Below are 45,528 nucleotides of genomic sequence, written 5' to 3' on the forward strand. Positions count from 1 at the left end.
ACCAGCTCACCCGACTCGGACAGCTCGGTGAGCAGCTTCTCGAGCTGGGCGGCCAGCGCGTCGCGGGCCTTGGCCGGCAGCGCCTGCCCTTCCTCGGTACGCAGGAAGGACGGGTGGCCCCAGGTGATCGGGTTGCTGTGGATCAGCAGCAGGTACTTCATGACCGGTTCCTTTCGGAGTCTGAGTGGATCTTCGCAGCAGAGGTCGGAAGCCGCCGGGGAACCTCGACATTTGCGAATGAAGCGATCCACGCACCGCCTTCCGGGCTGATCCCGGGCCCGAAATGTCGAGTACGCCGGCCGAGGTCCGACGTACCGGTCGCCAACGAACCTCGGACCTAAGGTGAGCGACATGATCGAGACGGATCTCCGGCTGGCGGACGGCCGCACCCTGCACGTGTACGACACCGCCCCCGGCGATGACGGCCGGCTGCCGGTGTTCTGGCACCACGGCACCCCGAACCTCGGCTCCCCGCCCGTGCCGCTGGCCGAGGCCGGCGAGTGGCTCGGTATCCGCTGGATCTCGTTCGACCGGCCCGGGTACGGCGGTTCGACCGCGGCGCCGGGGCGGACGATGGCGTCGGTCGCGGCCGATCTGGCCACGGTCGCCGACGCGCTCGGGGTCGGCAGTTTCGCCTTGATGGGGTACTCGGGCGGCGGCTCCTACGCGCTCGGTGCGGCGGCGATCCTCGGCGACCGGGTCGAGGCCGTGACCACATTCGCCGCGATCGCGCCGTACGACGCCGAAGGTCTCGACTGGTACGACGGCATGATCCCGTCCGGACTCGCGTCACTCCGGGCGGCGGCCGCGGGCCGTGAGGCGAAGCTGAAGCATGAGACGTCGGGCGCCGAGTACGACCCGGAGTTCACCCCGGCCGATCTCGCCATGTTCGAGGGGCCGTGGGGCTGGCTCGGATCGGTCGCCGGCGACACGGCGATGCCGAACGGCCCGGACGGCCTGATCGACGACGACTGTTCTTATGTCATCCCCTGGGGCTGCGACCCGGCGAGGATCACCGCCCCGACCCTGCTCTGCCACGGCGAGGACGACCGCATCATTCCCTGCGCTCACGGCCGTTGGCTGGTCGGCCACATCCCGCCGGCCGTCTTGCGCTCGTACCCGGGCGACAGCCACATCTCCGTTCTCGCCCACGCCGAGGCCGGTCTGGAGTGGATCCGCGAGCAGACCGGCTGACCGCGCCAGACGACGGGTGCCTTAGGCAACTGTTGATTCGGCAGCGACCAGCTGGGTACCGGATTGACGTGCTGCTGGCGAGTCGTTACCGACTGACCGAGGTTCTCGGTCACGGTGGGATGGGCGAGGTGTACCGGGGATGCGACGAACTCCTCGGACGGCCAGTGGCGGTGAAGCTGTTGCTGCCCGGCCCGGCTGATCCGTTCGCGGCGGCGCGGTTCCGGCGAGAGGCCCGGACCGCGGCGATGGTGAAGGACCCTCATGTCGTCGCGGCCTACGACTTCGGGCAACAGGACGGCAGCTACTTCCTGGTGATGGAATTGGTCGAGGGACGCAGTGTTGCCCACGAGCTCGCGATGCGCGGCCCGCTCGAGCCTGAGCGGGCCATCGACATCGTCCAGCAGGCGGCGACCGGACTCGCCGCCGCGCACCGCCGGGACATCGTTCATCGCGACATCAAGCCGGCCAACCTGCTGATCGACGCCGACGGGACGGTGAAGGTCGCCGACTTCGGCATCGCCCGATTCGTCAGCGACCCGGTGACCACGCTGCCCAACCACGTGCTAGGTACCAGCCTGTACCTCGCTCCGGAACGGGCCCAGGGCAAGCCGGCCACCGCCGCCTCGGATGTCTACGCCCTCGGCTGCGTCCTCTATCACCTGGTGACCGGGCAACCGCCGTTCGCCGGCGACGACCCGACGGCCGTTCTGCGTGAGCACGTCCGGTCCGAGCCGACCCCGCCGAGTGAGTTGTGCCCGGAGCTGGCCGGCCCGGTCGAGGACCTGCTGCTCCGAATGCTGGCGAAGGACCCGGCGGAGCGTCCGAGCACCGCCGAGATCGTCGAGGGCGAGGCACTCGAAGGTCCGGCCGCTGACGGACAGGACGGGCACCGGCCACCACTCGGCCGCCTCTGGCGCTGGGCCACCCTCCCCACCGCCCGCTGATGATCACCGCGCCAGGCTGATGATCACTGCGCCAGGCTGATTCCAAGCAAAGGCTTGACATCGAGCCGGAACCAGCGGCATATTCCAAGCATGTCTTTGGAAAAGGATCCGCGGCGGACGCGGTTGCTGGACGATCCCCTCGCGATCCGGGCGATGGCGCACCCGGTCCGGCTGGACCTCCAGGCTCTGCTCGGCAAGGAAGGGCCGATGACCGCGGCGGACGCGGCCCGCCGGCTCGGGATCAGCCAGGCGCTGGCGTCACACCACCTCCGGCAACTGGCGAAGTACGACTTCGTCGAGCCGGCCCCCGGCAAGGACAACCGGGAACGCCCGTGGCGGCTGGTGTCGACCTCACAGTCGTGGCGGAGCGCGAAGCTGACCTCCGAGGGTGTCGCGGCGGCCGACGTACTCGAGCAACTGCTCGCCGAGCGGGCGTTCAGCGCCCTCGCCGACTGGCAGCAGCGACGCACCGCGGAGCCGGACATCTGGGTGGAGAACTCCGGCATCGGCCACACCGGCATCTATCTCACCGCCGACGAGCTCGCCGACCTGGAGGAGAAGATCAGCGGCCTGCTGCAGGCGTACGTCGACCAGCGGCCGATCGACGACAAGTCCACCCGCCCACCCGGCAGCCGCCTGGTCGACATCACCCGCATCGTCACCGTCGCCCCACCGGAATCACCGGACTCGCCGGAAGATGCCGAGGAGCAGCCGTGAAAGAGCTGTGGGGCGTGCTCGCGCGGCAGCGCGACTACCGGTTGGTGCTGACCGCGGGGCTGGTCTCGCTCACCGGCGACTGGATCCTCAAGACCGGCCTGGCGTTCCAGGTCTACGTCCTGACCGGATCGACCCTGGCCTCCGGCGGGCTGCTGCTCTCGTCGTTCGTGCCGATGGTCGTGCTCGGTTCACTGGCCGGCGTCTTCGTCGATCGCTGGGACCGGCGGCGGACGATGATCGTCACCAACGTGCTGCACGCGGTGGTGCTGCTGCCGCTGCTCGCGGTACGCGACGAGGGCTCGATCTGGATCGTGTACGCCGTCGTCCTCGTGCAGAGCTGTCTGCAGCAGTTCTTCCGTCCGGCCGAGCAGTCCCTGATACCTGTCCTGGTCGAATCGCGGCAGCTGGTGACGGCCAACGCGCTGAACAGCCAGACCAGTGACATCGCCCGGCTGGTCGGCGCGGGGATCGGTGGCCTGCTGGCAGCGGCCGGCGGTCTGCCCCTGCTGGCGATCGTGGACGCCGCGACCTACCTCGTCGCGGTGGGCCTCCTCCTGCGCGTTCGGCATCGCGTCGTCCGCGGTCTGGCCCGGCCGGCGGGTGGCGCGATCCGGCGGCTGAAAGCTGAGTGGACCGAGGGCGTCCGGCTCTGCGTCGCGGGACCGGCGATGCGGTTGCTGTTCGTGTTCTGCCTGGTGACCAGCGTCGGCGAAGGAGTGATGAGCACACTGTTCGCGCCGTTCGTGAGTTCCGAGCTCGGCGGCGACGGTACGGCATACGGCCTGATCGTCTCGTCGCAGGCGGTAGGCGGCATCGCCGGCGGGCTGGTCGCGGCCGCGGTCGGGTCACGGTTGCCAGCGGCAACGATGCTGGGTACCGGCGCCTTCTTGTTCGGTGTGATCGACCTGGCCCTGTTCTGCTATCCGCTGGTCTGGGACAGCCTGATCCCGGCGTTCGTCTGCATGATCGTCGTCGGCCTGCCGGGCGCGTTCACGGTGGCCGGCCTGATGACGGTGCTGCAGCGCCGTACCCAGGACGCGTCCCGCGGCCGCGTCTTCGGGGCCATCTCCGCCGCCGAGGGCCTCGCGCTCCTGATCGGCATCGCCGCCGCGGGCGTCCTCGGCGAGGTCGTCGGCATCATCCCGGTCCTGGTCGTCCAGGGCCTCGGTTACGTCATCAGCGGCACCGTCATCCTCACCCGCCGCCGGATGCTCGAGGCTACGACTCCTCGGGAACCAGCTGTCCGTCAGCCGGTCTGACCCGGTGGAGGCGGACCCGGGCGACGCGGCGGCCGTCCATCTTGGTGACGGTGAGCAGGTGGCCGTCCACCGGTGCTTCGTCGCCTTCGGCCGGGACGCGGCCGAGGCGGGCGGCGAGGAAACCGCCGACGGTCTCGTAAGGGCCGTCGGGGAGCTCGACACCGGTCTCGTCGGCGAAGTCGTCGAGGTTGAGCAGGCCGTCGACCTCGATGTCGCCACTGCGCAGCCGGGTGGTCTCGACCTGCTGCTCGTCGTACTCGTCCTTGATGTCGCCGATCAGCTCCTCGACCAGGTCCTCCAGCGTGACGATGCCCGCGGTCCCGCCGTACTCGTCGAGCACGATGGCCAGGTGGGTCGACCGGCGGCGCATCTCGGTCAGCGTGGGCAGCAGCTTCGCGGTGTCCGGCAGCAGCAGCACCTCGCGGGCCAGGTCGCCGACCCGGACCGAGCGGGACGCGACCGCCGGGTCGAACAGGTCGCGGACGTGGACGAAGCCGACGATGTCGTCGGCCGAGCCGTTCATCACCGGGTAGCGCGAGTGCGGCCGCTCGGCGGCGAACTTGACCGCCTTGTACGCCGGCATCTCCGCGTCGATGAAGTCCACCTCGGTCCGGGGCAGCATCAGCTCGCGCAACTGCCGGCTGCCGGCCTCGAACACGTCGTCGACGATCCGGCGCTCCTCCTCGCCGAGGGACTCGTGCGCCGAGACCAGGTCGCGCAGCTCCTCGTCCGTCATCACCTCACGGTTCGCGTTCGGGTCGCCACCGAGGGCGCGCACCACCAGGTCGGTCGACCGCGACAGCAGCCAGATCACCGGCCGGGCGATCGACGCGATCCGGTCCACCAGCGGGGCCAGACCGAGCGCGAACGTCTCGGCCCGCTGCAGCGCGAGCCGCTTGGCCGCGAGCTCGCCGAGCACGATCGAGACGTAGGAGATGAGGATGGTGATCAGCACCAGGGCGGCCGTGCCGGCCACCGACTCGGGCAGGCCGAGTTTCTGCAGGTGCGGGGACAGGCTGTCGGCGAGGGTCGCGCCACCGAAGGCGGCGGACAGAAAGCCCATCAGCGTCACGCCGATCTGGACGGCGGACAGGAACCGGTTCGGGTTGGCGGCCACCCGGGCCACCGTCTCGCCGCGCCGGCCGCGGTGCGAGAGCGCCTTGAGCTGGCTCTCCCGGAGCGAGACCAGTGCCATCTCGGCCGCGGCGAAGACCCCGCCGATCAGGACGAAGATCAGGATCAGGACGATGTTGAGCAGGGTGTCGTTCATCAGCGGGATTTCCTAGCGCCCTCTCGTCGTATGTCGAGGAGAGGGCGACGGTCGGGCGTCGTCCATCCGCCCAGCGTACCGGTGGCCGATCTCACCGTGCATGTTCGAGTTTGTTGGTTTACGATGATTCCTGGCCGTCGGTGTCCGCCGGCCGGGAGGGTCAGACGATGAACACACCGCGCGGCGCACGCCGAACGGACACCAAGCTGTCCGACGGCCGCGAACTGATCTACTACGACCCGGCCGACGCGCCGGCCCGGGTGCCGCTGGAGGACACTCGCGGCCTGCCGGCCCCGCAACCGCAGATCGACCTGCGGACCGACCCGCTCACCGGTGATGTCATCTCGTACGCGACCCACCGCAACACCCGGACCTACCTGCCGCCGGCCGACCAGTGCCCGCTGTGCGCGAGCAAGCCCGGCAACCCGACCGAGATCCCGGACCACGACTACAACGTTGCTGTGTTCGAGAACCGGTTCCCCTCCTTCGCCGGCCCGGGCCGGACCGAGGTGGTCTGCTTCACCAGCGACCACAACCGGTCGTTCACCGACCTGTCCCAGGGCCAGGCCCGGCTGGTCGTCGACACCTGGGCCGACCGGACCGCCGAGCTCAGCGCCCGCGAGGATGTCGAGTACGTCTTCCCGTTCGAGAACCGTGGCCGTGAGATCGGTGTGACGCTGAGTCACCCGCACGGCCAGATCTACGGCTACCCGTTCCTGCCGCCGCGGATCCGCACCCAGCTGGCCCGCGCCCGCGAGCACCAGGCGGTTGCCGGCGGCAACCTGTTCGCCGACATCCTGGCCGCGGAGAAGAAGGACGGCGCCCGGGTGGTCGCGGCCAACACGAACTGGACCGCGTTCGTCCCGGAGGCGGCCCGCTGGCCGGTCGAGGTGCACCTGTACCCGCACCGCCAGGTCGCCGACATCAGCGAGTTGTCGGTCGGCGAGCGCGACGACTTCGCCGAGCTCTACCTCGACGTACTGCAACGCCTCGACGGCCTGTACGGCGACCCGCTGCCGTACATCGCGGCCTGGCACCAGGCTCCGGTCCGGGTCGATCGCGAGCTCGGCTACCTTCACCTCGAGGTGTTGTCGATCCGCCGGGCCGCGGACAAGATCAAGTACCTTGCCGGCTCGGAGTCCGGGATGGGCGCGTTCATCAGTGACACCCGGCCCGAGGACGTGGCCGAGACCCTGCGGAAGGTGGGTTCGTGAGCCTCACTGTGTCTGATTTTCGTGAAGTCTTCGGGGTCGCGCCGGAGGGCAGCTGGCGAGCGCCCGGCCGGGTCAACCTGATCGGCGAGCACACCGACTACAACGACGGCCTGGTGCTGCCGATCGCGTTGCCGAACCGCATCCTGGTGACCGCGTCCAGCCGTGACGACGGCCGGATCGCGGTCGCGTCGAGCGGTCAGCCGGGCGTCATCGAGTTCGCCATCGACGAGCTGGCACCGGGTTCGGTCGGCGACTGGGCGGCGTACCCGGCCGGAGCGGCCTGGGTGTTGCGCGAGTCCGGCTACGCGATCGGAGGCGCGAATCTGCTGTTCGAGTCCGACCTCCCGTCCGGCGCCGGTCTGTCGTCGTCCGCCGCGTTGCTGTGCGCGACGTCGGTGGCGCTGCTCGGCCTGCGTGACCTCGAGGCCGACCCGGCCGAGGTCGCCCGCCTCGCACAGAAGGCCGAGAACCAGTACGTCGGTGCGCCGGTCGGCCTGATGGATCAGATGGCGTCGATGTGCTGCACCGAGGGACACGCCCTGTACTTCGACATCCGCGCGATGTCCACCGGCCAGATCCCGTTCGACCCGGCCGCCGACGGCCTCGCCCTCCTGGTCGTCGACGTGAAGGCTCCGCACCGGCACGTCGACGGTGAGTACGCCGCCCGCCGGAAGAGCTGCGAGCAGGCCGCGGCCGAGCTCGGCGTACCGGCGCTTCGCTCGATCGGGTACGACGACCTCGACGACGCGCTCAGCCGACTCGGGGACGACGTCGTACGGCGCCGGGTCCGGCACGTGGTGACGGAGATCCGCCGCGTCGAGGAGGCGGTCGAGCTCATGCGCGCGGGCCGGCTGCGCGATGTCGGGCCGCTGTTCACGGCGTCGCACGTGTCGCTGCGCGACGACTTCGAGATCACCGTGCCGGAGTTGGACGTCGCGGTCGACACCGCGCTCGAGGCCGGTGCGCTCGGGGCCCGGATGACGGGTGGCGGTTTCGGCGGCTGCATCATCGCGCTGACCGAGGCGGACCAGGCGGACGCCGTCTTGTCCGCGATCGAGAAAGCCTTTGCGGAGCACGGCTTCAACGCACCCAGCTCACTCGCCGCGAGCCCATCGGCAGGGGCCTCCAGGGTCGGCTGACTGCCCTTTCGGGCAGATTCGCTGCGCGGTCGCCGAACCCCGGCGTACTTTCTCAGTAAGGGGAAGTATCAATTGGGGGGAAGTGGGGTGGGGGCAATGGCTCAGCCTTTGCCAGCCGGAAAACTCAGGGTGGGAACGGGATGGCGGTACTCCAAGGGCGGTAAGCACGCCGCGTTCGACTACCCGGTGGTGATCGGTACGCCGGTCTTCGCGGTGGCGAGCGGGGTCGTCCTGGACTGCAACGACGGAGTGACGAACAGGCCGAAGCCGGGTGTCGTCGGCGCGCCGTCCAACTGGGTGCTGCTGGGGATCACTCACGCCGGACGGAAGGCCTCGGTGTTGTACCAGCACCTGTCGCCGGGGATCGACGTACGCAAAGGCCAGCGGGTGAAGGCCGGGCAGAAGCTCGGCGAGTCGGGCAGCTCCGGCAACGCGACCGGGCCACACCTGCATCTGGCCGCGATGTGGGGACACCGGAACCGCGCGAGCAGGTACGACTACCTGGCGAACATCGGCGCCAAGGAAGGCCCGCCCAAGGACGGCACGGCGGCGAACGAGATCTGCATCTTCCCGCCGTCCGTGGTGTTCACACCGGTCCAAGGCGGTGGGCGGATCCAGCCGCAGAAGACGGTGCTGGCGGCCGGGGACGTCTTCGTCGCCAAGCTCCGCTTCGGTACCAAGGACTCCGACAGCGTCCGGCGGCTGCAGTTCGTGCTCAACGGCATCAAGCTGGTGAACGGCAAGACCCTGAAGGTCACCGGGAACTACGACATCGACACGAAGAACGAGGCCACCAAGTGGCAGGTCCAGAAAGACGGCTGTGAGCCCGGCACACCCGCCGCTGACGGCAACATCGGCCTGAAGCAGGCTCAGAAGCTGTTCGGCCCGAAATACCGGATCAAGTAGCGGGCCCGCGCGACAGTTCACGCTTGATCAGCGGGGCGAACGCGAGCGGCTTGCCCAGCGGCTCCTGCCGCCTCATGAAGCGATGACTAGCTCACACCCCGTGTCGCGCATGGCTTTGCGGGCGGGCGCGGACAGGCCGGCGTCGGTGACGATGACGTCCAGGTCGGCCCAGGTGGCGAACGTGCTCAGGCCGACCGTGCCCCACTTGGTGTGGTCGGCGACGACGATCACCTCACGGCTCGCGGCGATGAAGGACCGGTTGGTCTCGGCCTCCATCAGGTTCGGCGTGGACAACCCGTGCTCGGCGTCGACACCGTGCGCGCCGATGAAGAGCATGTCGAGGTGCAGCGAGCCCAGGGCGGCGGTCGCGATCGGGCCCACCAGGGCGTCCGACGGAGTCCGGATGCCGCCGATCAGGACGACCGTGCGGTCGGAGCGGCTGTTGCCGTGGAACACGTCGGCGATGCGCGCCGAGTTCGTCACGACGGTCAGGTTCTCCACCCGGAGCAACTGACGAGCGAGTGCGTACGTCGTGGTGCCGGCGCCGATGCCGATCGCACTGTCCGGCTGGACCCGGCTGGCCGCCTCGGCCGCGATCGCCTGCTTGGCGGCGGACTCCTGGGTCAGCTTGGCGTCGAATCCCGGCTCGTGCGCACTGCGCAGGCCGACCGACGTGGCCCCGCCGTGCACCTTGTGCAGCAGCCCACTGGAGTCGAGGGCGTCCAAATCGCGCCGGATCGTCATGTCCGACACGCCGAACCGCTCGACCAGCTCGGCGACCGTGACCGCGCCGCGACTGTTGACTTCGGCAACGATCGTGGCCTGCCGCTGAGCGGCGAGCTGCCCTCCCCGGCCTCGCTGCGCCTCTGCTCCGGCTGCGTTCACGCTGACAGCCTAGTGGTGAAATCGGTGTCTGTCAGGGAAATCTCGTTGCCGCCGCGGTCGCGGCTTGTCACGCTGGAGCATGCGATTCCCCGAAGACGTGCCTGTACTGGCCGATGACGTGGTGACCCTGCGTGCGCACACGGCCGACGACATCGACGCCGTGTACGAGATGTGCCAGGACCCGGAGATGCAGCGCTGGACCACGATTCCGGTGCCGTACCAGCGTGAGCACGCGGTGAACTTCCTGACCGGGATCGTCCCGGCCGGCTGGCGCGACGGCACCATGTGGGCCTGGGCGATCGAGTACGACGGCCAGTACGCCGGCACGATCGACCTGCGCGACGGCGAAGGCGGGGTCGGTGAGGTCGGGTTCGGGCTGGCACCGGCCGCCCGGGGCGCCGGCGTGATGACGCGGGCCCTGAAACTGGTGGTCCGGTACGCGTTCGACGTCCTCGGCTGGGACCGGGTGATCTGGCGCGCGTTCGTCGGCAACTGGGCGTCCCGGCGGGTCGCCTGGAAGGCCGGGTTCCGCGGCCTGGTTGTCGTACCGGGTGGCGGGAGGTCGCGAGGGGTGCGGCACGACGAGTGGATCGCCACGGTCGGGCGGGACGACGAGCTCGAGCCGTCGGGCCACTGGTGGAAGGTGCCCGTACTGGAGGCCGGCGGGATCCGGTTGCGGGCGTTCCGGGCGACGGATGCGAAGCGGGTCGCCGAGGCCTGCAACGACGAACGGACGCAGTTCTGGCTGGCCGGGATGCCGTCGCCGTACCAGGTGACCGACGCGGAGGCGTTCATCGAGGGCCGGCCGGAGGTCCTGGCCGGCGGTGACGGCTGCGTGTGGGCGATCGCGGACGCCGAGTCCGACGAACTGGTCGGCTGCGTGAGCTTGTTCGACATGAACAACCGGATCGACAAGACCATCGCCGAGATCGGGTACTGGCTGCACCCGGAGGCCCGCGGGCGTGGGGTGATGTCGACGGCGGTCAGGCTGGTGGTCGAGCAGGCCTTCACACCGGTCGAGGACGGCGGCTTCGGGCGACGCCGGCTGGTGCTGTTCGCTGCCGAGGGCAACACCGCCTCGGCTCACGTTGCCGAGGTCAACGGCTTCACCCACGTCAGCCTCGAACGGTCGGCCAGTCCGCGCCGGGACGGCACCTACGCCGGCCTGCACGGCTACGACCTGCTCGTGACCGACCCGCGCTGACATCGGGCGGACGCGCCGAGGGTTGCCGCCGAATGGTTCCGGGTCGGTCGTGGTGACCGCCCGGAACCGGTGAGCCAGGGCCGGTCGGTGTCAGACGACACCACTTCCCCTCGCCGTCCGGGCAGCAGGCTGCTTGAATCAACGGGTGAGAGATCGTGAGGAGCTCGTCCGCCGCTGGCAGGCCGGGTGGTCCGTGTCGAGGGGCTGGACCACGGTGGAGGACGACAACGACGGCATCCTGACCGTCCGCGCGGGTGATGAGAACCGCGCGATGGAGTACGTCGTACTGGACGCCGATGACAAACCTGAACGAGTCGAGCGTGCCGCCGAGCTGGCCCTGGCCGCCGGGCGTGGCCGCGGAGCCGGCTGGGTCACATTGGCCACCGACGACAAGGAAGCCCGGATCGAGCAACTCGAGGACCTCGGCCTCGAGGTGCAGCAGGATCAGGACTGGCTGATGACGATCCAGCTGTCGGAGCAGCCGGCGCTGAAGTTGCACGAGCGCTACGCCCTGCACACCGAGCTCGAGTCCGACCTGATCATCACCCGGGCCACGCTGCACGGCGGTGTGGTGTCGAGCGGGCGGATGGCAGTGGTCGGCGAGGACGCGGTCGCGGACCGGATCGAGACGGATCCGGCGCACCGGCGACGCGGGCTCGGCAGTGCGGTGATGGCATCGCTGGTCGAGACGGCGGCGGCCCAGGGCGCCAAGCGCGGCATCCTGATCGCCTCGATCGACGGACTGCGCCTGTACCGCAGTCTCGGCTGGAAGGTCGTCGCGGACATCGTGATCGCTCGCTCACGCTGATCGTTTCAAACGCATGACATTGTCAAAGGTTCGTGAAGTGCGGCCTGGGCGGGGAGTCAGCCCGGCCTGCCCTGGGCAAGGCTGCAGACCATGACGAGCCACAGACGCCCGCAGCAACGCCATGGAGTGATCGGGCCGATCCTGGCTTCGGTCACAGCCCTGGTGCTGATCGTCGGCATCGGCTGGTTCGTCATGGACCGGACCGCGCACGTCCTGACCAGCCAGGACCGGCCGTTGACGACGACGACTGACGACCTGTCCGTGACACCGAGCACTCCGGCGACCACGCCGGTCACGACTCCCCGTCGTACCACGGCAACTCCCGCACCGACCGTGACGCCGACCCGCTCGAAGGCGACCCGCCCGACGCCGGCTCCTCGCCATACGACCACGGCCCCGAGCCGGGACGGCAGCCGGACCCCGCAGCCGTCGGTGACGTCGACGCCGACCCGGACCAGCAAGCCGACGGCGACCAAGACGACGACCAGCGCACCGTCGGGTGGATCGGGTACGGCGGAGGCGCAGGTCCTGAAGCTCACCAACGACGAGCGGGCCAAGGCCGGTTGCGGACCGCTGCGGACCAACACCGCGTTGACGAACGCCGCCGAGGCGCACGCGGCCGACATGGTCGATCGGCACTACTTCGCGCACGACAGCCTGGACGGCCGCAGCCCGTTCGACCGGATGAAGGCGGCCGGGTATCGCGGCGGCGCGATGGCCGAGAACATCGCGGTCGGCTACCAGAGCCCGGCGGCCGTGGTCGAGGGCTGGATGAACAGCCCCGGCCACCGCCAGAACATCCTCAACTGCACCTACACGGTGATCGGCATCGGGTACGACGCCGGCCAGGTGAAACCCGAATGGGGCAACGGCAGCTGGGTGCAGGACTTCGGCGGCTAGGCGGATCCGAGCCACCGAACCCCTGGGCCTGACGGTTAGCGCTTGCCGACAGAACCTTCGGGAATCGTTAAGAGGTGTCGCGAACCTGTAACAGTGACCTGTCCCCTCGGTTAAGGTCGCTGTTCGGCAACCAGGGACCTGGCAGCAACTGCAGCGGGAACGACGAGCACTCGGTACGACGAAAACGAAGAGGATTCGCCCACCCATGACGGATTCGCCTACCCCCCGGCGGCACCGCGGCAGTAGAAGAGCCCCCCGGCGGAGCCGTGGCCTGGTCGGCCCGGTCGCCAGCGCGTTGTCCGTCCTGCTCGCGATCGGCCCGGTCGTCTGGCTGATGTCCCGCGACAGTTCGACGGTCGACGGCGCGACCAAGGTCCTGAACGTGTCCGAGGACACCCGCCAGGACGACGCGGGCCGTTCGGTTGTCGACGGCACCAACTCCTCCGCCACGCCGGACACCACGGTCACCAAGACGCTTCCGAACGGGGCGACCACGATCGTCACCGGTACGCCGGCGCTCGGCTCGGCTGCCTCGACGCTGACCTCGGACACACCGGCCGCGACCGGTTCCCCGAGCGGCACCCCGGATGACACCCCCACGAACACCGTCACCACCGCACCGACCGGCAGCGTGACGACCGTGACGGTCAGCCCGACCGCATCGCGCACCACGAAGACCAGCACCACCCCGAAGCCCCAGCCGACGAAGACCACCCCGACGAAGACCGAGACCAGCGAGCCCCGGCCGAGTGAGACGACCGAGCCGCCGGCCGGCGGTGGCGGCACCAACGCGCAGGAGCGCGAGGTGCTCAACTACACCAACCAGATCCGGGAGCACCAGGGCTGCGGCCCGCTCCGGCTGGACAGCGCGCTGGTCGAGGCGGCCGGGAGACATGCGTCCGACATGGTCCGCCGGCACTACATGGATCACACCAACCCTGACGGCCAGGACCCGGGCGACCGGATGGCGGCCGCCGGCTACCGCGGCTCCGGCTGGGGCGAGAACATCGCCGCCGGGTACGAGTCCGCACAGGAGGTCGTCGCAGCCTGGATGAAGAGCGAAGGACATCGCAAGAACATCCTGAACTGCCGGTTCACCTCGATCGGCATCGGCTACGACCCCGGCCAGGTCAAGTCCGACTGGGGCCCGGGCAGTTGGGTCCAGGACTTCGGACGAAACTGAGCGGGACTGTCATTGTGCTGAAAACACTGAGTGTGGCGAGGACGTTGTCTCACCGCCACAACGTCCGGCCGCTTCATGGCCGGTCGCTGCGGGTAGATCCGTCCTTGTCATGTCGCCGGACACTGGGGGTTTCCGGTGAGACGAGTGGTGAGGCACGTCTTGGGGGCGAGACAGTGAAGGGAACAACGAAATAATGTCCGAGTCCGGCAACGGCCGGTACAAGCCACGCAGGAAAGCGACCCGGGCCGCCTCGCGCGGATCACGGTCCAGCGCGGCCCGGCCCACCCCGGCGGAGACCACTCCGCCACCTCCACCGGAACCGCCCCGGTACGCTCCGCGGACCAGCGACGAGTCCCCGTTCTGGGCCACCGCCCAGTCCGCGGCCGCGGCCAACCAGTCCCCCTTCTGGGCGAACACCCAGTCGACCCCAGGCGCGGGCACCCAGCCGATCGCCCGCCCGTCGTCGCCATCCAGTGTCGGCTCCCCCACCCTCGGCGACACCGCGTCGGCGCGCTCCTACCCCCGCGTGAGCGACCCCACCCCGGGCGACACCACCCCGCCGCGGTCCTACTCCCGCGCTGCAGCAGCCGGTACGACCAGCGCAGCCTCCGACCTGGCCGACATAGCGTCCCGCTCCTACTCGCGCGCAGCAGCCGGCGACAGCGACACCACCTCGTCGCGGTCCTACTCCCGGGCTGCGGCCGCCGGTACGACGTCCGCCTCGGACTCCGGCCTGGGTGACAGCGGGTCGTCCCGCTCATACTCCCGCGCGGCCGCCGGAGGGTCGCCGTCGTGGGTTACGCAGTCCGCGGCGGGGGCGGCGACCGAGGCGTCCGCCCAGCCGGGGCGGCGGTTCGCCTCGACGAACGAGGCCGACTCCGCGACCACGCCCACCGGAACGTCGAGCTCCCGGGCCGCCGGGACTGCCATCACGACCGCCGCCACCGCAGGCCCGACGACCCCGACCGCCGCGGCTGCCTCAGGTGGGGGCGGCCGCGGCGGTTCGCGCACCGCCGCCCGGGCCGCCGGCGGCGGTCGCGGCTCGCGGGCGAAGCGACCCGTGGTCGCGGTCGCGTCCGTCGTACTGGTGATCACCCCGATCTCGTGGATCCTGCTGCACCAGCCGCAGAACGACGAGGCCGACGCCTCCATCCCGATCGTCACCCGCACCGACGACACCTACGTCACTCCCACCACCAAGCCGGTGTCGAACCCCCCAACTCCCAAGCCGAGCACGCCATCGGCCACCCCGAGCGCGACTCCGTCGGCCACCCCCACGGACTCGGCCACCCCGACCTCGACCCCGTCGACGGCTGACCCCACCGGCCGCCCGACGTCGTCCCCCACCGAAGGCCGCACGACCACGGCCCCCACCACCGCCCCAACCCCGACAGCCAGCCGCACCACAACGACAACCCAGCCCTCCACCACCCCGCCGCCGCCCGTGGACGACGGCAACATGTCGGCCGACGAGCTGGAGTTGTTCAAGATGATCGACAACGCCAGGGTGGACAAGGGTTGTGCGCCGCTCAAGCGCGACAGTGACCTCAGCGACGGCGCAGGTGCTGACGCCACACAGCGCGCCAAGTCCGGCAACACCAACTCGTCCAATACGTCCTCGTCCACCGCCGGTGGCGAGAACTGGACGGCTCAGGATGCGTTCGATCAGATGATGGCCCAGAGCAGGAGCACCGTCCTCAACTGCGGTCTGACGACGCTGGGCGTCGGGATGGACGACGCCAGGTACAAGGACTGCGTGCTGATTGTGGTGTGCACCACAAAGACTCGGGTCGCCTGGGTGGCCGACTTCTCGTAAGACGCGCGTACGTTCACAGGGTGTTGGTGGGACCATGGGTGGGTACAACCCTTGGTCCACCAACCCTGCGGGAGGCCGGATGTACGGGGAACGCGACGACCTGGACCCGCCCCGGCCCGCGCACTTCGGCATCCCGCCGGAAGCGCTCGCCGACGAGCGCCCCGATCCGCGCCCGGACGAGGCGAAACGGATGGGCCTGAGCCGTCACACCGAGGAAGGCGCCGTCCTCTACTTCGCCTCCTCGCTCGACCGTGAGAAACCCGGTCACCGGATGATCGCGTGGGTTCTGCTGATCACCTTCGCGGCGCCGGCGCTGTATACCCTGCTGCTCCTGCTGTGAGTCCGCCGAACTCCTGACGATGCCGCTGCGGCGTCGTACCGAGCAGTGCGTGGAAGTGGTGGCGCAGCGCCGCGCTGCTGCCGAAGCCGCTCTCGGTGGCGATGCGCTCGACCGGATGGTCGGTGGTCTCGAGCAACAGTCGCGCCCGGTCGAGGCGCTGGCGCAGCAGCCAGGCCTGCCCGGAGCTGCCGGTGCGGGCGCGGAACTGCCGGGTGAAGGTACGACGAGACAGCGCCACCGCGGCCGCCCACTCGTCCAGGGTCACGGGCTGGTCGAGCCGGGCGCGCGCCCACACCATCGCCCTCTCGATCACGTCGTCGCTGGGATCCGGCGGGACCGGGACGGGGATGTACTGCGCCTGTGAGCCGCTGCGATGTGGTGCGACGACGATGCTCCGGGCGAGCCGCTCGGCCAACTCGACGCCGTGGTGGGCGCGGACGAGGTGTAGACAGCAGTCCAGCGATGCCGCCGTACCGGCCGAGGTGACGAGATCGCCGAGGTCCGACCAGAGGACGTCCGCGCGGACGGTGATGTCCGGGTGCCTGGCCTGCAGTTGGTCGGCCCACTTCCAGTGCGTGACGACCTCCCGGCCGTCCGCGATTCCACTCGCCGCGACCAGGAACGCCCCGATGCACAGCCCGACGACGGTCGCGCCGCGGGCGTGGGCGCGCTGGATGGTGTCGATCAGCACGGCGGACGGTTCGCGGTCCGGATGCCAGCTCGGCAGGATCACCAGGTCCGCTTCGTCCATCGCCTCGAGCCCGTGGTCGACGGTGATCCCGAAGCCGGCGTTGGTCCGCAGCCGGCCGGGTTGCTCGGCGCACACGTGTACGTCGTACTCGCCTGGCCCACCGAGGCGGTCGCCGAGCACCAGGCACGGGACGGACAGGTGGAACGGACTCATCTGGTCGAAGGCGAGGACGGCGACAGTGCGCATGGAACCAGTATGGCCCGATCTTCAGGAACTGTGGCTCTCGGGCCAATGGTGGCGCTGCGGTCTACGACCGAGGATCGTCCTCATGAAGATCACGCATATCGGCGGCCCGACCGCACTGCTCAGCCTGGGTGGACTAACTTTCCTGACCGATCCGGCCTTCGACGAGCCACAGGAGTATGCGCTGCCGACCGGCCGGGTGATGAAGAAACTGATCGGTCCGGCGGTGCCGGCTGCCGACCTTCGCCCGGTCGACGTCGTCCTGCTGTCGCACGACGAGCACAAGGACAACCTCGACGACACCGGGCGCACACTGCTGCCGTCGGTCCCGGTGGTGCTGTCGACTCCAGGCGCGGCCACCCGGATTCCCGGCGTACGAGGCCTGGAGAACTGGGAGTCGGTGGAACTGACGCGGCCTGACGGCGGTGCCATCACGGTGACCGGCGTGCCCGCGCTGCACGGCCCAGAAGGCGCCGAAGCCGTGCTCGGTGTCGTCACCGGCTTCGTCCTCACCGCCGACGACCTGCCCACCGTCTACGTCTCCGGCGACAACGCCTCGGTCGACCTGGTCAAGCAGGTCGCCGACCGCTTCACCGTCGATGTCGCAGTCCTGTTCGCCGGAGCCGCCCGCACTCCCCTGATGAACGGCGCGCCGCTGACCCTCACCTCCGAGGCCGCCACCGAAGCCGCCCATCTCCTCACCCCGGCCACCATCGTCCCCGTCCACACCGAAGGCTGGTCCCACTTCTCCGAAGGTCCGGACCACCTGTCCGCCACCTTCAAGACCGCCGGCCTGTCCGACCGCCTCCACATCCTCACCCACGGTGTCGCCACCACGGTTGATTGATCTCTTGACGCACCTGCACCTACACGGCGGTCACCGGGCGGTACCGGGTCGGCTGCTAGTACACGCCGTGTGAGGTCCAGGACGGCGTGAGATCGGTGGGCTGACGGCACACGTCGTACCATCCGGGCTGCCCGACAGTTCCACGTCGTACGACGGAACACCGGGGACGCGCGCGACATCAGCATGGAAAGGTGCCGCGAACAACGGGATCGATGCCAGCAGCAACAACAGGATCGGGTGCAGACTCCCCGAACTGGTGGAGTCTGCAGGTTACCGACGGCTCGGCGCCGGGTCCGGCCCTTCCGGGATCCAGTCGTGTACGACGATCTCATCGCCTACGTGAAGGGTGCCTCCGGCAAGGACCGCGGCCTTCATGCCGAAGCTGACACCACCGCCGTAGTCCGGCTGCCGGCGGTACGTCGCCAGCGTCCGGGTCGGCTCCGGACCACGCTTCTCGCCGGTCGCCTGGTCGACCGTCGGGACCGCGCAGCGGATCGAGCGGGCCGCGTACCCGATCTCGACCGAGCCGGCCGACATCCGCAGCACCTTGTCCTCGGTGTGTGGCTCGGGCCAGCCGGCGACGACGATGTTCGGCCGGAAGCGGTTCATCGGGATCGGGTCGCCGCCGCGCTCGACGATCCGCTCGTTCAAGCCGTCCAGCGACGACAGAGACGTGATCAGCAGCGCGTGCGCGTCGCCGAACCCGGTCTGACCACGGTGCACACCCCAGCCCGGCCGCTCGTGCTCGGGCGTCACCCGGACCAGCCCCGTCGGCTTGCCGAGCCGGGCGGTGAACCACTCGTCCGCGGCCGGATCCTGCACCACACCCTGGCCGAACCACTTACCGAACAGGCTGACGTCGCGCCGCTTGCCGTCGTACTGGATCGGGATCTCGAGGTCTGGCGCGCCATCGGCCGACAACCGCAGCACGTCGTCGAGGATCTCGGCCCGCAGCGCCGCCATCGCCGGGACGCCGCGCTGACTCAGGAAAGTGCCGTCCGGGTCGACGAGCATGAAGTTCCGGTCGTGCCGGAGCCCGGTCGGCCCCACCTCGGCCTGCTCCACGGGCACCCCGGCCAGACCCTTCACCGGGTAGTAGGTCAGAGCGGCAACCTTCGCGACGGACATGGCCCAATCGTAGCTTGACTCCTGTCGGTTGCATTGTTTGATCATGTTGGATTATGTTTGATCGCGAGGAGGCCGACATGAACGTGGAGACGTTCGCCGACGCTCTGCGGCGAGTCCGGCAGCAGGCCGGGCTCACCTACCGAGAGCTCGCCGATCAAGCGCACTACTCGCACGCACACCTGGTCCGGGCGACCAGCGGGAGGCAGTTGCCAACCTGGCCCGTCACCGTCGCGTTTCTGACCGGATGCCGCGTGCCACCCGAACTCCTGCCGGTCTGGCGCCGGCACTGGGAGTCCGCGGCCCGCGATGCGCAGGACGTCGTCGAACTGCTGCGGACCGCCGAGACCCTGGCGGACCTCGGCACCGCACTGTCAGCACTGGCGCGGCCGAGGTCAGCGCGAAGCTTGGAGCGACTGACCGGCATTCCCCGAACCACCATCCAGGCGTGGTTCCAGGGCACTCGGCTGCCCGGCCGGGATCGGCTTGACCTGCTGGTCCGCGCGGTCGGGGTGACAACCACCGAGCGTACGGAGGTCGCGCAGGCCCTCGACCGGATCAGCGCCGGAAGGTGCCGGGTGGGGCGGGCGGCGTGACGAACCCCTCGGCGTCGGTGAGCGGGACCGCCTTGCCGGCCAGCTCGGTCAGCGGCATCACGTCGTACGGCGGCTGAGCCCGCCGGCCGATCGCGGCCAGGTCCGGGACGGGCTGCCGGGACGCGACCAGGATGACGTTCCCGAAACCCTTGCCCCGAAGGACTTTCCGCTCGGCCAGCACCACCCCCTCGCGGAGGACGCCGCGGACCGTCGCCGCGGTCCGGCGGATGAACGGCAGGCCGGCCGTGCCGTCGATCAGGTTGGCGACCAGTACGCCGGTCGGCCGCAGCACCCGGGCGCACTCGGCGAAGAACTCGGTGGTGACCAGGTTCGACGGGACCGCCTCGTGCTCGAAGGCGTCCAGGATCACCAGGTCCATCGAGTCGTCGTACAGCTCGGTGATCCCGGCCCGGCCGCTGACCCCGCGGACCTTGATCCCGGATCGTTTCGGCAGCGGCAGCGCCTCGCGGACGAACTCGGTCAGGTCCTCGTCGGGTTCGAGCACGATCTGCCGCGATCGCGGCCGCGTCACCGCGACGTACCGCGGCAGGCTCAGCCCGGCGCCGCCCACGTGCAGGACGGCGACCGGCTGACGTCGAGGGGCGACGGCGTCGACGACATCGCCGATCCGCCGCATGTACTCGAAGGACAGCTGGGTGGGGTCCGCGAGGTCGACCTGCGACTGCAGCGATCCGTCGACGCGAAGCACAAAGGTCCCGTCGGCCTCGGCCTCGACGGTCGCGATCCCGGAGCCGACCTTGCGTTCCACCCAGCTATCTTTTCAGGCCCTACTTGGACTCGGCCTCCTCGGCCACCGCGATGTCGGTGTTGTCGGTGAACAGCCCGTCGATCCCGGCCTTGCGGTACGCCGCGATCTCGCCGAACAGGTTGCCCGAGTCCGCCGCCACCGCCGAGCTGTCGAAGTTGGCCGGCAGGAAGTTGTTCTCGACCCGGAAGGTGTACGGGTGCACGACCAGGCCGGCCCGGTGCGCGTTGGCGACCAGGGCGGTCGGCTGACCGAGCTTCCCGGCGGCGTCGAGCGGGATCACCTGGTCCTTCGACGGTCCGAGCCCCTTGGCGTACGTCGCGACCTCGCGCAGACCGGCCGGGCTGACGATGTCGGCGTACGTGCGCTTGTCACCGGCGACGACGAAGTCGTACGGCGCTCCGGACGAGCTGGTGAGCTGGACGAGCGGGACCCGCAGCTGCGGGCGCAGGGCCTTGAGGTTCGACACCTCGAAGGACTGGACGAACACCTTGGCCTCCGGGCGGTTCAGGCCGTTGCGGTTGAGTGTCTTCACCAGCTCCGGCTCGAGCGCCAGGCCCTGCTGCTGGAAGTACGTCGGGTGCTTGGTCTCGGGGTAGATGCCGATCGGCCGGCCGAGCTCGCGGGTCAGCCGGCGGCTCAGGTCGATCACTTCCTGCAGGGTCGGGACCCGGTAGTGACCGTCGAACACGGTGTTGTGCTGCCGGACCGCCGGGATGCGCTCCTTGGCCCGCAGCGTCCGCAACTCGGCCAGGGTGAAGTCCTCCGCGAACCAGCCGGTCACCGCGACACCGTCGAGCTGCTTGATCTTCTTCCGGGCCGCGAACTCCGGGTGCGCCGCGACGTCCGTCGTACCGCCGATCTCCGGCTCGTGCCGGGCGACCAGCACCCGGTCCCTGGTGATCACCAGGTCCGGCTCGATGAAGTCCGCCCCCATCCGGGCCGCCAGCTCGTACGACGCCAACGTGTGCTCGGGCCGGTAACCAGACGCACCGCGGTGCCCCACGATGACGAAGTCGTCGCGATGCTTCGCGGCGGCCTGCACGCCGGTGTCAGGCGCCGAGGTGGGCACGGCCTGCGGGACCAGGAAGGCGGCGGCGACAGCGAGGGCCGAGGCGGCAGCGGGGACGAACCGGCGGGGCAGCACCGTTCGTGTCATGGCAATTCTCCTAACGCGTCAGGGATTGGGGCTCACACTCTTGGCGGGGAGCGACATCGGGACGGCCTGATGGCGGACGGATGGTTGCTGCGGGGTGAACGATGCCACGGCGCCCGGTCCCGGTCGAGTGTGAAGATGTCCGCCCCTCCTCTTCCTTCTTCTTTTCTTCGCCCGCCGAAGGCGGGCGGGTGTGAGGAAGTCGTGGGTGCCCCAGCGTTGGTCATGGCGGCTCGGCTTGCTAGCGTCCGAAGCACACAGTCACAAGAGTTCGAGGAGCGTGTCGTGAGCACTACACCGGTGAAGGTGGCCGTTACCGGGGCCGCTGGTCAGATCGGCTACAGCCTGCTGTTCCGGATCGCGAGCGGTGCGCTGCTCGGGCCGGACACGCCGGTCGAGCTGCGACTGCTGGAGATCACCCCGGCGCTGAAGGCGCTCGAGGGGGTCGTGATGGAGCTCGACGACTCGGCCTTCCCGACGCTGGCCGGGGTGGAGATCGGCGACGACCCGAACGTCATCTTCGACGGCGCGAACGTGGCCCTGCTGGTCGGCGCCCGGCCGCGGACCAAGGGGATGGAGCGCGGCGACCTGCTGGAGGCGAACGGCGCGATCTTCACCGTCCAGGGCAAGGCGCTGAACGAGCACGCCGCGGACGACATCCGGATCACCGTGACCGGCAACCCGGCCAACACCAACGCGCTGATCGCGAAGAGCAACGCGCCCGACATCCCGGCCGAGCGGTTCTCCGCGCTGACCCGGCTGGACCACAACCGCGCGCTGGCCCAGCTGGCGAAGAAGACCGGTGTGCACGTCACCGACCTGAAGAAGATGACGATCTGGGGCAACCACTCCGCGACCCAGTACCCCGACATCTTCCACGCCGAGGTGGCCGGCAAGAACGCCGCGGAGGTCGTGAATGACCAGACCTGGCTGGAGAACGACTTCATCCCGACCGTGCAGAAGCGCGGCGCGGCGATCATCGAGGCCCGCGGCGCGTCGTCGGCGGCGTCCGCGGCGGCGGCGACGATCGACCACACCCGCGACTGGCTGCGCGGCTCGGCCGACGGCGACTGGCTGTCGATGGCGGTCGTCTCGGACGGCTCGTACGACGTACCCGAGGGCCTGATCTCCTCCTTCCCGGTCACCACCAAGGACGGCAACTGGGAGATCGTCCAGGGCCTGGAGATCAACGACTTCTCCCGCACCCGCATCGACGCCAGCACCACCGAGCTCGGCGAGGAACGCGAAGCCGTCAAGGCCCTAGGCCTCATCGGCTGACAGCCCACCAACAACTCAGCCCTCCGCCCCCTTCGGGCGGAGGGCTGAGTTGCGTCAGGCGCAAGCTCGCGGCCCTACCCCACCGCCCGCGTCAGCGGAGTCGGTAGGCCGCGATCACCGTCTGGGTCGCGGTGTTGCCGTCCCGGTCCGTGACCACGGACCGCAGCGACATCACCTTCGCCGCCGGCGTCTTGAAGACAGCGGCGTACCTCCCACCGGCCTTGGGTACGACGATCGCCTTCTGCCACGTCTTGCCACCGTCACCGGACACCTCCACCGCGACGGACCGGATGCCGGGCACCTTCGCCCCCGGCTGGTGCACCACCGCGAACGGCAGCGTGGTCACCATCTTCCGCTCCACCGAGTTGTTCGCGTCCACCGCGGGCCGGAACTCCACCGACCGCAGCGGCAGCACCTCCTTGGCACCTCCGGTATCGCGCGAACTGAACGTCCACACGTTGTCGACTCGCGTCGCCAGCTGGAGCAACGACCGCTGCAAGGACACTTCCAGCCGGTACGACGCCTTGTCCGCCGGCACGTTCTCCACGAACAGCTGCCCGGCCCACGTGTCGTCGCCGGCCAGCAACTTGCCATTCCGGTAGAGCCGGGTGACGCCCTGGTCGTACGACAGCGTCGTACCCGCGTGACCGTCCTGGTCGGAGACCGGGAACATGAACACGGTCAGCTCGTTGCCGGTCCGGTAGCTTCCGTCGCCCAGGCCGAACCCGGTGTTCGCGACCGCGGCACCCCACCGCTCCCGGTACGCCCGGCCCGGCGTCATCGTCAGATCGGCCGAGCTCAGCGACAGCGGGTACTCGTCGTCCTCACCCTGACGCACGATCTGCGTGACATCGCCGACCCAGGTCTGGCCCTCGGCGTCGAAGAAGTGCGTCGCGGTCGCCGGTACGTCGTACTCGATCGGGATGCCGGCCGTCGTACTGCCCACCCCGGGCAGCCAGGCGAAGCGGTCGTCGCTGGCGATCAAGCCGACGTGATCCGCGGTGTACTGCGCCCGCACCGTGGCCAGCTCGCTGTGCCGCACGACCCGGTGGTAGCCGGTGTAGTAGCTGTCACGTTTGGTCTGCACGAGGTTGTAGCTGTACGGCGCGTTGCGCAGACCACCGGCCTTACCGGGGACGACCCAGCGCGAGTTGGCCCAGCTCAGCATGTCGTCGGCGGGCGCCGGCGCTCCCACCGAGCCGACGTACAACTTGCTCAGGTCCGACGTCGCCATGGTCGCCTCGTGCGCCCATTCGGCCAGTGTCCGCCAGTACCCGACGTGCGCCTCGACCAGCTTGGTGTCCTTGCGCGGCAGCGTCATCGTGATCGGCTTGGCCTTGCGGGCGTCGACCGCCAGCGTGGTGGCCCGGCCGACCGTCAGATTCGGCCACACCAACTGATAGGTGCGCTCGGCGTCGTCGCCGACCAGGCCGTCGACGAAGTACCGGCCCTTCGGCAGCCGCAACTTCGCGACCCCTTGGGCGTCGGTCTCCACCTCCTTGAGGTAGTCCTTGTCGATGCCGTAGATGACGGTTTGGTTCCGGTCGGCGCCCTTGCCGTTCGGCAGCAGGTGCCGCACTGTCACGTCGTAGCTCTCGATCTCCTTCTCCACCACGAACGGAGTACCGATGGAGACGCCGGACGCGGTCGCGACGACCCGACCGGCGTACAGACCGTCGGGCCCGTTGTGCCGGGTGTCGGAGGTGACCGACACCGAGGCGCTCTTGCCGGCGGCGATCGTCAGCGAGGTCGCGCTCAGTGTGAAGGCTTCCGCCGGAGCGGGCTTCCCGTCGACGGTCGAGCTGATCTCGAAGGCCAGCGTGACCGGTTCGGTGCCGAGATTCCGGTAGGTCAGTTGCCTCACCACCGGCTTGTCGTCCTGGTGCGGCCACAGCGCCTTCCCGAACGACAGGCTGGCCGGCACAGGAAGGAGCGAGGCGGTGATCGCCTTCGCCGCGTCGATCCGTCCTCCGCCCTGCTCGTACGGCGTGAGTCCGTCGAGCGGCTTGGCTGTCGCCATCAGCGCGGCCTTGAGCTCGGATGCCTTCCAGGCCGGGTGTTGCTGCACGAGCAACGCCGCGGCGCCGGCCGTGTGCGGGGTCGCCATCGAGGTGCCGTCGAGAGACAGGTAGTCCTTGCCGACCGGGTCACCGATCACAGCGTTCTTCGCCTTGGCAGCGACGATGCCGACACCGGGTGCGGTGACGTCCGGCTTGATCCCACCGTCGCCGACCCGCGGACCGCGGCTGCTGAAGTTCGCCAGCACATCCTTCTTGTCCACGGCACCGACGGTCAGCGCGGCCGCCGCGGAACCGGGCGAGTTCACCGATCCCACCTCGGGACCATCATTGCCCGCAGCAACGACGAACAATGCGCCGGTCTTCGCCGTCAGCCGGTTCACCGCGGCCTCGATCGGATCCAGCTCGGGACCGTCCAGGCCACCGAGACTGACATTGACCACCCGGGCCTTCTGCTGGACGACCGCCCACTCCATTCCGGCCAGGATCGCGGAGTCCTCGCAGCCGCCCTCGTTGTCGCAGACCTTCGCGTCGACCAGCTTCGCATCCGGCGCGACGCCCTTGTACTTTCCGTTCGAGGCGGCCGCCGTACCGGCGATCGTTGAGGCGACGTGGGTCCCGTGACCGAAGCCGTCACCGGCGGGACCGGTGGTGAAGTTCTTGGTCGCGACCACCTGCCCCTTGAAGTCCGGGTGGGTGCTGTCGATGCCAGTGTCCACGACGGCCACCCGCACACCCTTGCCGGTGTAGCCGGCCTTCCAGGCCGCGGGTGCGCCGATCTGCGGCACGCTCTGATCGAGCGTGGTGTGCCGCTTGGCGTCCAGCCAGATCTTGTCCGCCGAGCGGGTCCGCGCCGCCGTACCCAGACCACTGAAGAACTCGCTCGCGGCCGCTTTGTCCACCTTCACAGCCGCCAAGCCGACGGTCGGCAACTCTCGGCCGAACGTTGCCCCTGGCAACGCTTTGCGAGCGCGTGGCCCGGTGGAGCTGATCAGGACCGGGATAGCCTTCGCGTGCGCGTCGTCGTACTTCATCACCAGCAGGCCGGAGACGTCGAACAGCCGGCGGTCCAGCCGACCGGTTGTCACAGCCGAGCTGACATCCAGCGGGATCACCGAGAGCCGGCCATCGGTCCGGCTGATCCGGAACGTCACCCCCTCCCGGCCCTTGCCCGGCGTGACGGTGACGCGCTTGAGGTCGCCGTCCTTCAGTACGACGCGGTCGCCGGTGATCAGGGTGATCACCGTGTCTCCCGCACTCCTCGGACTGACTGTGGTCTTCGGTTCAACCTTCTGCTCGGCGGCTTGTGCCCCTCCGCCGCCGGTGAGCGACACCGCAAGCACCGCGGCCATGACGACCGCGATGCCTGCCAGCGCCTTCTTCCTCAACCCCATTGGTTCCTCCCCGAGATCTCATCGGCCCGATCGGGCCTAGTCGTGGAGTGTGACGCTGCGGATCACGTCAGGGTTGATTGCGGTTTCCTCTCTGCTGTTAGGGATTCGTCATCTGAGCGGGTAGGCGCCGATCACGGTCTGAACGGTGACGTTGCCCTGGGCATCGACCAGCTGAGCCTTCAACGACACGGTCTTCGCGCCCTTCGGGGTGGCGAAGATCGCCGTGTACGTGCCCTTGCCGGCCGGTGCTACGGCCGCCTTCTGCCAGGTCTTGCCGTCGTCACCGGAGACCTGGAGCTCCACCTTCTTGATCCCCGGCAACAACACACCCGGCTGGGCGTCGACGATCACCGGCAGCACGGTCACCGGCCTGCGCTCGGCGACGTTGTGGCCGTCCACCTTCGGCTGGTAGCGAACCCCGAGCATCGGCAGCGGTGTCTCTTCGGCCGTGGCGCCCGAGGAGAACGTCCAGCTCAGGTCGGTCCTGGTGCTGAACGTCGAGTACGTCTGCCGCGTCTGCGAGCTCTGGAGCGTGTACGTCGCCTTCTCCGCAGGCAGACCGGTCGCCTCGACGTAGCCGAAGTACGGCGACTCCGCCACCACCTTGCCATCGCGGATCAGCTTGCTGGACTCGGTGTCCGTCCGGCCGAACCCCTTGTTGCCATCGGCATCCGACAGCGAGTAGGCGGACAGCAGGAGCGCGTCGTCCGACCGGACGGCGATCTGGGGCGTCGGCGTCAGCGCCGCCGCGTTGTACCGCTCGCGGTACGTCTTGCCCGCCATGTACCCCCGGTCCGGCGAGGTCAGCCGGGTGATCGTGACCGGGAACGGATCCTCAGGGTCAGCGCTCGGCTCGATCTCACTGACACCCGTCTGCCAGGTCGCCGGCTTGTCGTCGGCCAGCAGCTTCGTCGCGGCCGGGACGTCATACGGAAGGACGATTGCCCAGGACATGCCCATGTACGGCGCGATTCCGTGGACGGTCCGCTCGACCTGCCGGTCCGAGGTGGCGTTGATGTGCTGGTCGACCACAGCCAGGTCCTTCGCCTTGACGTCGCGGACGAAGCCGGTCGGGTAGACCCCCGGCGTCGTGTCGACCTGGCCGTACAGGTACGGCGAGTTCGCGAACGAGCTGTTCTTGTCCTGCTTCGCCCACTGCGACGTGACGTGGCCGGTCATCTGCTCCGGTGGCAGCGCTGGGCCCACCTGCGCGGCGTAGACGCCGTTGAAGTCGAACAGCAGCGACGACGAGCTCAGCCCACGCCGTCCGTCCGCGGAGATCCGGTCGTAGCCGACGTCGGCGACCGCCACCGAGGCATCGGCCTGAGGAACCGTGACCTTGACCGGCTTCGCGGTCCGGGCGTCGAGCACGACCGTGGTGTTCTTGGTCAGCTGGACACTCGGCTGGACCAGGGCGTAGAAGTCGGCACCCTCACCACCTGGCCGCTCGACGATCTGATCACCCTGTACGGAGTACTCGCCCTTCGGCAACCGCAGCTTCGTGGTCGGGTCGTCGGTGAAGGCGAACAGGTTGGTGTCCAGGCCGAAGATCAGTCCGAACGCCGCGGCCGGCTTGCCGTCGGTGCCGACGTTGCTGATGGTGAGCTCGTAGCTCTCCTTCTCCTTGTTCACGCCGAGCGCCGACACGACCGTGGCGTCACCGCCGGTCGCGGTGATCCGGCCGGAGTAGCCGCCATCCGGGCCGCTGTGGTTGGTGTTCGACGTCGCCTGCACCGACGCGATCCCACCAGCGGGAACGGTGACAGTGGTCGCGCTGAGCTTCAGCGCGTCGGCCGGAGCGGGGGCTCCGTCCGGACCGGTCAGCGTCGCGGTGAGGGTGAGCGTGACCGACCGGTCGCCGAGGTTGCGGTAGGTCAGTGTCTTCGTCACCGGGGTGTCGTCGTTGTGCGGCCAGACCGCCGTACCGAACGAGACACTGCCCGGTTCGGTGATCACGGACTGCTTGATGCCTTTGGCAACGTCGATCCGGCCTGCGCCCTGCTCGAAGGTGTTCTGGCCGTCGGCGGGTTTGGCCGACGCCATCAGCGCGCCCTTGAGCTCACCGGCCTTCCAGGTGGGGTGCTCCTGCGCCAGCAAGGCGGCGGCTCCCGCGGTGTGCGGGGTGGCCATCGACGTACCGTCGAGCATCAGGTACTGATCGCCGACCGGCTCGCCGATGATCGACTTCTTCGCCTTCGCCGCCACGATGGCGACACCCGGCGCGGTGACGTCCGGCTTGACCGCACCGTCGCCGACCCGCGGGCCGCGGCTGGAGAAGATAGCCAGCTTGTCCTGCTTGTCCACCGCTCCGACGGTCAGCGCGGCGTCCGCACTGCCGGGCGAACCGACCGTGCCCTCGTCCGGACCGGCGTTACCGGCGGCGATCACGAACAGTGTGCCGGTCTGAGCGGTCAGCCGGTTGACGGCCTCCTCGAGCGGGTCCACCTCCGGGGTGTCGGTGCCACCGAGGCTGAGGTTGACGACCTTCGCTTTCACCTCGTTCGCGGCCCACTCCATGCCACCGAGGATCGCGGACTCGGGGCAACCAACGAGCTCACAGACCTTGCCGTCGTACAGCTTGGCGTCGGGTGCGACACCCTTGTACTTGCCGTTCGAGGCCGCCGCCGTACCGGCGATGGTCGACGCAACGTGGGTGCCGTGACCGACCAGGTCCTCGGCCGACTCCTCGGTGAAGTTCTTCGCACCCGCGACCTGACTGGCCAGGTCGGGGTGGGAGGTGTCGATACCGGTGTCCAGTACGGCGACCGAGACGCCCTTGCCGGTGTACCCGGCCTGCCAGGCGGCCGGAGCGCCGATCTGCGGGACCGACTGGTCGAGGCTGATCTCGCGCTTGCCGTCGAGCCAGATCTTCTCGACACCGGCCGCGGATCGCACCGAGGTGACCCCGGTCAGGAAGGTGGCGGCCTTGGCCTTGTCCACCTTCATCGCCGCGCCGTTGACGACCGGCAGCTGGCGGGTCACCGTCGCCCCGGGTGCGGCGGACCGAGACTGGGTCTTGCCCGAGTAAGTCACCACGACCGGGATCGCCTTGGTCGACTTGTCGTCGTACCCCGCCTTGATCAGGCCGGTCACATCGAACAGCCGGCGGTCCAAGCGGCCACTGGCGAGCTGGTCCTGGACGTCGGAAGGTACGACGTACAGGTGATCCTTGGTGCGCTGGGTGCTGAAAGTGATGGCGTCACGGCCGGGCCCAGGCTTGACCGCGGCTCGTGCCGGGTCGCCGCCGTACAGGGTGATCCGGTCGCCGGTGACCAGCGTGACGTGCCGGTCGGCTGCCTGGGCCTTGCCGGCCCGGGCTTGGGGTTGGTCTTCCGGTGGTGCCGCCTGAGCCAGGCCGGATAGGCCGATACTCAGGGCTGCGATCGCGGCGACGGCCAGGCCGAAGCGCCTCGATCGAGGTGTGGATCGCACGATGAGTCCCTCCCGTTCGGTTGTCCTCACATCGGGCCGGTCGGCCGCCTCACACAGCGGAGCCGCTCGGCCACTCACCGTTAGATGTCCGGACCAGACCAAATGGTTGCGCGAAGCCCCTGCCTTGGCATGAAGCTGCACCGATCGGTTCCGATCACGACAGGATTCGGCCCTGGTGCATGACGAGCGTGCGGTGGGCGATGTGCTCGACCAGGCGGTGGTCGTGGGAGATGAAGAGGTAGCCGAGGCCGAGCTCCCGCTGGAGTTCGGTCAGCAGGTTGATCACTCCGGCACGGACCTTCGCGTCGAGGGACGAGACCGGCTCGTCGAGGACGAGCAGCCGGGGATCGCTGGCCAGAGCGCGGGCGATGCCGACCCGCTGGCACTGACCGCCGGACAGTTCCCGCGGCCGACGGTCGGCGAGCGACTGGTCGAGCTGGACCTGGTCCATCAGCTCGGCCACCCGGGCCGGCCCGGTCCGCCGGTCCCAACGGCCTTGGACCTTGAACGGTTCAGCGATCGCGTCGCGGATCCGCAGACGTGGGCTGAGCGAGCCGTACGGGTCCTGGAAGACCGGTTGCATGGCCGGGCGGAGGCGATGGATCGTCCTGTCGTTCAGGATCGTCCCGTCGAGGCGGACTTCGCCGGCGTCCGGACGGCGAAGCCGGAGTACGGCGGACGCCGTACTGGACTTGCCGCAGCCGGACTCGCCGATCAGAGCTACGGTCTCGCCGCGGTGGATGTCGAAGGACACATCGTCGACCGCCGGCTCGTCGCGGCCGCGGTATCGGACGGTCAGGTTGCGGACGGCAAGCAGCGGCGGGTCGGCTGTCGGCGGCGGGCCGGTCCTCGGACGAATGCTTTCGGCGCGGGCTGAGTCGGCGACCCGGCCTTCGTGGAGACTGAGGGTGCGGTCCGCGTACGTCGCGACCGCGTCCTGGTCGTGGGTGACGAGGACGACGGCGGAGTCGTCGGTCAGTCCGGTCAAGAGGTCCAGGATCTGAGCCTGGATGCGGGGATCGAGGGCGGTGGTGGGTTCGTCCGCGACGATCAGTTCGGGCTGGTTGACGATGGCCATCGCGATCACGGCGCGCTGCCGCATCCCGCCGGAGAACTCGTGCGGATAGGCGCGGGCCCGGCGGTCCGCGTCGGGAATGCCGACTCGGTCGAGCACGGCGGTCGCCGCTTTGTACGCCGTCGTGCGGTCGGTGCGCTGCACGGATCGGACGGCGAGGGCGAGCTGGTCGCCGATGGTGTGGACCGGGCTCAGCACCGAGAGGGCGTCCTGGGGTACGAATCCGAGTCGGCGGCCACGCAGGTCGGCGTACGTCGACTGGGCGGCACCGGCGAGCTCGCGGCCGGCGAAGCGGATGCTGCCGTCGACCTCGGCCTCGGGTGGAAGGAGTCCGAGCACGGCTTGCATGGTGAGGGACTTGCCGGCGCCGGACTCGCCGACCAGGGCGAGGACTTCGCCTTTGGTCACGGTGAAGGACAGGCCGCGGACGGCGTGGGTTTCGCCGATCCGGACGTGCAGGTCGCGGACGTCGAGAAGGGTCATGTGCGCCGTACCGTCGACAGGGAGACCGCGAGGGCCGCCAGGATGAGGAGCATGATCGCGGGCGCGAGGGTGGCCCAGGGGGCGCGTTCGACGTACGGCAGCGATTCGGCCAGGCCGGAGCCCCACTCGGGGGCCGGCGGTTGCGAGCCGAGGCCGAGAAAGCCCAACGAGGCAAGGGCCAACGCGATCCCCGGCAGCCGGAGTACGGCGTGCCGCGCGACCGGACCGGCGACGGCCGGGAGCACGTGGCGGGTGAGGATCCAGGCACGGCCGGCGCCGATGGCCTGCTGGGCGGTCAGGTAGGCGGCGGCCCGGGTTTCCTGGGTGAGGGCTGCGGCGTGAGCGGCGAGCGGCGGCCAGGAGACAAGAGCGACCGCGATCGAGGCACCGAGGGCGCCTGGTCCGAGGACGGCGACGACGAGGACGCCCGCAATGACGGGCGGTACGGCGTTCGCGGTCTCGGAGATGCCTTCGGTGATGGCCGGACTGAGACCGGCTACCAGGGCGATGACGAAGGAGGCGACGCAGACGAGGACGGCGGTGCCGATGGTGGTGGCCGCGCCGTGGCCTACGCGCGCGAGGACGTCACGGCCGAGTGAGTCCGTACCGAGCGGGTGCTCCCAGCTCGGGGACGCGAGGCGGGCGGTGGTGTCGAGGTGCAACGGATCCAGGGCGAGGCCCCAGGCGATCGTTGCCGCGAGCACGGTTGCGCAGACGACCGGTACCACCGGTTGTCTTGTGGTCTCCGCAGGGGCGGTGGGCAGAGTCAGGGCCTGGTCGCGGAGGCCGGGGCCGAGTAGGCGGCGTCGGGTCGCTTGGGCCACGAGACCGGCGGCGACGCCGAGCGCGATCAAGAGGAGTACGGATCCTTGCAGTAACGGGAGGTCTTGGGACTCGGCGGCACCCAGTGCGGTCCGGCCGATGCCCGGGACGGCGAAGACGGTCTCGACGGCGACCGCGCCGCCGGTGAGTCCGACCGCGACCAGGCCGAGTTGGGGTACGACGGCCGGAGTGGCACGTCGTACCGCGGCCAGGGCGATGCTGCGGGGCGAGCAGCCGGCCGACCGCCACAAGCTGACCCAGCGCTCTGCGAAGACCGCGGGCAGCGCATCGTCGACGAGCCGTCCGAGAATCCCGCCCGCCGGCAGCGCGAGCGCCAGTGCGGGGAGGACGAGATGCTTCGGCCCGTCCCACCCGTACGGCGGCAGCCACCCGAGCCAGACCGAGAACGTCAACATCAACAAGGTCGCCAGCAGGAACTCCGGCAGAGCCGCCAATCCTGTCGCGATGACTCCGTTGCCTCTGACTCTCGCGGTTCCCCGCGCACCACGAACCAACGTAGGCCAGCAGATCGCAGCCGCGAGGAGGATCGCGATGCCGAGCGCGGCACCCATCAGGGTCAAGGACGCGGCCGCGGCCGTCAGCACCGAAGGCAGGACCTCGGCTCCGTTCGCCCACGACGTCCCGAGATCGCCGCGAACCACTCCCCCGAACCACCGTCCGAGCAGCGTGATCGGCCCGGCATCCAGCCCGAGCTCGCGGCGGACAGCCTCGATCGCCTCCGGAGTCGGCTCCTGCTCAGCCGCCCGGGCCCGCAACACCGACAACGCGGGGTCCCGGCCCGACAACCAGGGCAACAACCCGATCCCCACCACAACCACGGCCAGGGCACCTACCCGGGACAGCACCGCAACGCGCTGGCCGGGTTTTACTCCCACCCTCATTTCAGGCGGGTCGACGCTGTCACCAGTCGCCTCTCCCGAGGGTCCTTGGCTGAATCGGCGAGCGTGGTGGCGTCGCCTTGGATGACCCGTTCGTGCAGCAGCGGGACGGCTGCGTCGGTGCGGAGTACCGCCGCCTCGGCTGCCAGGATGGCGGCGCGGCGCGCGTCGCCGGTGTCGGTCGCGGCCGCCTTGGTCAGGGCTGCGTCCACGTTCGGATCGCAGAGTTGGGCGATGTTGAAGGAGCCTTCGCAGGCGAAGTCGGAGTACAGGTATGCGACCGGGTCGCCCGAGTCGAGCACCGTCGCGCGAGACAGGATGAAGGCGTCGAACTTCCCGGCCAGCGCGTCCTCCTCGATGTGCGCGTACTCGCGAACCACCTGCTTCACCGTGAATCCGGCCTGCTGCAGTTGCTGCTGGAGCACCGACGCCACCTCCGGCAGTTCGGCCCGGTCGGAGAACGTCGCGAGGGTGATCGTCGTACCGGCCGGCGCCTTCGCCGCAGTACGATCGGTCAGCTCCTTCCGCCCTTCGGCCGCCCACGGCAACGCCGGCCCCAGCAGACCGGCCGCCTTGTCGGCGCGCCCTTCGTACACACCCTTCACCAGTGCGTCCCGATCGATCGCGTCCCGGATCGTTGCCCGCAGCCCCGGATCCCGCAACGGCCCGGACTTCGTGTTCAGGTACAGCGTGTTCGTCCGCGGCATCGGCACCTCGGTGACCGTCTCAGGTTCGAGCAGGGCCGCCTGCGACACCGGGATCGACTCGGCCAACTGCGCCGCACCGCTCCGGATCGCGGCCGCCCGGGCCGCACCGTCCGGTACGAACGACACGTCGATCCCGGCCGCCTGCGCGCGCCCACCCCAGTAGCCGTCGTACCGATCAAGCCGCGCGCCGGACGTGCCACGGACCTCGACCAGCTCGAACGGCCCGCTCCCGGTGCCGACCGGGTTGACGCGTGTCGCCGTGTACGCCGCCTTGGACAGGATCGACAACTGCGGTGACGACAGTCGCTGCGGCACCAGCGGATCCGCACTCGCCGTACTGACGACCAACTGGTTGCCCTTGGCAACCGCAGTCAGTCGGACACCGTCGAGGATCCGCGGTTTCGATGCGGCCGTCGTGGCACGGGTCAGGGCGTAGGCCGCCACGTCGGCGGTCAGCGTCGTACCGTCGTGGAACTTCACCCCTGGCCGGATGGTGAACTCCCAGCTCAGCGGTGAGACCCGCTTCCACTCGGTCGCCAGGCCCGGCTGCGCGTCGCCGATGTCGTCCAGGGTGACGAGAGTCTCCGCCGTACTCCACCGGGACAGCTTGAACGCGTCATCGCTGAACGGCGACAGGCCCGATCGCGGCGGCTGCATCATCGCCACCTTGATCCGCCTGTCGCTCGTCCCGGCGACCGGGGCCGGATCACTCCCGGCGGCGAAGCAGCCGGTCAGGAGGAACGACGACAGGACAACAGCAGCAACAGCACGCACGCGAGTCTCTTCCCGGATGGCGGACGGGTCACCGGGAAGCTAGCACATGAAAACCATTATCGTTAAATCGTCAGCTAACCAGATGCAGTCGCCGGGGGCCTGAACAGGATCCGGTGGCCATGCACAGGAAATATCGGCTCTCCTGCCGGATGTGTGGGTGATTGTTCACCGGTACGGGATCCAAGCCGGTCGCCTGTCGCCAGCTCCATGTACTCGTGACGAATCAGCAGACCGGCGGGTCCCGGTCCTGCCGTCCGGGGAGAGTTTTCCGCCCGATCCGGGACAAAACCCTCCCCGATCCATCATCGGACCACCATCCACAGCGAACGCATCCGACAGGCTCCCAACGCCACGGACCCCGTAGCAGTCGGCCGCCGCCCCATCGCTGCTCCGCCCGGGACCCACGGGGACCGCGGGGTCGATCGGGGAGTCTGGCCTGTCGATTCAGGTGGCTGGTGCTCCCCACCCCCCGATGACCCAGGCATGGACCCCGGGAAACGGTGCGATTCCGGACATATGCCGGCGCATCCGCGGCCGCGTCGAACGAAACACCGCCCGTACATCGAGCGGAACAGCCGCAATAACCTGAGTGCGGCCCCCGCCGGGTGTCCAAGCACCCCATGCCTGGCCGGGGGCCGGGGGGTTAGGCGGGTGGGGCGACGGTGGCGTCGGGTTGATTGGAGCGGGTGAGGGAGTCGGCGATGAAGCCGGAGGTCTTGAGGTCCTCGATCAGCGTGTGGAGGTAGGCGACGGTGTCGGGGTGGCGGGTCTTGGTAGTGCCTACGGCTTGCTGGATCTGCATGAAGCGTTCGTCGATCAGCCGGCACTCGGGGTGCCCGGCAACGAACTGCGTGATCGGCTGACGGATGCCGGCGGCAACTTCCAGGCCGTCGGCCAGGAACACCTCGGTGCCTTCGTCACCACGGACGATGGTTGCGTGCTGCAACGTCCGGGTGAGATACAAGTCGTACGCCGAGCCACGCTTCACCCCCACTCGGACACCAGCCCGATCGACGTCGGCGACAGTCGTCAGCTCGGAGTCCCGTCGTACGGCGAAGACACCTTCGATGATCACGTACGGCGCGGTGAACGCGACCCGGTCGGCCCGGGCGGGCTCGATCGCGAGGAAGCAGATGTCGGCCTGATCGGTGGTCAGCGCTTCGAAGGACTTGCGAGCCGCGTCGAAACAGAGCAGTTCCAGCGGCAGCTCGAGCCGGCGCGCGATCTCCCGCGCGATGTCGACCGTGACCCCGGCCGGCTCCTCCGGCGTCCCCTGCGCCAGCACCGGATTGCCCAGGTTGATGGATGCCCGCAGTACGCCGGACGGCGCCAGATCCTCACCCACACTCGTCATGCCGCGACCCTACCGCCGTTTATGTCAGCAACGGCCCGCCGTTACTTGGATCAGATAGGAAACTTTCTTGACCATCTTTCGGTAGAGTCATTGCGTAAGTCTGGGAACGGTCATAGAGTCGGCGCCACCTTGTCCCTGGACCGCCCGATTGGGAGTCAGATGAAGCGTCGGAGTGTGGGGTTGCTGGTGGCGGCCGTGACGGTGATGGCGGGCCTGACCGCCGTACCGGCCGAAGCACACAGCAGCAAGCGAGTGGTGGGGTACTACACCAACTGGAGTGGGTACGACCGGAACTTCCTGGTCAGTGATCTGGTGAAGAACGGGACGGCCGCGCGGCTGACCCACCTGAACTACGCGTTCGGGTTCCTCGACGAGCACGGCACCTGCGTGAGCAGCGACCCGTGGGCCGACTACCAGCGGCCGTTCACCGCCGAGCAGAGCGTCAGCGGCCAGGCCGACCAGCCAGGACAGGCGCTGAACGGCGACCTCAATCAGCTCAAGCAACTCAAGCAGAAGTTCCCCAAGCTGCGGATCAGCATCTCGCTGGGCGGCTGGACCGGCTCGAAGTACTTCTCCAACGCGGCCCTCACGCCGGCGTCGCGGGCCGCGCACGTGAAGTCCTGCCTGGACCTGTGGCTGAAGGGGAACGTCCCCGGCCTGCCCGCCGGCGCGGCGAAAGGTGTCTTCGACGGCATCGACCTGGACTGGGAATGGCCTGGCAGCGCAGGCGCTCCGGGCAACGTGGTCCGGCCGGAGGACAAGCAGAACTTCACCGCCCTGGTGCGCGAGTACCGCAACCAGCTCGACAAGCTGTCCTGGCCGTTCAAGGGCCGCTACAACCTGACCGCGTTCGTGCCGGCCGATCCGGTGCAGGTGGACAACGGCTTCGAGGTTCCGAAGGTGTTCCGGGAGCTGACCTTCGGTACGACGCAGGGCTACGACTACCACGGCGCCTGGGACCCGGTGACGAACCAGCAGTCGGCGATCGACGGCCCGGCCGGCGACCCGTCGACGGCCGAGTTCAGCTCGCAGGTGACGATCGACGCCTACCTGTCTCGCGGCGCACCGCGCAGCAAGCTGGTGATGGGGGTGCCGTTCTACTCCCGCGGCTGGACCGGCGTGACGAACCAGAACAACGGCCTGTTCCAGCCGGCCACCGGCCCGGCGCCGGCGACGTACGAGGCGGGCTACGAGGACTACCGGCTGCTCAAGGCGAAGTTGTCCGGCTTCACCGTGCACCGGGACGAGAAGGCCGGGTTCGCCTGGTTGTTCGACGGTACGACGTTCTGGACCTGGGACGACCCGGTCGAGATGAAGCGCAAGGCGCAGTACATCTCGCAGCGCGGACTCGGCGGCGCGATGATCTGGTCGCTCGACGGCGACACCGAAAATGGGGAGCTGATCTCGGCGTTGCACCGTAACCTTCGCTGAGTGGACCTGAACGCTCTGGTGGATAGGTTCGGCGCGCGCAGTGCCGAGCCGATCCACCTCGGCATGTCCGCGGCGACCGTGGTCCGCCTCGTGCGTCGCTCGGAGCGCCTGTTCTACAAGGCCGGCCCGGGTGTCGACGACGAGGCGGACCGGCTCGCCTGGCTGGGCTCGACCGGGTTCCCGTGCCCCCGCATCGTTGATCGAGGCAACAACTGGCTGCTGACCACCGAACTCCCCGGCCGCGACGCCTCCCAACCCTGGCCGACCGCCCAGCACCCTGCCGTCCTGACCGCGATGGCCGACGGACTGCACGCCCTGCACGAACTCACGGACTGCTCGTTCGACTCAGGGTTCCCCGGCGCCCGCGAGGTCGTCACCCACGGCGACTACTGCGCCCCCAACGTGTTCATCGACCCCGACACCCTTCGCTTTAGCGGTGTCCTCGACCTCAGCCGGCTCGGCACCGGCGACCGCTATGTCGACCTGGCATTGATGTTCCAGAGCCTCTCCGGCACCCTCAACCCGCAGTACGGCGGCCCACCCGCGGCCCGGCGCTTCATCGAGACGTACGGCGCCGACCCCGACGACCCACGCATCGCCTACTACAACGACCTGGACAACTCCGGCGCCTTCTAGACCATCGGCCCCGGGCGTACGCTGGCCGTGGGGGCGGGGGTGATGAGCGACATCAGAGAGCTGCAGCGGCGGCTCGGGGCGGTCTGGTCGATGAACCGTCCGGGCGGACCACCGCACGTCATCGTCGCCCTGCCGTCGTTCAGCCTCGGCGAGTCGATCCTGTCGCACTACGCCACCCGGATCCCCGCTCTCGAACACCGCTACCTGCTCGCGTCGCTGATGCTGCCGCGCTACGAGCGGTGCGAGATGGTCTTCGTCTGCTCAGAGACGCCGTCGACCGAAGTCCTCGAGTACTACGCCGGCCTCGCCCCGGCGTCGCGTCGTACCAGCTGCCGGGAACGCCTGCGGATCGTGACGGTCGACGATCTCGGCGCCCGTTCGGTCGCGGAGAAGCTGCTGGACCGGCCCGAGGCGCTGCGCCGGCTCCGGGCCGAGATCGGCGGCCGGCCGGCTTTCATCGAGCCCTGGAACGTGACCGATCACGAGGTCGAGGTCGCGACCCGTCTCGACACGCCCATCAACGGAACGCTGCCCGAGCTGTGGCCGCTCGGCTACAAGGGCGCGGGCCGGCGACTGTTCCGCCAGGCCGGGGTGCCGACGCCCACCGGCCGGGAAGACGTGCGGACCGTCGACCAGGTCTGCGCGGCGATCGCGGCGATCCGGGCGGAGCGGCCCGGATCGCTGGGCGTCGTCATCAAGCATGACGACAGCGGCGCGGGTGACGGCAACCTCGTCGTCGAGCTCTGCGACGTCACCGGGCGCCGGCTGACCGACGCGGAGATCCGGGCACGGGTGGAGGCGATGCCCAGCTGGTACCGGGCGGACCTCGCGCTCGGCGGTGTCGTCGAGGAACTCATCACCGGCGCAGCCGCGTCCAGCCCGAGCGTGCAACTCGACATCTCGCCGTACGGCGACGTGACCGTGCTGGCCACCCATGAACAGGTGCTGGGCGGTCCGACGCATCAGATCTACTCCGGCTGCCGGTTCCCCGCGAATCCGGCGTACTCGCCGGACCTCGCGGCGTACGCATTGGGCATCGGGCGGGCGCTCGCCGGTCTCGGGGTGGTCGGCAGGCTGAGCGCTGACTTCGTCGCCGTGGCGGACGCGGCCGGGCGGTGGAGTCTGTACGCGCTGGAGATCAACCTCCGCAAGGGCGGTACGACGCACCCGTACGCCGCCCTGCGACACCTCGTGCCCGGCCGGTACCAGCCCGGGCTCGGTCTCTGGCGCGCTGCCGACGGAACGTCGAGGTGCTACGCGTCGACGGACAACCTGGTCGATCCCGCGTGGCTCGGGCTGCCCCCGATCGACGTGATCCACGCGCTGACCGAGACCGGTCTCCAGTTCGACCGGCGGACCGGGACGGGCGTCGTCCTGCACATGCTGTCCTGTCTCGCCGTCGACGGCCGCCTCGGCCTGACCGCGATCGGACGGACCTCCGAGCACGCCCAGCACCTGTACGACGAGACGGCCCGGATGATCGCCGACCTCGCCCAGGCGTATCAGCCGGTCTACGGTTCCCCAACCGAACCAGTCCGCCGGAAGGCTCGGCGGTAGGCACTGGGCGTCGTCCGCAAGGCGGCGTGGAAGCGGCGGCGGAGGTTGGTTGCCGAGGACAACCCGACGCGGGTGGCGATGGTCTCGATCGGGAGGTCGGTGTCCTCCAGCAGGGCACGGGTCTTGGCGATGCGCTGGGCGAGCAGCCATTGGCCGGGGGCGACGCCGAGTTGGTCGGCGAAGCGTCGGGCGAGGGTTCGGGGTGAGACGTTGATCTCGGCCGCCAGGTCGTCGAGCGTGATCGGCTCGGCGAGGTGCTCGGTCGCCCAGTCGAGCAGAGTGCCCAGCGACTCGGTCGGCCGGCTTTCGTCCACCCGGTACTGGACCTGACCACCTTCGCGGTGTGGCGGCATCACCATCCGCCGGGCGACCTGAGCGGCGTACGCGGCGCCGTGGTCGTTGCGGACCAACTGCAGACACAGGTCGATCCCGGTGCCCGACCCGGCGCTCGTCGCGATGTCACCGTGGTCGATGTAGAGCACATCCGTGTCCACCAGTACGGCGGGATACCGGCGTTGCAGCAGGTCGCCGTACCGCCAGTGTGTCGTGGCCCGGCGCCCGTCCAGCAACCCGGTCGCGGCCAGCGCGGTCGCACCCGAGCAGATGCTCACCAGCCGCACTCCACGACGATGCGCCCGCTGCAACGCCCGTACGACGGCCGCGGACGGCTCCCGTTCGATCGGCAGCCAGCCAGGTACGACGATCGTGTCCGCGCGATCCAGCGCCCGTAGACCCGAGCGCACCACCATGTCGAAACCCTCGGTGGTCCGGATCGGGCCCGGCCGCTCGGTGCACACGCTGAACCGATACCGGTCCGCGCGGAAGACAGCCGCCGCACACCCCAGCTCGAAGCTGGCCTGCGGCCCGGTCACCAACGCGACGACGCGGTGCGGCTGCGTCGGTTGCGGCGGAGGCATGGCATGAAAGTACCTGACCACGACTATCCAGACACTGTGGGAAAGCCTGTGGACAACCGATGATCGGAGCTGTGGACACCTTCGAATGGACTTCTGTGGCGGACGTTTCGGTCCGCGAGCTGTTCCCCGGCATCCGGCTGCGTTCGCTGTGGACCGGGGCACGGGGTGCGTCGGCCCACGTGCTCGAGATGGACCCCGGCTCGTGTTGGCAGGGCGTCGACGTGCACGAGCCAGGCCCGGAGGAGGTGTACGTCGTCGAGGGCGTCTTCAACGACGGTCTTCGTGACTACCCGGCCGGCTCGTTCATCCACTGTCCGGCCGGGTCGTCACACGTACCGCAGACGAAGCAGGGCTGCACCCTGTTCGTCTTCTACCCCGAGGGCTGACCTCAGGGTTTTCTGATCTGGACCACGTCGAAGTCGGTGCCGGGTGGCGCCCCCGGGCCGAACGGCGGCGGGAAGCCGAGGTCGAACCGGGCGTTCACCAGGGCCAGGCGGTTGCCGTGTTCGGCCACCGTGGTGGGGACGCGGAACAGATCACTGGTGAAGGTCTCGGTGATCCGGCCGCTGGACAGGTCCGGGCTCAGCCTGATCTTGACCAAGCGCTCGGAGAAGTTCTCCACCACCCACAGCGTCTTCCCGTCCAGGAGGATGCCGTCCGCCGTGTCGGGCGTCAGTGATCCACCGGTCAGTTCGATGGCCCGGCTGGCGCCGGTGGCCGGATCGACCAGGAACAGCTTCCCCAGCGGCGAATGACCGACGATCAGCGTCCGGCCGTTCCGGGTGGCGTCGATGCCGTTCAGGTTGGGGGCGCCCGGGACGATCGCCGCCGCCGGACCGCTGATCGGAATCGTCCGCGGTGTGCCGATCCGGCCGTTCGGCGCGATCGGCACCTGGTAGAGCACCGGGTTGAAGCTGTCGGTGAAGTAGGCGCCGCCCTTGGTCACCACAACATCGTTGATCAGCACGTTGCTCGCGGTGGTGAGCGTCAGGTCCGCAACGGTCGAGCCGTTGCGGGTGCTGTACACATAGCCGTGACCGGTGGTCCCGCCGGCCACCCACAGTCGTTTGGCGGACCGCTCGACCTTCATCCCGATGGCCGAGCGACCCGGCGGCGCGTCGACGAAGATCGCGCCTTTGCCGGTGCGCAGGCTGCCGCGGTAGATGTCCCCCGTGGTGATCGATCCGGAGTAGAACGTTGCCCTGGGCCCGGTGGCGATGCCTTCCGGCTGGAAGTCGTCCGGCAACGGGATCGATGCCGGGAACGGCGCGGCCGCGGCGACGGTCAGTGCCACCGCGGACACGATGAGCGCAAGTTTCCGGAAACGCGACATGATGCCCCCTGAAAATCCCCGTTTCCCCTTTTTGTGAAGGTAGGACCGGGGAGTCAGGTTGTCCAGGTCGGGCCTATTCGGTACTGCGGAGTTCCGTCGGTGCGCCGTGGACCGCGGGGATGCTGCCGAGCTTGCCGGCCTGGAAGTCCTCGAAGGCCTGGATCACCTCGGCGCGGGTGTTCATCACGAACGGCCCGGCCATCGCGATCGACTCCCGGATCGGGCGGCCGCCGAGGACCAGTACGTCGAGATTCGGCTCGGCCTGCGGCTGCGTCGTACTGGCCGCCGTACGGATCGTGTCACCCGGGCCGAAGACGGCGAGCTGGCCCTTGCGGATGGGGCGGTGCTCGGCGCCGACCGTGCCCTGACCGGCCAGCACGTAGACGAGCGCGTTGTAGTCCGGCTGCCACGGCAGCACCATCTCGGCGCCGGGGCTGACCGTCGCGTGCACCAGCGTGATCGGTGTATGCGTCGACCCCGGTCCTTCGTGACCGTCGACGCTGCCGGCGATCACCCGGATCAGCGCGCCGCCGTCCGCGGTGGACAGCAACGCCGAGTCGCCACCGCGGATGTCCTGGTAGCGCGGCGGAGCCCACTTCTGCGCCCTCGGGAGGTTGACCCACAGCTGGATGCCGTGGAACAGGCCGCCGCTCAGCACCAGGTGCTCCGGCGGAGTCTCGATGTGCAGGAGCCCTGAACCAGCGGTCATCCACTGGGTGTCGCCGTTGGAGATGACACCACCACCACCGTTGGAGTCCTGGTGCTCCATGATCCCGTCGAGCATGTAGGTGACGGTCTCGAAACCGCGGTGCGGGTGCCACGGCGTACCTTTCGGCTCACCCGGTGCGTACTCGACCTCGCCCATCTGGTCCATGTGGATGAACGGGTCGAGGTCGCGCAGGTCGACGCCGGCGAAGGCACGCCGGACCGGGAATCCCTCGCCCTCGTACCCACTCGGGGCCGACGTCACCGACCGGACCGCGCGCTCGGTGGCGACGGCCGGATCCGGCTGGTGGACGCGGGGCAGCACGGTGATGTCGCTGACGGTCACGGCGGGCATGGGTTGTTCTCCTCGCTCGGGGTAGTTAAAGAATAAACTACCTCGCTCAACCGCGGCAAGGTGCCACGCATTCCCAGTGCCGCACCGCTCGACGGACGGCGCAAGACCTGGCTCTCACCGCGACGACGGTCGGCCACACCACGCGGATCCCCAGCCCATCACAACCGCACAGCTCCGCCGGGGTCCCGCGTGGCCGCCCGGCTGGGTGCTGATTGTGATGGCCTGGCGGTCCGCACCTAGACTCATACGTCGTGACAGCGCAGATCTTGGACGGCAAGGCGACGGCGGCGGCGATCAAGGACGAGTTGAAGGTCCGGGTCGCGAAGCTGGCCGAGCAGGGCGTGGTTCCCGGGCTCGGCACCATCCTGGTCGGGGACGACCCGGGCAGCCGGGCATACGTGGCCGGCAAGCACCGCGACTGCGCGGCGGTCGGCATCGCGTCCATCCAGGTCGAGCTCCCAGCCGAGGCGACCCAGGACGAGATCGCCGCCAAGGTCACCGAGCTCAACGAGAACCCGGACTGCACCGGCTTCATCGTCCAGCTTCCGCTGCCCAAGCACGTCGACACGAACGCGATCCTCGGCCTGATCGACCCGGCCAAGGACGCCGACGGACTCCACCCGGTCAGCCTCGGCAAGCTCGTCCTCGGCCAGGACGGCCCGCTCCCGTGCACCCCGAAGGGCTGCGTCGAGATCCTGCGCCGGTACGACGTACCGATCGCCGGAGCTCACGTTGTCGTCGTCGGCCGGGGCGTGACCGCGGGTCGGCCGATGGGGCTGCTGTTCACCCGTCGTACCGAGAACGCCACCGTGACCCAGTGCCACACCGGCACGACTGACCTCGCCGGCGTGGTGCGTACCGGCGACATCGTGATCGCGGCGGCCGGGTCCGCCGGGTTGATCACCGCCGACATGGTGAAGCCGGGCGCTGTACTGCTGGACGTCGGCACCAGCCGCAGCGCCGAGGGCAAGATCGTCGGCGACATCGAGGACGCCGCCCGCGAGAAGGCCGCCTGGATCGCCCCGATGCCCGGTGGCATCGGCCCGATGACCCGCGCCATGCTCCTCACCAACGTCGTCGAGGCCGCCGAAGCGAGCCTCGGCCGGTGAGCCACCCAGTGGCTCGGGCCGAAACGAGCGTGGCGTGCTGATGGCAGGCGAGGCGCAGCGGCGGAACGAGTGGCCTCTGGTCCTGTCGCTCCTGGTCGCGGCGACCGGCCTGGTCGTGCTCACCTTCTACAACTGGCGCAACGGCGTACTCGTCTTCGCCGGCTCCGTCGTCCTGGCCGGCCTCCTCCGCGCCACCCTCACCGACACCGCCGCCGGCCTCCTCCACGTCCGCGGCCGCATGTTCGACACGGCCTTCCTCCTGGCCGCCGGCGCCGCCATAGCCACCCTCGCCCTCATCGTCCCCAACTGATCTGCTAGAGGTTCCACCAGGGGGCCGTGATGCGCGGCTCAGCGGTCTTCGGCGCCCTGGCCGTCTCGTCGCCGACTACCGCTGATCACAGCTACCCACGGGTGACGCGGGCCATGGCGCGGGCGTTGGTGATGGCCAGTGGAGTGCGGCCGGTGGTGGCGGCCTCGGTCAGGACTTGGGAGACGGTGGTGCCGATCGACTGGACCAGCGGGTTGACGGTCTGCGGGGTCAGACCGTGGCGTTCGATGCCGATGGCGTGGATGACTCCGCCGGCGCTGGCCAGGTAGTCAGGGATCCAGGTGATGCCGCGGTGGTGCAACTGATCGGCAACGGCATCGGCGGCGAGCTGGTTGTTGGCCGGACCAACGATCAGTCGCGCGCTGACTTCCGCGGCGACGGCCGGGGTGAGGAGACCGCCGACAGCCGCCGGTACCAGGACGTCCAACTCAGTCTTGAGCAAGGCTTCCGGCGAGGTCCACTGCGCGCCGAGCCGACTGGCGTCCGCACGCCGGCTCTCGTCAATATCGGCCACCACAAGTGACGCGGCACGCAAGGATTCCGCGAGTCGCAGACCGACCGATCCGAGTCCGATGATGCCGATCCGCAGCCCCGCGACCTCAGCGACACCGAAGACGTGCGCGACACCGGCCAGCAGTGCGGCCAGTACGCCGTCCGCGGTTGCCGGACCGGAATCACCACTGCCCCCGGTCGCCACCGGCCGGCAGAACGCGAAACCGGTCCGGTCGAACAAGGACTGCATGTCGTCCGGCCCGGTACCGATGTCCGGTCCGGTCAGGTACCTTCCGCCGAAGGACTCCAGCACCGTGGCGACGTCCTCCAGCAGATCATCCCGCGACACCGGATCCGTCGGCAGCACCACCACTGTCTTGCCGCCACCATGGTCGAGCCCGGCGATCGACGCCTTCCAGGTCATCGCCTCCGACAGCCTCGCGGCATCCTCGAGCCCGGCCTGCCAGGACGGATAACGCCGTACCCGGCAGCCGCCGATGGCCGGGCCCAGCACGGTCGAGTGCACCGCCATGATCACTGTCGCACCGGTACGGCGGCCACGCCGGGCAACAATCTCCTCGTGTCGAATCATGGCCACAAAACTAGCCAGAAATCCCGATCGAGATAGCTACATCCGAACATCATCCGGAAATCAGCCTAGGATCCGGACATGGATGAGATCGACCGCAGTATTGTGACCGAGCTCCAGCGGGACGCCCGGCAGACCAACCGGGAGCTGGCCCAGCGGATCGGCGTCGCGCCGTCGACCTGTTTCGAGCGGGTACGACGCCTGCACGACAGCGGCGTGATCCGCGGCTACCACGCCGAGGTGTCTGCGGAAGCGCTCGGCCGGACCGTGCAGGCGCTGGTGTTCGCCCAGGTCCGGCCGCTACGTCGCGAACTGATCGACGACTTCCAGCGCGAGGTGTCCGCGCTGCCCGAGGTGATGTCGGTCTACGTACTGGCCGGCGGCGACGACTTCCTGCTGCATGTCGGCGTACCGCGCATCGACCTGCTCCACGCCTTCCTGGTCGATCGGCTCAGCCGCCGCAGGGAGGTCACCGGCTTCCGGACCTCGGTCGTCTTCCAGCACCACCGCAATCCGGCGGTGGCGCCGCTGGTCGACGTCTAGGTGTACTGACCACGGAGGTTGGTGACGGCGTGGCGGGCTGACAAGGCGAAGACCTCCGGGTGAAGTGCGAGCTGCCAAGCAAACGCATTTCACC

The 45,528-nt window shown here is 69.3% G+C and carries 40 protein-coding genes (1 of these 40 cut by a window edge); 23 read left to right on the top strand and 17 right to left on the bottom strand.

Features of this window, described 5'->3' with window-relative positions; all coding sequences use genetic code 11:
• Nucleotides 1-161 carry the 5' portion of a YciI family protein gene (locus AB0F43_RS36520; protein ID WP_360487918.1) on the bottom strand. It extends 229 nt beyond the left edge of the window, so only the first 161 of its 390 coding nucleotides appear in the window; its start codon is at nt 159-161; the stop codon falls past the left edge of the window.
• 190 nt (nt 162-351) lie between these two features.
• Here AB0F43_RS36520 and AB0F43_RS36525 point away from each other — a divergent pair, with 190 nt between their 5' ends.
• The 4 genes from AB0F43_RS36525 (at nt 352) to AB0F43_RS36540 (ending at nt 4,114) form a co-directional block, all read left to right on the top strand.
• Complete coding sequence (locus AB0F43_RS36525; RefSeq protein ID WP_360487921.1) at nt 352-1,194, top strand: alpha/beta hydrolase; 843 nt, start codon at nt 352-354, stop codon at nt 1,192-1,194.
• Between the two features lie 68 nt (nt 1,195-1,262).
• Nucleotides 1,263-2,138 carry a serine/threonine-protein kinase gene (locus AB0F43_RS36530; RefSeq protein ID WP_360487924.1) on the top strand — a complete coding sequence of 292 codons (876 nt, stop codon included), beginning with the start codon at nt 1,263-1,265 and terminating at the stop codon, nt 2,136-2,138.
• Nucleotides 2,139-2,228: 90 nt separating this feature from the next.
• A complete protein-coding gene (locus AB0F43_RS36535) occupies nt 2,229-2,855 on the top strand; it encodes a helix-turn-helix domain-containing protein (RefSeq protein WP_360487927.1) in 627 nt (208 codons plus the stop codon).
• Nucleotides 2,852-4,114: an MFS transporter gene (locus AB0F43_RS36540; RefSeq protein ID WP_360487930.1), complete on the top strand. Its 1,263-nt coding sequence runs from the start codon at nt 2,852-2,854 to the stop codon at nt 4,112-4,114. The genes AB0F43_RS36535 and AB0F43_RS36540 overlap by 4 nt, the downstream gene beginning before the upstream one ends.
• On the opposite strand, the gene AB0F43_RS36545 is transcribed toward AB0F43_RS36540, so the two are convergent.
• Nucleotides 4,074-5,384 (bottom strand): hemolysin family protein, encoded by a 1,311-nt coding sequence (locus AB0F43_RS36545; protein ID WP_360487933.1) that lies wholly within the window; start codon nt 5,382-5,384, stop codon nt 4,074-4,076. The genes AB0F43_RS36540 and AB0F43_RS36545 overlap by 41 nt on opposite strands.
• Nucleotides 5,385-5,551: 167 nt before the next feature.
• Here AB0F43_RS36545 and galT point away from each other — a divergent pair, with 167 nt between their 5' ends.
• From galT to AB0F43_RS36560, 3 genes are all read left to right on the top strand, one after another.
• Nucleotides 5,552-6,598 carry a galactose-1-phosphate uridylyltransferase gene (gene galT, locus AB0F43_RS36550; RefSeq protein ID WP_360487936.1) on the top strand — a complete coding sequence of 349 codons (1,047 nt, stop codon included), beginning with the start codon at nt 5,552-5,554 and terminating at the stop codon, nt 6,596-6,598.
• Nucleotides 6,595-7,737 carry a galactokinase gene (gene galK / locus AB0F43_RS36555; RefSeq protein WP_360487939.1) on the top strand — a complete coding sequence of 381 codons (1,143 nt, stop codon included), beginning with the start codon at nt 6,595-6,597 and terminating at the stop codon, nt 7,735-7,737. The genes galT and galK overlap by 4 nt, the downstream gene beginning before the upstream one ends.
• Before the next feature lie 96 nt (nt 7,738-7,833).
• The gene (locus AB0F43_RS36560) at nt 7,834-8,643 is read left to right on the top strand and encodes a M23 family metallopeptidase (RefSeq protein ID WP_360487942.1); all 810 of its coding nucleotides are present in this window, start codon (nt 7,834-7,836) and stop codon (nt 8,641-8,643) included.
• A 72-nt stretch (nt 8,644-8,715) separates the two neighbouring features.
• Here the strand turns inward: AB0F43_RS36560 and AB0F43_RS36565 are convergent, their stop codons facing one another.
• Nucleotides 8,716-9,528: a DeoR/GlpR family DNA-binding transcription regulator gene (locus AB0F43_RS36565; RefSeq protein WP_360487945.1), complete on the bottom strand. Its 813-nt coding sequence runs from the start codon at nt 9,526-9,528 to the stop codon at nt 8,716-8,718.
• 79 nt (nt 9,529-9,607) lie between these two features.
• Here AB0F43_RS36565 and AB0F43_RS36570 point away from each other — a divergent pair, with 79 nt between their 5' ends.
• The 6 genes from AB0F43_RS36570 (at nt 9,608) to AB0F43_RS36595 (ending at nt 15,779) form a co-directional block, all read left to right on the top strand.
• Entirely contained in the window at nt 9,608-10,732 is a 1,125-nt protein-coding gene (locus tag AB0F43_RS36570; protein WP_360487947.1) for a GNAT family N-acetyltransferase, read from the top strand.
• Between the two features lie 145 nt (nt 10,733-10,877).
• Nucleotides 10,878-11,540: a GNAT family N-acetyltransferase gene (locus tag AB0F43_RS36575; RefSeq protein WP_360487950.1), complete on the top strand. Its 663-nt coding sequence runs from the start codon at nt 10,878-10,880 to the stop codon at nt 11,538-11,540.
• A gap of 90 nt (nt 11,541-11,630) precedes the next feature.
• Entirely contained in the window at nt 11,631-12,440 is an 810-nt protein-coding gene (locus tag AB0F43_RS36580; protein ID WP_360487953.1) for a CAP domain-containing protein, read from the top strand.
• A gap of 205 nt (nt 12,441-12,645) precedes the next feature.
• Nucleotides 12,646-13,623 (top strand): CAP domain-containing protein, encoded by a 978-nt coding sequence (locus AB0F43_RS36585; RefSeq protein WP_360487956.1) that lies wholly within the window; start codon nt 12,646-12,648, stop codon nt 13,621-13,623.
• Nucleotides 13,624-13,816: 193 nt separating this feature from the next.
• Entirely contained in the window at nt 13,817-15,439 is a 1,623-nt protein-coding gene (locus AB0F43_RS36590) for a hypothetical protein (RefSeq protein ID WP_360487959.1), read from the top strand.
• A 79-nt stretch (nt 15,440-15,518) separates the two neighbouring features.
• The gene (locus AB0F43_RS36595; RefSeq protein ID WP_360487962.1) at nt 15,519-15,779 is read left to right on the top strand and encodes a hypothetical protein; all 261 of its coding nucleotides are present in this window, start codon (nt 15,519-15,521) and stop codon (nt 15,777-15,779) included.
• On the opposite strand, the gene AB0F43_RS36600 is transcribed toward AB0F43_RS36595, so the two are convergent.
• Nucleotides 15,733-16,716, bottom strand: a complete 984-nt coding sequence (locus AB0F43_RS36600; protein WP_360487965.1) for a helix-turn-helix domain-containing protein — start codon at nt 16,714-16,716, stop codon at nt 15,733-15,735. The genes AB0F43_RS36595 and AB0F43_RS36600 overlap by 47 nt on opposite strands.
• Before the next feature lie 82 nt (nt 16,717-16,798).
• Between AB0F43_RS36600 and AB0F43_RS36605 the strand changes: the two genes are divergently transcribed.
• Nucleotides 16,799-17,560 carry an MBL fold metallo-hydrolase gene (locus tag AB0F43_RS36605; protein WP_360487968.1) on the top strand — a complete coding sequence of 254 codons (762 nt, stop codon included), beginning with the start codon at nt 16,799-16,801 and terminating at the stop codon, nt 17,558-17,560.
• A 270-nt stretch (nt 17,561-17,830) separates the two neighbouring features.
• Here the strand turns inward: AB0F43_RS36605 and AB0F43_RS36610 are convergent, their stop codons facing one another.
• Nucleotides 17,831-18,688 carry an MOSC N-terminal beta barrel domain-containing protein gene (locus tag AB0F43_RS36610; RefSeq protein ID WP_360487971.1) on the bottom strand — a complete coding sequence of 286 codons (858 nt, stop codon included), beginning with the start codon at nt 18,686-18,688 and terminating at the stop codon, nt 17,831-17,833.
• 77 nt (nt 18,689-18,765) lie between these two features.
• Between AB0F43_RS36610 and AB0F43_RS36615 the strand changes: the two genes are divergently transcribed.
• Nucleotides 18,766-19,281, top strand: a complete 516-nt coding sequence (locus tag AB0F43_RS36615; RefSeq protein WP_360487974.1) for a helix-turn-helix transcriptional regulator — start codon at nt 18,766-18,768, stop codon at nt 19,279-19,281.
• Here the strand turns inward: AB0F43_RS36615 and AB0F43_RS36620 are convergent.
• Nucleotides 19,244-20,050, bottom strand: a complete 807-nt coding sequence (locus AB0F43_RS36620) for a fused MFS/spermidine synthase (protein WP_360487977.1) — start codon at nt 20,048-20,050, stop codon at nt 19,244-19,246. The genes AB0F43_RS36615 and AB0F43_RS36620 overlap by 38 nt on opposite strands.
• A 19-nt stretch (nt 20,051-20,069) precedes the next feature.
• Entirely contained in the window at nt 20,070-21,206 is a 1,137-nt protein-coding gene (locus tag AB0F43_RS36625; RefSeq protein WP_360487980.1) for a glycerophosphodiester phosphodiesterase, read from the bottom strand.
• 282 nt (nt 21,207-21,488) lie between these two features.
• Between AB0F43_RS36625 and AB0F43_RS36630 the strand changes: the two genes are divergently transcribed.
• A complete protein-coding gene (locus AB0F43_RS36630) occupies nt 21,489-22,481 on the top strand; it encodes a malate dehydrogenase (protein ID WP_360487983.1) in 993 nt (330 codons plus the stop codon).
• 91 nt (nt 22,482-22,572) lie between these two features.
• Here the strand turns inward: AB0F43_RS36630 and AB0F43_RS36635 are convergent, their stop codons facing one another.
• The 6 genes from AB0F43_RS36635 to AB0F43_RS36660 all read right to left on the bottom strand — a co-directional run bounded on the left by AB0F43_RS36635 (nt 22,573) and on the right by AB0F43_RS36660 (nt 35,439).
• Nucleotides 22,573-25,893 (bottom strand): S8 family peptidase, encoded by a 3,321-nt coding sequence (locus AB0F43_RS36635; RefSeq protein WP_360487986.1) that lies wholly within the window; start codon nt 25,891-25,893, stop codon nt 22,573-22,575.
• Nucleotides 25,894-26,001: 108 nt separating this feature from the next.
• A complete protein-coding gene (locus AB0F43_RS36640; protein WP_360487989.1) occupies nt 26,002-29,325 on the bottom strand; it encodes a S8 family serine peptidase in 3,324 nt (1,107 codons plus the stop codon).
• Between the two features lie 154 nt (nt 29,326-29,479).
• Nucleotides 29,480-30,883: an ABC transporter ATP-binding protein gene (locus AB0F43_RS36645; protein WP_360487992.1), complete on the bottom strand. Its 1,404-nt coding sequence runs from the start codon at nt 30,881-30,883 to the stop codon at nt 29,480-29,482.
• Complete coding sequence (locus AB0F43_RS36650) at nt 30,880-32,607, bottom strand: ABC transporter permease subunit (RefSeq protein WP_360487995.1); 1,728 nt, start codon at nt 32,605-32,607, stop codon at nt 30,880-30,882. The genes AB0F43_RS36645 and AB0F43_RS36650 overlap by 4 nt, the downstream gene beginning before the upstream one ends.
• Nucleotides 32,604-34,085 carry an ABC transporter substrate-binding protein gene (locus AB0F43_RS36655; RefSeq protein WP_360487998.1) on the bottom strand — a complete coding sequence of 494 codons (1,482 nt, stop codon included), beginning with the start codon at nt 34,083-34,085 and terminating at the stop codon, nt 32,604-32,606. The genes AB0F43_RS36650 and AB0F43_RS36655 overlap by 4 nt, the downstream gene beginning before the upstream one ends.
• A 643-nt stretch (nt 34,086-34,728) precedes the next feature.
• Nucleotides 34,729-35,439, bottom strand: coding sequence for a transporter substrate-binding domain-containing protein (locus tag AB0F43_RS36660; RefSeq protein WP_360488000.1), 711 nt, complete (start codon nt 35,437-35,439; stop codon nt 34,729-34,731).
• A 159-nt stretch (nt 35,440-35,598) separates the two neighbouring features.
• On the opposite strand from AB0F43_RS36660, the gene AB0F43_RS36665 reads away from it, so the two are divergent.
• From AB0F43_RS36665 to AB0F43_RS36675, 3 genes are read left to right on the top strand one after another with little or no spacing between them, the layout of a single operon-like run.
• A complete protein-coding gene (locus AB0F43_RS36665) occupies nt 35,599-36,870 on the top strand; it encodes a glycoside hydrolase family 18 protein (protein ID WP_360488003.1) in 1,272 nt (423 codons plus the stop codon).
• Nucleotides 36,871-37,506, top strand: coding sequence for a phosphotransferase (locus tag AB0F43_RS36670; RefSeq protein WP_360488005.1), 636 nt, complete (start codon nt 36,871-36,873; stop codon nt 37,504-37,506). It abuts the gene before it with no gap.
• Between the two features lie 42 nt (nt 37,507-37,548).
• A complete protein-coding gene (locus tag AB0F43_RS36675; protein WP_360488008.1) occupies nt 37,549-39,063 on the top strand; it encodes a peptide ligase PGM1-related protein in 1,515 nt (504 codons plus the stop codon).
• On the opposite strand, the gene AB0F43_RS36680 is transcribed toward AB0F43_RS36675, so the two are convergent.
• Complete coding sequence (locus AB0F43_RS36680; RefSeq protein ID WP_360488011.1) at nt 39,018-39,980, bottom strand: helix-turn-helix domain-containing protein; 963 nt, start codon at nt 39,978-39,980, stop codon at nt 39,018-39,020. The genes AB0F43_RS36675 and AB0F43_RS36680 overlap by 46 nt on opposite strands.
• Before the next feature lie 59 nt (nt 39,981-40,039).
• Between AB0F43_RS36680 and AB0F43_RS36685 the strand changes: the two genes are divergently transcribed.
• Nucleotides 40,040-40,366: a cupin domain-containing protein gene (locus tag AB0F43_RS36685; RefSeq protein WP_360488014.1), complete on the top strand. Its 327-nt coding sequence runs from the start codon at nt 40,040-40,042 to the stop codon at nt 40,364-40,366.
• Between the two features lie 2 nt (nt 40,367-40,368).
• Here the strand turns inward: AB0F43_RS36685 and AB0F43_RS36690 are convergent, their stop codons facing one another.
• The gene (locus tag AB0F43_RS36690; protein ID WP_360488017.1) at nt 40,369-41,313 is read right to left on the bottom strand and encodes a hypothetical protein; all 945 of its coding nucleotides are present in this window, start codon (nt 41,311-41,313) and stop codon (nt 40,369-40,371) included.
• A gap of 73 nt (nt 41,314-41,386) precedes the next feature.
• Complete coding sequence (locus AB0F43_RS36695; protein WP_360488020.1) at nt 41,387-42,373, bottom strand: pirin family protein; 987 nt, start codon at nt 42,371-42,373, stop codon at nt 41,387-41,389.
• A 251-nt stretch (nt 42,374-42,624) separates the two neighbouring features.
• Between AB0F43_RS36695 and AB0F43_RS36700 the strand changes: the two genes are divergently transcribed.
• Together AB0F43_RS36700 and AB0F43_RS36705 are read left to right on the top strand one after the other, a co-directional pair.
• Nucleotides 42,625-43,482: a bifunctional methylenetetrahydrofolate dehydrogenase/methenyltetrahydrofolate cyclohydrolase gene (locus tag AB0F43_RS36700; RefSeq protein WP_360488023.1), complete on the top strand. Its 858-nt coding sequence runs from the start codon at nt 42,625-42,627 to the stop codon at nt 43,480-43,482.
• A gap of 40 nt (nt 43,483-43,522) precedes the next feature.
• On the top strand, nt 43,523-43,792 hold the full coding sequence (locus AB0F43_RS36705) for a DUF3017 domain-containing protein (protein WP_360488036.1): 270 nt from the start codon (nt 43,523-43,525) through the stop codon (nt 43,790-43,792).
• A gap of 91 nt (nt 43,793-43,883) precedes the next feature.
• On the opposite strand, the gene AB0F43_RS36710 is transcribed toward AB0F43_RS36705, so the two are convergent.
• A complete protein-coding gene (locus AB0F43_RS36710; protein WP_360488025.1) occupies nt 43,884-44,894 on the bottom strand; it encodes a Glu/Leu/Phe/Val dehydrogenase dimerization domain-containing protein in 1,011 nt (336 codons plus the stop codon).
• A gap of 78 nt (nt 44,895-44,972) precedes the next feature.
• Here AB0F43_RS36710 and AB0F43_RS36715 point away from each other — a divergent pair, with 78 nt between their 5' ends.
• Entirely contained in the window at nt 44,973-45,434 is a 462-nt protein-coding gene (locus AB0F43_RS36715) for an Lrp/AsnC family transcriptional regulator (RefSeq protein WP_360488027.1), read from the top strand.
• Nucleotides 45,435-45,528 lie beyond the last annotated feature (94 nt).

It is taken from the genome of Kribbella sp. NPDC023972, from assembly GCF_040639075.1.
Lineage (GTDB): Bacteria > Actinomycetota > Actinomycetes > Propionibacteriales > Kribbellaceae > Kribbella.

What these genes read in the sequence shown, in the direction of transcription:
- AB0F43_RS36525 (WP_360487921.1), top strand. Translation starts at nt 352, where the DNA reads ATGATCGAGACGGATCTCCGGCTGGCGGACGGCCGCACCCTGCACGTG.
- AB0F43_RS36535 (WP_360487927.1), top strand. Translation starts at nt 2,229, where the DNA reads ATGTCTTTGGAAAAGGATCCGCGGCGGACGCGGTTGCTGGACGATCCC.
- AB0F43_RS36545 (WP_360487933.1), bottom strand. Translation starts at nt 5,384, where the DNA reads ATGAACGACACCCTGCTCAACATCGTCCTGATCCTGATCTTCGTCCTG.
- galT (WP_360487936.1), top strand. Translation starts at nt 5,552, where the DNA reads ATGAACACACCGCGCGGCGCACGCCGAACGGACACCAAGCTGTCCGAC.
- AB0F43_RS36560 (WP_360487942.1), top strand. Translation starts at nt 7,834, where the DNA reads ATGGCTCAGCCTTTGCCAGCCGGAAAACTCAGGGTGGGAACGGGATGG.
- AB0F43_RS36570 (WP_360487947.1), top strand. Translation starts at nt 9,608, where the DNA reads ATGCGATTCCCCGAAGACGTGCCTGTACTGGCCGATGACGTGGTGACC.
- AB0F43_RS36580 (WP_360487953.1), top strand. Translation starts at nt 11,631, where the DNA reads ATGACGAGCCACAGACGCCCGCAGCAACGCCATGGAGTGATCGGGCCG.
- AB0F43_RS36585 (WP_360487956.1), top strand. Translation starts at nt 12,646, where the DNA reads ATGACGGATTCGCCTACCCCCCGGCGGCACCGCGGCAGTAGAAGAGCC.
- AB0F43_RS36590 (WP_360487959.1), top strand. Translation starts at nt 13,817, where the DNA reads ATGTCCGAGTCCGGCAACGGCCGGTACAAGCCACGCAGGAAAGCGACC.
- AB0F43_RS36595 (WP_360487962.1), top strand. Translation starts at nt 15,519, where the DNA reads ATGTACGGGGAACGCGACGACCTGGACCCGCCCCGGCCCGCGCACTTC.
- AB0F43_RS36600 (WP_360487965.1), bottom strand. Translation starts at nt 16,716, where the DNA reads ATGCGCACTGTCGCCGTCCTCGCCTTCGACCAGATGAGTCCGTTCCAC.
- AB0F43_RS36605 (WP_360487968.1), top strand. Translation starts at nt 16,799, where the DNA reads ATGAAGATCACGCATATCGGCGGCCCGACCGCACTGCTCAGCCTGGGT.
- AB0F43_RS36610 (WP_360487971.1), bottom strand. Translation starts at nt 18,688, where the DNA reads ATGTCCGTCGCGAAGGTTGCCGCTCTGACCTACTACCCGGTGAAGGGT.
- AB0F43_RS36615 (WP_360487974.1), top strand. Translation starts at nt 18,766, where the DNA reads ATGAACGTGGAGACGTTCGCCGACGCTCTGCGGCGAGTCCGGCAGCAG.
- AB0F43_RS36625 (WP_360487980.1), bottom strand. Translation starts at nt 21,206, where the DNA reads ATGACACGAACGGTGCTGCCCCGCCGGTTCGTCCCCGCTGCCGCCTCG.
- AB0F43_RS36635 (WP_360487986.1), bottom strand. Translation starts at nt 25,893, where the DNA reads ATGGGGTTGAGGAAGAAGGCGCTGGCAGGCATCGCGGTCGTCATGGCC.
- AB0F43_RS36645 (WP_360487992.1), bottom strand. Translation starts at nt 30,883, where the DNA reads ATGACCCTTCTCGACGTCCGCGACCTGCACGTCCGGATCGGCGAAACC.
- AB0F43_RS36650 (WP_360487995.1), bottom strand. Translation starts at nt 32,607, where the DNA reads ATGAGGGTGGGAGTAAAACCCGGCCAGCGCGTTGCGGTGCTGTCCCGG.
- AB0F43_RS36660 (WP_360488000.1), bottom strand. Translation starts at nt 35,439, where the DNA reads ATGACGAGTGTGGGTGAGGATCTGGCGCCGTCCGGCGTACTGCGGGCA.
- AB0F43_RS36665 (WP_360488003.1), top strand. Translation starts at nt 35,599, where the DNA reads ATGAAGCGTCGGAGTGTGGGGTTGCTGGTGGCGGCCGTGACGGTGATG.
- AB0F43_RS36675 (WP_360488008.1), top strand. Translation starts at nt 37,549, where the DNA reads ATGAGCGACATCAGAGAGCTGCAGCGGCGGCTCGGGGCGGTCTGGTCG.
- AB0F43_RS36680 (WP_360488011.1), bottom strand. Translation starts at nt 39,980, where the DNA reads ATGCCTCCGCCGCAACCGACGCAGCCGCACCGCGTCGTCGCGTTGGTG.
- AB0F43_RS36685 (WP_360488014.1), top strand. Translation starts at nt 40,040, where the DNA reads ATGATCGGAGCTGTGGACACCTTCGAATGGACTTCTGTGGCGGACGTT.
- AB0F43_RS36690 (WP_360488017.1), bottom strand. Translation starts at nt 41,313, where the DNA reads ATGTCGCGTTTCCGGAAACTTGCGCTCATCGTGTCCGCGGTGGCACTG.
- AB0F43_RS36695 (WP_360488020.1), bottom strand. Translation starts at nt 42,373, where the DNA reads ATGCCCGCCGTGACCGTCAGCGACATCACCGTGCTGCCCCGCGTCCAC.
- AB0F43_RS36705 (WP_360488036.1), top strand. Translation starts at nt 43,523, where the DNA reads ATGGCAGGCGAGGCGCAGCGGCGGAACGAGTGGCCTCTGGTCCTGTCG.
- AB0F43_RS36710 (WP_360488025.1), bottom strand. Translation starts at nt 44,894, where the DNA reads ATGATTCGACACGAGGAGATTGTTGCCCGGCGTGGCCGCCGTACCGGT.
- AB0F43_RS36715 (WP_360488027.1), top strand. Translation starts at nt 44,973, where the DNA reads ATGGATGAGATCGACCGCAGTATTGTGACCGAGCTCCAGCGGGACGCC.